Raw genomic sequence first — 57671 nt, forward strand, 5'->3', positions numbered from 1 at the left:
TGATCGCCGAACTGCTCGACGAGCGACATGAAATGCAGTGCGTCGAAATAAAAACGCAGCGCGTTTTCATCGACGGATTGCGGAGTTTCCGCAAGCTGATCGCCAATCGATGCGATCAGGTTTTGCAACGCCGACTGCAGTTTTGGCGGCACGTCGGGCAGCACCTCGTACGCGGCACGGCGCTCGCGGTTCAACGCATTCCATTCGCGATTCAGGCGATCGAACGGCTTTTTGAGCGCTGCGGGCGCGGCATGGCGCGCGCCGCGAAACGCATGCTGATCGAGCGTCGCGCTGTACATGCGGCGCGCGCGGTCGGGCAGATTGTGCGCTTCGTCGGCAAGCACCGCGACACGCCAGCCGTTTAGCTGCGTGAGCGCGTATAGCATGGCGCTGCTGTCGAAGTAGTAGTTGTAGTCGCCGATCACGACGTCGCACCAGCGCGCCATTTCCTGAGCGAGATAGTACGGACAGATGCCATGCGCCAGCGCCGTTTCGCGCACGGCTGCGCGGTCGAGCGTGCGCGCCTGCAACGCGGTGTCGCGCGCGGCAGGCAGACGGTCGTAGAAGCCGCGTGCGAGCGGACAGGAGTCGCCGTCGCAGGATTTGTCGGGATGCTCGCAGGCCTTGTCGCGCGCGACGAGTTCGAGCGTGCGCAACGGCAGCGCGGCTTCGCCGCGATGCAGGAATTCGATGGCTTCGAGTGCGAGCGCGCGGCCCGGCGTTTTTGCCGTGAGAAAGAACACGCGGTCGAGATGATCTGCACCGCACGCCTTCAGCAGCGGAAAGATCGTGCCGAGCGTCTTGCCGATGCCCGTCGGCGCCTGCGCCATCAGACAGTGCCCGTCGCGCGCCGCGCGGAACACGGCTACGGACAGTTCGCGCTGACCGCTGCGGAACTCGCCGTAGGGAAAACGCAACGCGTTCAACGCAGCGTTGCGCGCATCGCGATGCGCTGCTTCGCGCGCCGCCCACGCGACGAAGCGCTCGCACTGATCCTCGAAGAATGCGCGCAGCGACGCGGCCGTATGCTGTTCGGTCAGCACGGTTTCCTTCTGGCTGGCGATATCGAAATACACGAGCGCGACCGTCAATGCATCGAGCGCGCGCGCCTCGCACAGCAAATGCCCATACACCAGCGCCTGCGCCCAATGCACCGCCCGATGATTCGCGGGCATCCGTTCAAGATCGCCGCGATGCGTCTTGATCTCTTCGAGCCGGTTCAACGCCCGGTCGTAGCCGTCGGCGCGGCCGCGCACCGTGAGGCCGCCGTGCGTACCCGTCAGCGTGATCTCCGCTTCGTAGCCGGATGCGCGGCGCGCCGTCACGGCCTGATGTCCGGCGATGCCTTCGAGCGCCGACGGCGCGGGCGTGAAGCGCAGATCGAGATCGCCGCGCCGCGCGGTGAACTCGCAGAGCGTGCGCACGGCGACGACGTAGGTCATGCCGCCTCCGCGTCCGTTGTACCGGCGAGCGCATCGCTGGCGCTGCCGGTCCAGCGGATATCGAGCACGCGCACGGGCATGTCGTGCTGCACGCAGTACGCGAGCCAGCGTATCTGGTTGTCCTGCAGACGATCGCCCGGTCCTTTCACTTCGATCAGTTCATAGCGCCGCTCGCGCGGCCAGAAACGGATCAGATCGGGCAGGCCCGAACGGTTCGCGCGGATATCCAGCAACAGCCGGTCGAACCATAGCCTCAGATGGGCGGCGGGCAGGCAATCGAGCGCGAGCGTCAGCAGCTCGGGCGTGAGCATGCCCCAGAACACGAAGGGCGATTGCAAGCCGGCTTTGGTTTCGAAGTGACGCAGGATCGTCTCGCGATACGCGCCGCTGTCCAGTTGCGCGAAGCAGGCGTCGAATTGCGTGGCACGGTGCGCGCGGAAGTCGGGCGCGTGCAGATCGGCGGGGCCACGCTGGAACGGGTGAAAGAACGCGCCAGGCACCGCCTCGAAAACGGGCTCCCAGCACAGCAGACCGAACAGCGAATTGATCAGCGCGTTTTCGACGTAGTGCACGGGCGCGTCGGGCGTGGACAGATGATCGCGCACCGCGTATTCGACGGCGACGGGTTCCAGTGGACGCGGCATTTCGAGCATGCCGCGCTGCGCCGCGCGCACGTCCGCAGGTTTTGGCGCGGCGACGCCGAGCCGCCGTTGCAGGCGCGGCAGCATGCGCGCGACGCGCTGCTGCTCCTCTTCGCTCTCGGGAAGCGCGGCCGCTTGCAGCGCCAGCGCGAGCGCCGCTTCGTCGCGTCCGTCGCGCTCCAGCACGCGCATGCGCCTGTGCCGCGCGCCCGGCCAGGCGCAGCGCTCGTAGATGCGCAGCGCCGCCTCCCAGTCGCGCCGGCGTTCGGCCTGATAGCCGATCGCGTACAGCAGCTTCGCGCGGCGCAACGCGAGCCAGGGGTTGTGCTGTGTATCGATTGCATCGACGGCTTCGAGCAGCGGGTCGAACGCGGCGTCGCCCGTCAGTTCCAGTGCTTCGCGGCACGCCTGCAAGGCCAGATAACCGTCGACATCGCCGCGCTGCCGGAACGCCCGCGACGACGGCGCGAACGCCACGCGCTCGTACTGGTACACGCCGAGATCGGCGAGCACGAACTCGGACCAGTCCTGATGCAGATTGCCGAAGAACATCAGCCGGAAGCGCTCGCACAGCGGCGCGACGAGCACGCGCAGCGCGGCTTCGTCAGCGGCTGGGTCCCATTCGCGATAACGCCGCTGCAACGCGTGCGCGGGGTCCGCGACGCGCAGCGCTTCGAGCCACTCGGCCTTGCGCAGGCCCTTGAGCGCGGGCGAAGCAGCGAACATGCGTTGCAGTTCGGGGCGTGTCGCGCACGCGAACAGTTCGTCGAGCGACAGGCCCGCGTCCGCATCGACCCAGCCAAGCGCGGCGAGCGGCGCAGCCGCCTGCACGGGACAACCGATTTCCGCATACGCGAGCCGCCCCGTGCGAAACAGCGTGCCTTTGCGCATCAGCATGCGCACGAGTAGCGCGCGCGATGCTTTCGGCAGGCGCGCGTCGTCGCGCAGGAATGCGCCTAGAAAGGCGCGCTCGCTGTCGTCGAGCAGATCGTCGTAACGGCCGGCGATCCACGCGAGCGCGCGCTCGAAATTCGACAGGTAATAGAACGGATCGGGAGCGTCGGTCGGCACGGCTATCGGAGACGGAAGGCTGTATATTTATACAGCCATGATAGCAAAACCCGTGGCCCGCGAACCCGGAAACCGTGCATGCCGCTCATGCACCTCGCACTTCCGTCTCGGCATAGGTCACCTGCACGGCGGGCACGAACCACGCGAGGCATAGCCCGATCAACGCGGCGAGCGCGGCCACCGACAGGCCGATGTGAATCGACGCGATGAGCGCTTCGCGCGCCATGTGCATCATCGGATCGCCGGATTGCCCTGCCGCCACCAGATGCTCGATCAGCGCGGACTGCTCGTTGCGATCGACCAGCAGATCGGGACTCGCGAACGACTTGAGCCATTGCGTCGCCTGATACGAATCGAGCGAGCGGTTCACGCCCTGCGTGTACATATGCCCGAGCAGCGCGCCCGTGATCGCGGTGCCGAGCATGCCGCCAAAGATCCGCAGCGATTGCAGCAGCGCCGTCACCGCGCCGAGGTGATCGCGCGCGACGATCTGCTGCGAGCAGATCGTCAGGTTGGTCGCAACGAGGCCAAGCCCGAGTCCGCTCACGCCCATGCACGCCATCCACACGATATGCGGCTCGTGCCCCTTGAACGAAACGAGCGCGACGCAGCCGGCCACGAACAACGCGAAGCCGGCGTACATCAGCCCGTTCGCGCGCCGGATCCGCGTGACGATGCGGTTGTTCAGCACGCTGCCGACCGTCGTACCGAGCAGCAGCGGCGTGATCAGCATGCCGGAGTCGTGTGGCGACATCGCGTAGCCGCCCTGGAACAGCAGCGGTACGTAGAACACCATCGAAAACAGCGCAAAGCCGCCGAGCACCGACATCGCAAAGAGCGGCGCGAGCTTGCGGTCGAGCAGTACGTCGACGGGCACGACGGGATAGCCCATGCGCTTTTCCCAGAAGTACAGCGTCAGGCCGCACACGGTCGTGATGGCGAACAGCAGCCCCGTCGTGCCGCTGATGCCCTCGCGCGGCAGCAATTCGATCAGCAGTTGCAGGGCGCCGAACGTCACCGCGACGACGAATGCGCCGAGCCAGTCGAGCTGGATCGGCCCGCTCGCCTTCAGATGGCGCAGCCTGGGCAGAAACATCTGGACAAAGATCAGCGACACGACGCCGACGGGCACGTTGACGAAGAATACGAGCCGCCAGCTCTGCATTTGCGTGAGCATGCCGCCGAGCGTCGGCCCGACGATGTTCGCAATGCCGAACGACGACGTGACGAACACCAGCCAGCGCAGCCTGAGTTTGGGATCGGGGAACAGATCGGCGACGGTGGCGAACACGGTGCCGATCAGAATGCCGCCGCCGATGCCCTGCAGGCCGCGCGCGGCGACCAGCAACAGCATGCTGTTCGCGAGCCCGCACAGCACCGACGCCAGCGTGAACAGCAGGATCGCGGCGATCAGGAACGGCTTGCGGCCATACAGGTCGCCGAGCCGCCCGAAGATCGGAATGGTGATGACGGAGGCGAGCATGTACGAGGTCGCGACCCACGCGTAGAAGTCGAAACCCTTCAGATCGGCGACGATGCGCGGCAGCGCGGTGCCGACGATGGTCTGGTCGAGCGCCACCAGCATCGTGACGAAGGCGATGCCGAGCATCGCGAGCAGGGACTCGCGAAACGGCAGCAATTGCCGGCTGGGATCGTGAACGGAAATGGCGGATCTCATGGCGTGCTCCACCGTAAAGGCGTCGGCGTATGTGGCGGACAGGCTGCCGGGCCTTTGCACCGGCATGCGGCTCTATCGAGAGTGATACTCGCGTCTGAAAATAGCAAGGGCATTTCCCCGGCGGGCGCCTGTCTTGGTGCCTGGCTCCGGGCGACATTCGCCGCCGCCCGGCCGCCCGAATTCCTGCCTATACTTACCTGGCCGTTTCGGACAAAGGCAAGCGGCCAACCGCCGCGCGACAGGTGATTCTCTCATCCGTTTGCTAACACGAAGGAGACCTTTGGTGAACGACGCCGATCTGGTCGCCGCGGCCCACGCCGCCTTCAATCCCTACGTTCTCGAGCAGTTGAGCAGCCGCATCGGTTTGCCGCCCGACACGATCCGCCTGGTGGTGGAACGCGCGGCACCCGGCATCGTCCTGACGATGATGGCGAGAGCGGGCAGCGCGGAAAGCGCGCAACGCCTGTTCATCGTGCTCATGTCCACCGAGTCCAATCCGCGCATCGCGGCGCAACTCGCCGGCCTGACCGCGAGTTCGCACGGGCTGAAGGCCGTCGAGCGCTCCGGTCATGCGCTCGCGACGCGCATCGCCGACAGCCGCGAGATCGCCATGATCAGCGACCACATCGCCGCGCTGACGGCCGTGCCGCCGCAAGCCACGCATGCGTTGACGGACGTCGCATCGGCTGTGGTGTTCGGCGCGGCCAAGCACCACATGTTGCTCGAACAGGGCAGCGCGGGCGACCTGCCCGGACTGCTCGCGTATCAGTGGCCGATCGCTGCGCCGTGGCTCGCCGAAGGCTATGCGAAGGCACTCGGATTCGAGAATTCCGCTGCGTTCGCGGATAGCGTCCCGCAACGGCTCGTCGAACTGGCGGCCGTCATGCCGCGCGAAAGCGTCGCAGCCGGGAACGGAGCGCCGCCAACCGTGGATGCCGCGCGGTCCGGCGGCTATGCTGGCAGCGATCCCTACGGACTGGCGGGCGGCGCGCCTGGCGCTTCTGCCTATGGCGCTGCCTCCGCTTCTGCTTCCTCTGCCGCGCGAACGGCGCCTGGCGCGCCCGCGCAGTTGCTGACGACAGTCGAACCTTCCGCGCCCCGCCCGCGCCGCGCTCCCGTCTGGGCCTGGGGCATACTCGCCGTCATCGTGTTGCTGATCGGCATCATCGTGTACGGCTACCGGCAGCGAACGGGCGCGGACGAAGGGACTGCGCAGCTCGCCAGCAGCACGGCATCGGGCGCGTTGTCGACGGCCGTGCCCGTGTCCGGCGCATCCGCGCCGCCTGCGGCGCAGACGGCAGCGGATTCGGGCAGGTCGGGAACGGCGGCGGCGTCGGAGGCAGTGGCGTCGTCCGAAGCCGCGTCGGCGACAGGGGCCGCTGCCGCGGGAGGCGCTCCTGCCAGCAATGCGAACCCGGCCTCTGCGGCAAGCCAGTGAAGCTGGCATCGCGCCATTGCGGCGCCGGGCCGCGTCTCGCCGTGTCCGTACCCGGCGGGACGTCGCTTTCCCGCATGCGAACCCTTGCGCCTTTGTGACGATGCGTGCCATGGACCCGTCTACTGATCCCGCCGATCGCGAACCTTCCGCCGACACCGCGCACAGCGGACTACCCGCGAGGCATCCGATTGCCGCGTTCGGCGGCTGGCTGGCGCGCGTCGATCCCGGCACGCATCGACGCATCAAGGGCTTGCGCCTCGTGACGGCATATGGACTCGCCTCGGCGCTCGGCACATTGCAGGACGTCACGCATGGATTGCCACGCGGTACGTCGGTCGGTCTGCTCGCGGCCAACTTCGCGCTGTGGGCGAGCGTGTCCGAGGCGCGCACGACGCGGCCCGAATCGAGCCGCGATCTCGCGCTGCTCTGTGCGGCGGCCGCGCTCGGTGCGGCCATGTATGTATGCGTTGCACAGCCACTGCTCGTCTTCGGGCACGCTGGTCCGGAGCTCGTACTGGTGACAGGGGCGTTCCTCGTTGGCTATCTGAAGCGATTCGGCGTGACGGGCGGGGGACTTGGCTCGCAGATCTACATCGGGCAACTGCTCGCCTACGGCGCGAACCTCGCGCCCGCCGATCTGCCCGCCATTGCCATTGCGGGGTTGATCGCGATGCTGGCGTCGATCGTGCCCCGGCTGCTGAGCGGGCCCGCCGAACGGCCAGCCGTCGTCGCCGCGCTGTCGCCCGGACCCGAGCCCGTGCCGGGACGGCCTTCACCCGAATTCGTGATGGGACTGCAGGCCGCAAGCGGCGCGCTCGTGGTCGTCGCGTTGAACGCGTGGCTGAACCTCGCGGAATCGGTGTGGGCGATCACGGCGTGCACGTACGTGGTCGCCGGCTCCGCGACAGGCACCGTGCAGCGCGTGCGGCGGCGGATCATCGGCACGCTCGTTGGGGTGCCGCTCGGGCTCATCTGTTTGCCGATTGCGGAGCATGCGCCGCTGCTGATCTGGCTCGCCGCGGCGCTCGCGATGGTCGTTTATTCGATGGCGTTGCCCGAGCGGTATGACATTGCGTGCGGCGCGTTCGCGTTCACGCTGATCGTCACGCTGGCGGTGAATGGTATGCACTCGATTCCATTTCTCACGGCGCGGGCGTGGGAGACGTTGATTGGCGGGGCGCTGGGGTTGCTGGCGGCGACGGTTATTTTTCCGTTGAGGGTGAGGGAGAGGTGAGGCTGGCTCGAGGAGTCAGGAATAGTGTCGAGCCCGTTGCGGGCTGAAACTCATCGGCGGTGCGCAGCTGATGATTGAACTCATGCGCCGCGGGCGGGCGCGCATAGCGCTGCGCTTCCTTCAGGCGACCCGCCGCATCTTACTCATACAGCCATGTCGGTCCGCCCGGCTCCCGGCGCCGCGCCAGATTGCCGTGCGCGTCATACTCGTACGTCACCCCGAGATACTCGCCCATCACGTTATCGAGCCACTTCGGCAGCGATCGACGCCACGCCTCCACCTTCTCCCGATCCTGCACGCCGCGCGTGTCGTGGCGCGAGAATGGCTCACCGAACGTTTCGTGCCCATCCAGCAGTCCCCGACACTTCCAGCGCAACTGGAAGCGACCATTGCACCTGCGAAGCGCGCCGCCGCTTTATCCGTGGTGAAGCTCGCTGGGCGTTGGATCGAGAACGCCGGATTTGCAGCAGGACAGCGCGTCAAGATCGCTGTTGAACATGGGCGGCTCACCATCACCGTCGAACAGAAGAACAAAGGGCCGCGTCAGCGGCCCTTGACTTACTCAGTTAGAGAGTTATCAGGCTCCCGTATAAATCAAGCTGACGATTTTCGGCAACATAAACATAAACGTCACGACCAGTTACATAGCAGTCACCAAACTTCCGAACATCTTCAATTGACTTCGGATCTTCGACCTCTCCATACACACCGTCAACATCCAAGCACCATAAGTCATCGAATTTCACCAGATGCACCCCCGCGCAAATCGAGTTTGGCTGATTCCCTTTCCACTGGGCATTGAATTCCGCAACATCTTTCACAACGATCTTGACGGTATCCCATCTATCCCCCGGAACCGAATGATTTTTCGCATAAAAGATAGCTTGAGCCGCTGCAGGCTCTCCCATCGGATAGAAGAAACCAAACGACACAACAAGACCATCATCAAAGTTGTGATAGTCGTTTAGCAATTGTTTCAGTTCTTCTTCAGACATCTCCGCCCCTACTGTCCAATAGGTGTTGCTGGTTTCATGCCCGGAGGAATCGCCTTCCATTCAGCCGGAACATCCGATGGCGGAATATGAGGTGCGTTGGGACCATGCGCCGCAGCCACACTCGCCGCACTACCCGGGGGTTGAATTGGGTGTGCATGACCAGAGCATGCACATCCACCGTGATTCTTGAAATCGACTTGCCCGATTAGATCACCATTGCCATCGTAGACCGCATTCTGCACGGCAACCGTTCCCGTCGAATCGCTTTTCGTATAAATCGAATTCGGCGTCGCACCCGTAAGCGGTGGTCGTACAGTACCTGACGTTTGGCCACCACTACCCGCAGTCAATCCCAGGGGATCGACCCAGCCCGTGGGATTTTTGCAGTAGTTGTACTCATTCAACCCACCGGCCAAGCCAATGGGGTCTTTGCTAATGTAGCGCCCCGCGTGCGGATCGTAATACCTGTGCCGGTTATAGTGCAGCCCCAATTCCTCATCATGATACTGCCCCTGCGCCCGTATCAGACTCCCCGTTTCCGCCGCCCCATCCCCCAGCTTCGCGCCCCTGAGCGCACCCCACGCCCGGTACCGCCCCAGCCACACCACCTTACCCGACTCATCCACCAGTTCCTGTGGCGTGCCCAGATGATCGTTCTGGTAAAAGTACGTCGCGTGCCGCGTACGCGCCGGATACTCAACAAAGCGCCCGCGCGTGCCCGTCGCAAGATACGCCGCCTGCTCCAGCGTCTCATCCAGCCGCGCCAGCGGCACGAACGTCCCCGGCTCGTACAGATACACCGACGCCGCCCGCCACTGATATCGCCCCGCCTCCAGTGTATGATGCCGCTGCGCCACGGGTAACGCATACGCATCTTCGGGATTCTCACTGGGAGTTGATCATGGCTGTTGCCAATCTTTAAGCACGTGAGCCCGTCACTCAACGCATCGTGACGACATTGCAAAGCGCAACTGACCGCGATACACATCAACACGCGCCACTCATGCCGTGGATGCATTTTGTCAATCTGTATCTCGAACGCATGGGCTTTGTGCCTGGACAGCGCGTGAACATCACCGCTAACTTTCGCTTCGGCAACCTTATCATCTCGCCTGACCACGGCTAGAGGCAACAAGGGCCGCGTTAGCGGCCCTTTGCTGTTACCACACTCGCATACCAGGCGAGCAAAACCCAGACACAATATCCATCAGCTCTAGAATTCTATCGTCAGTGCTTTCGGCTACACCAGATCTCATTGTGCCCAGAAACTCATATACGGATTCAGAGCTAAAGCCTTTCTCCCGATACCTCATCAGAATGGCTCGCAGCAAATTGAAGTCGCAGTCTCCCTCCAATGCGCTACGCAGTTCGCTATCCAGCACGATATCTAACTCGACGTTCATTGTTTAACCCATTTTCCACGAGTCGAAGCAAGTGCCGCTTGGTAATCAGCCAAAGACATACTTGCACTTGGTTGGATCGTCCCGTGCTTAGCGCTATCCGGTACGTACTTGAGGGTCTTCGGAAGATTCCCTGTGTTCAACATACATGCACAATCCTTTCCCGTCCCCCCCAAACTCTCAGGATGCCTATGAAGAGGAAGGTTAGCCGTTGATTCTGGTGCGACCGAAATACCACCCGCATCTGGATGGACCATTCCATTTGAATCAACCGGAATATCTACGCCAGGACGTGCACCAAGTCCACGCGCCGTAGGTTCCGCGATCGGAAGATTATCGCCTCCCGTTTTCATCGCCCGATATACGTCCTCCCCCGTCAATCCGAGCGGATCAATCCAGCTGATCGGGTTTGGCGCATATTGATATGGGTTTATGCCACCAGCAATCCCAATCGGATCCTTACTAATGAACCTACCCGCATACGGATCATAGTACCTGTGCCGGTTATAGTGCAGCCCCAATTCCTCATCATGATACTGCCCCTGCGCCCGTATCAGATTCCCCGTTTCCGCCGCCCCATCCCCCAGCTTCGCGCCCCTGAGCGCACCCCACGCCCGGTACCGCCCCAGCCACACCACCTTACCCGACTCGTCCACCAGTTCCTGTGGCGTGCCCAGATGATCGTTCTGGTAAAAGTACGTCGCGTGCCGCGTACGCGCCGGATATTCAACAAAGCGCCCGTCCGTGCCCGTCGCAAGATACGCCGCCTGCTCCAGCGTCTCATCCAGCCGCGCCAGCGGCACGAACGTCCCCGGCTCGTACAGATACACCGACGACGCCCGCCACTGATTCCGCCCCGCCTCCAGCGTATGCTGCCGCTGCGCCACGGGTAACGCATACGCGTCATCGGGATTCTCACGCACCAGACGCACACCGCCATACGTACGCCGTCCCTCATCCCTGCGTCCCACCGGCGCCTCATGAAACCGCTCCTCGAGCCGCATCAGATCACCGTCCCACGTAAACACCGTTCGATCGACACCCCCGCCCGCGCGCTCCACTTCCTTGAGCGTGCGCCGACCGAACGCGTCATAGCACAGCCGCACGCTCACTTCGGGCTGCACCTTGCCCGTCACGAACCGTATCTCATCGGCCGTGCGCACCTGATGATCGACCTCATGCGCCGCGGGCGGGCGCGCATAGCGCCGCGCTTCCTTCAGGCGACCCGCCGCATCCCACCTGTACAGCCACGTGAGCCCCCCTGGCTCCCGGCGCCGCGCCAGATTGCCGTGCGCGTCATACTCGTACGTCACCCCGAGATACTCGCCCATCACGTTATCGAGCCACTTCGGCAGCGATCGACGCCACGCCTCCACCTTCTCCCGATCCTGCACGCCGCGCGCATCGTGGCGCGAAGCCCGTCTCCTCGACCAGACGTCCGAGCGCGTCGTAGCGAAGCCCATGGCATCTTCAGCGTGAGCGAAAGTACGCCGTGAACCTCCAAAGCAACATCATTCGGCTACAGTCGATCCATCCTTGCGCTCAATGAAGACCGATTCCGCCACCATCCTTACTTGAATCGTGGAGCATCAGCGCATTGTCGGGCGTCTCATGTACATGCAGCGCCTCGCGGCGCTTTACCCTCAGCCTGCGTTTGCGACGGCGTATTGCCTCCGTGTGTTGTGCGTCCATCACGCGCGCGCCTCATGCAGATAACCGTGTGCGACGGCACCATTACAGCCAGATAGACATGCGAAGGACCGCTCAATGCGGCCCTTCGTTGTTACCCGTCTATCTGCCAGGCTACTTCCCAATTGGACTCTGCAAAGAAACCCGCTACAGCCTCCCTTGTCTCGACCCAATTATCAAATCCAGTAGTCATGTCGGCGCGATCCGACGTCAGAATTAAAAACCCTCCTGTATTCTCAGCGTCATCCACTACCTTGACGTAAAAACCTGCGCTATCCCCAGCAATGATTCGCCCAACTGTTCCAAACAGAATTTGCTCCATAAATCACCTCATCCACAGAAGGGAATGTGATTATTCGCGATAGGCTTTGCAGCCCCTTGAACATAGGTCTCCAAATGCCCATGAGGAACATTTGGCGCGTGATTTCCTTGGATCGAATTATTGTCTATTCGAAATTGCCGAGTTCCGTCTGCGCTTCGATAAACGCCACTCCCCGACTTACCAATCTCGGTGTAGCCCGCGCCTAAAAATTCTGTTCCTGCATCAAGGAGCTGGTCCGAGTTCAATACATGCCGGCTAGTTATGTTTCCTTTGCCTTTGAGTGTCTCGTCTATAACCGAATGCACCGGGCATTTCTGCGTGTTGCACAAAGCGCAGGAGGCGCCACCAGCCGTTTTTTGCAACCCCAGCGGATCAACCCACTGCACCGGGTTCGGCGCGTACTGATAGAGATTGATCCCGCCTGACAGTCCAATCGGGTCCTTACTAATGAACCTACCCGCATGCTGATCGTAATACCGATGCCGGTTATAGTGCAGCCCCAATTCCTCATCATGATACTGCCCCTGCGCCCGTATCAGATTCCCCCTTTCCGCCGCCCCATCGCGGGCGATGAGTGCTACCAACACTCACCGCCCGCTGACCACCACCAACTGACAGCAGGAGTTGAATATGGCTGATGTCAATCTTAAAGCGTGAACCCATCACGAAACGTTTTGTGACGACATTGCAAGGCGCATCTGACCGCGATACACATCGGCATGCGCCACTCATGCCGTGGATGCATCTCGTCAATCTGTATCTCGGACGCTTGGGCTTTGTGCCCGGACAGCGCGTGAACATCACCGCTGACTACCGCTCTGGCAACCTCACCATCTCGCCCGATCACGACTAGATGCGACAAGGGCCGCGCTAGCGGCACCTTGGTCAAAGTACTCTCAGATCATATAGCATGCCGCGTCCGACGCCCGGGCTAACTTCTTCAATATATATTTGGGCAGTCAGATCGCTCCGGCCGCGATCAGTCCACAAATCAAAGTCAACACGCCATTTTTTAATGTCTCGCGTCTTGTCGATCGCCAGTTCATAAAATGCCTCCGGTGGAGGTTCGCATAAAACCTCACGTCCACGAAGGTATTTATGTAACGCAAGAGCATATTCTTCCCGCGTACTCGGCCCCAGCATCTTCATGTTTTCGAGCTTCTCAAACTCACCATGAACCAGCAGCAACACAATTTCCCGCACCGCGTCTTCAATCATTCGCCGATCCATCAAATCACCTGTTTCCTGGTACACGCAAAACCGTATGCGGACCAACACCAAGACCAGAGAAATAGTTGTCAGCACGCATAATGTGACAACGCGCTTCATCTTGCGACACGCCCCCTCTCCTTAACGCCCTGTAGCCTATACGACGCTCCGCAGCATATGTACCTCCTCCTGCCTGCCGCTGCACTTGCGTAGCGATGTAGTGCTCCGATCCAACGGATGTAGATGGCCCATTCAATTGAACGGCAGGTGCCTGAGAGCGCGAATAGTCAGTTACATCCCTGACAGCAGCATTTTGGATGACGTGGTGCGAGTCAGGATCAACTTCACTATAAGCGCCATAGCCGCGCCCCGACTCCTTGAGAATCTTTTCGCAATCACATGGGCACGGACGCCTGGCTAAACCGAGCGGATCAATCCACGAGATGGGATTTGGCGCGTACTGATACTCATTGACCCCACCCGCCAGCCCAATCGGATCCTTACTAATGAACCTACCCGCATACGGATCATAGTACCTGTGCCGGTTATAGTGCAGCCCCAATTCCTCATCATGATACTGCCCCTGCGCCCGTATCAGATTCCCCGTTTCCGCCGCCCCATCCCCCAGCTTCGCGCCCCTGAGCGCACCCCACGCCCGGTACCGCCCCAGCCACACCACCTTACCCGACTCATCCACCAGTTCCTGTGGCGTGCCCAGATGATCGTTCTGGTAAAAGTACGTCGCGTGCCGCGTACGCGCCGGATATTCAACAAAGCGCCCGTCCGTGCCCGTCGCAAGATACGCCGCCTGCTCCAGCGTCTCATCCAGCCGCGCCAGCGGCACGAACGTCCCCGGCTCGTACAGATACACCGACGACGCCCGCCACTGATTCCGCCCCGCCTCCAGCGTATGCTGCCGCTGCGCCACGGGTAACGCATACGCGTCATCGGGATTCTCACGCACCAGACGCACACCGCCATACGTACGCCGTCCCTCATCCCTGCGTCCCACCGGCGCCTCATGAAACCGCTCCTCGAGCAGCATCAGATCACCGTCCCACGTAAACACCGTTCGATCGACACCCCCGCCCGCGCGCTCCACTTCCTTGAGCGTGCGCCGACCGAAAGCGTCATAGCACAGCCGCACGCTCACTTCGGGCTGCACCTTGCCCGTCACGAACCGTATCTCATCGGCCGTGCGCACCTGATGATCGACCTCATGCGCCGCGGGCGGGCGCGCATAGCGCCGCGCTTCCTTCAGGCGACCCGCCGCATCCCACCTGTACAGCCACGTCAGCCCGCCCGGCTCCCGGCGCCGCGCCAGATTGCCGTGCGCGTCATACTCGTACGTCACCCCGAGATACTCGCCCATCACGTTATCGAGCCACTTCGGCAGCGATCGACGCCACGCCTCCACCTTCTCCCGATCCTGCACGCCGCGCGCATCGTGGCGCGAAAACGGCTTTTGCCCCGGATGCGCACGCATCCACTCCGCATCCTCGGCCGCTTCGCGCGCGTACCGTGCCGTGCGCTCGTGGTCCGTTTCCAGCCCCTCCGGATACGACGGGATCTTCGCCGGATCGACCGGGTTGCCGGCAGGATCGAACGCAAAGCGCTCCGTCAGTTCAGGCGTCACCGCCTTCAGCAACCGGCCCACCGGGTCATAGCCGTATTCCGACGCGCCGCGCGTGCGGTCGTCGATGCGTGCCAGTTGCCCCGCCGCGTCATAGCGCAGCCGACGCTCCGCAAGCCGCTCGTGCTGCACCGACCGATGCGCCGACATCACTGAGAAACGCGTCAGACGCCCCGCGGGATCGTATTCGCGCTGCTGGCTGAAGCCCGCATGCACACGACCCGTCTCGCGATGCAGCCGGTCACGCTCGAAGTCCAGCAGCGGCTGCCCGTCGAGCTGCACGCCATGCACATGTCCCGACCCATAGCGCAGCCAGTCGATCGTGCGGGTGTTGGGCAGTGTCGTGCGAATGCGGTTGCCCAGCGCGTCGTACTCGTGCCGCGAGACCGCCACGTACGATTCGCCGAGGGCCAGGCCGACGTGCTGTTCCTCGGCGATGAGATGGCCCGCGTCGTCGTAGTGCAGGCGTACGGTGCTGTCTTCCGTCTGCGCAGTGGTGAGCCGCCCGCGCAGGTCATGATAGAAGCGTTCGCTGACCGTGCCGTTCGGCCCGCGCATGTCACGGCGCGTCAACCTGCCCAGCGCATCGCGCGTGTAGGCCGTCCACGCGTCGCCCTGACGCGACTGCGCCAATCGACCCGCTGCGTCGTAACCGTACTGCGTGACGCTATCGTCGAAGCCCGTCTCCTCGACCAGACGTCCGAGCGCATCGTAGCGAAACCGCATCGTGCTGCCGTTCTCGTTGCGCAGTTGCGTCAAGCGCCATTGACGATCGTAGTTGTACGCCAGCGTGTGGCCGGCAGCGTCGGTACGCGAATACGGCTGATGGTTGCCGTTATAGGTATAGCGCGTGACCTGGCCCGCGCCGTCCGTATAGGTCGTGAGGTTGCCTTCGGCGTCGTAGGCCAGCTGCTCGCCGATGCCATCCGGACGCGTGACCTGCAGCAACTGGCCGCGCGCATCGTGACGATACGACGTCACCTGCCCAAGCGCGTCCGTACGCGCGAGCAGATGGCCGCGCGCGTCGTACTGGTAACGCGTTTCGTAACCCGAACAATCCCGCGCTGACACGAGACGCCCTGCGCTGTCATAGGCAAACTCGCGCGTACCGCCCTTCGGGTCCGTCAGCGCGATCAACCGCCCGCTATCGCTCCAGCGGTAGCCCGTCGCACCCGCGGCGTTCGTCACCGAGGCGGGACGGCCCAGCGCATCGTAAACGGTGCGCGTCACGTCGCCTGCCGCGTTCGTGACTTGCACGGGCAGACCTGCCGCGTCGTATTCCGTGCGCGTCGTGTTGCCAAGCGCGTCGGTGACGGCGGAGATACGGCCCGCTTCGTCATAGACAAACCGCTCGATCTGGCCCGCGCCGTTCTGCATCGCGATCAGTTGGCCGCGATCGTCCCAGGTGTAGGTATCGCGCGAACCGTCGGGCTGCTCGACCCGCACGATCTGGTTGTGATAGTCATAGCGATGAACCGTCGCGTGGCCATCGGCGTCGGTCACCTTCGTGTACCAGTGCTCGCGGTGGTACTCGAAGAACAGTTCTGCGTAGCGCTCGCCTGGATACCGGTCGTTGCAGCGCCATTCGTGAACGCACTTCGCATCGGCTGGCGCGGGCGATCCTGCGCGCCGGGCAGGCCAGTCCCATTCGAGACAGGTCGCGAAACCGTTGAAGTCGGTGTAGCGGGTGAGCAGATGCTGTTCGTACGCATAAGTCCGGCGGTGGCCGAGCACATCCGTGTGCCCGATCAGATCGCCTTCGCGACTGTACTCATAGCGCGCAAGTACATCGAGCGTACCGCCTGCGGCATCCAGACGCCGGATCGCTGTCACCCGCCCGCCGGTGTAATCGAGCGCGACAGCAAGGCCGTGCCCATCCGACAGGCCGGCCAGCTCGCCCGCAGTGTTATAGGCGAGCGTCACGCCCAGGCCGTCGCGTGCCGTGCGAGCCGTCAGAACATAGCGGCGCGCCGATGGTGTCGCACGGAGTTCGTAGTCTTCACGCGAGCCGTCCAGAAAGCGCAACTGCACGCGCCGCGTATCCGGACGGCTGACCGTCATCTGCTCGCGCGGCACGTCGAGCGCCTCGCCGATCTCAACGCGCGGCAATTCGACCGCTCGGCCATCGGCGTCGAAATAAGTCAGTCTCCCGTCCTGCTCGCTCAGCGACAGGTGATATGGGCTGCTCCAGCGCGCGCCCAGTGCGCTGCCGTCGTACGCGGCGAGGCTCGAACGATAAAGACGCGTCCACACAATGGGCACGACGCCATCGAGCGCGAAGTCGGTCTGCTCGAGGTTCTCGTCGCCCATCGCGTAGTTGATCGAGCCGCCGCCTTTCACGGGTGGGCAGCCGCAGCCGTTTCTGGCCGGCGTCTGGCTGGTCTGGGCGCCCTGCTGCGTGCGCTGCTCGTGGCTTCCGGGCTTCTGGTCGGGTTCCGTTCGCGCGCCCGTCGAGACCTGCGCTTCATGCGACGGCGCGGGCTGATGCGGCTCGTGGCTTGCGCCGCCGTTGCGCCCGGCGGGAGGGTGCGCGCCTTCACCATGCGGCAGCGACGGCTGCGGTTCGGACAGGTTGCGTCGGTGGCCAATGGCCTGAGCGATCTGCCACGCCATGTACGCCAGCGAGCCCGCCTCCGCTGCCGTGCCGATCGCCTGGCCGATCATCGCCGGCGCGTTGCGGTCGAATTCGGCAAGCCACGCGAGGATCTTCGACTTCAGGCCCGTGTGACCGAGCAACTGATCGAGCGCCACCAGCGCGATATGTTCCTGCGAAGGCACCCACGAGAAGAATCCATCGTTCTTCCCGATGCGCGCCATCTGATCCTCCACCGAGGTCGGGTCCTCGATGAACCGCGCGAAGCTGCGGCTGATGGTGCGCAGACCATTGATGATTTCATTCTTCCAGCTCTCCAGATGCTTATCGAGCGTCAACATGAAATCCTGGGCGTCGCCTCCCGCCGCCGCCCACAGCAGGTCCACCGCAACGCCCACCCCGCCCGATGCAAATGCCAGCAGCACATCCTTGACCACCGCGCGCGCCGGACGGCTCGCATTGCCCGCGCCGGGAATGACACCGATCGCGTCGATGGCGAGCACGCCCCAGTGCAGCACGTTCTCCGCGTATTTCTTGCCGCTTGCGGGATCGGGCTCATTCCTGAATAGCCGGTACAGGTCGGTGCCCACGTCCGCGAGCGACATCGCGTTGCCCACCAGCGGGACCATGTAGAGGCACTGGATAAAGATCTGCTGCGCATGGTCCTTCACCGATTCGACGGCGACCCGCTTGAGCTCGGGCTGTGCCGCGACCGCCGGGGCTGGCACCGGGCTTATCAGCAGGCGGCGCTGTACGGCGTTGTCATGAAGGACGGCGGGAACGGGAGCGGCCGGGCTAGCTGAGCCGGCTGAAACTTGCGATGCCATATTCAAGGTACGTTGTTATTCTTTATCGAATCACGCGCGATGTCGCCAAACGGCCTAGCGCACTGTTCTCGCGAGCGAAACCGGCGATTGACCATGGACCTCAGCCGGACCGGCCGACTGCATGGCCGACGGCTGGCCGACTGCATGGCCCACCTGAGCGGCAAGCGCGCCGGGCGTGGCCTGGCTCGCAGCAGCGCTGCCCCCCATCGCAGCTGTCGCAGCGGCGGACACAAGTGGGCCCGGGACATCGGCCAACACACCGGCTGAATGCATTGCCGCGCCCTCGACCTGCGCGAGTACGTCGGCGCCAGTGCCTCGACCAGCCTTGATCGCACCATCGATGCCGCCACCGGCTACCGTCCCGGCCAGCGCAGGCGCCGCAGAAAGGGCTTGAGCCGTCATGCTCGGCAGCGCACGCGTGTCCCCGCTGGTCATCGTCTGCGGACGACCATCGGGGTCTGCGAATCTGCGGCTTCGCGACTCGAACGAACCGTCCTCTTCGAAGTACTGCACGCGCCCCCCACCTCGCGGGACGTTGGCCACTGTCGCCTTGCCATCGGCATCGAGACGACCTGCCCGGGAGCTTCCATCCGGAAAGACAATCTTGTATTTGGCGTTCTTTACCGGCTCGCCATTCGGATACGTATGCCACAGCTGCAAGCCTGTGTCCTGCTGCGTCGGCAAGACAGGCAATGCCGCTTGCTGCGTGGCCGAGCCGCCGATGCGCAACGGCCCCTTCAAAGTGATCTCTCCCGCACTGCCAATCTCGACCTGTGAACCCTCGAGCCTGATATACGAACCACCGCACATCAACATCAGCGACTTGCTCGCGTTCAATGTGACGGTATCTTGCGTGCTGGATATGGAAACGCCTTTCAATGCCGTGAGTTCGAGCGCATCGGACTGCGCCTGCATCTCGAGCTTGCCTTTACCGGAATAAAGCTTCATTCCCTGCGCGTTGGCGTACAGCGAGACCGCATTGCCGGCCGCAACCGTGTAGTTACCGCCGACGGCTGTATCCGCATTTCCCCCCGCCGTCGCAAACAGATGGCCTCCCGCCGCGATCTGCATGTGTTCGCCGCTCGTGAACGCCATGCCGTGCGGCGCGGAAGCGAGAATGACGGCCTGCTGGAGGTGCCTGATCCGACGTTCGAGCAAGTCCTGCTGTTCCTCGCATGCGGCGACGACCGCCTTTGCCTGGGTCACTGCGTCGGAAAGGCTCCGCATCCGGGCCTGGGCCGTCGACAGTTGCTGCTGGGCCTGCTGCATGTCGAGCGCCTGTCCTTCTGCCTTGCTCTGCGCGTCTGCGCTGATAAAGATGCCTTTACCGGCGCGTAATACGCCCCAATCGTCCGTGCGCAATTCATAGCCGTCGCCGCGCTGTTGCCTGTTGCGATCGACGAGAAAACCCATGTTCAATTGCGTCTTGCCGTACTCGGTCGCTAGCTTGACGCCCTCCTGGCCTTGCCAGTCCTCCATGCGCAGCTTGTTGTTGCTTTGCGTGCGGATGACATTGCGAGAGAGCCATCTGTCGTCGCTCGTCACGTGGTCGGTCGACTGGCTGTTGTGCAGCGCGTGCGCGATATAGGGCCGGTCAGGATTGCCGTCATGAAAGGCAACCGCTACCTCGGTGCCGTCGATCAGCGGAAAGTGAAACCCCGTCTGCAGCGCCCCGGCGAAAGGCTTAGCAAGACGCAAAGGAACGCTCTCTCCGCCCGGACTCCAGGTCGAGAAATCCAGATCGAAACGGACAACGTAGTAACCTTGCTGGGTGAGGTACGCGTACTTGTACTGGCCCGGCGACGTCACGCGCGCGCTCAGCGTGCCGGTGATCTTCGGCCATCGGGCTTCGTCGCATTTCAACCGGAAACGCCGGTCGGCGGGAATCGCCTCATAGCTGTTCGTGTACGCCTCATCGCGCGAACCACGGTGCGAAACGGCGATAATGACCTGCCCGTTGGGCGCATCCGGCAAGACCTCGTCCGTGTGCAGCACGCGCGCCGGTCGCAATCCGACCACATTGCTCTCGCCTTCATAGACGACCTGCCACGCAACCTCGACCTCGTGGCGCAATTGCGCTTCCCACTGCGCTCCGTCACCGTCCTGATGATGCGTACCCCAGATGTATTGCGGGCCGTATGTCGTCTTGTCGTCACGCGACACGTTGGCTTCGGCCTTGAATCGCTCGAATGCCTGATCGGGATTGTAGTCAGCCACCGTGACCGATTGCGCGACCGTGCGAGCCGCCGTCCTGATCGAGAACAGCGCCTCGACGCCAGCCTCCAGCCCTGACGTCTCACGGTACGGCACGTGCAGCGCGGGCGTGTAGATATAGTGGTCGACGTCGTCGCAAAAATTCAGCACGTCGCCGTGCTCACCCTCGTCGATGTGGCAGAAGATGCCTTCCTTCTGCATCAGCATCTGGACGTACGAGAGGTCGTCTGTCTGGTAAGCAAAGCGGAACGCGTGCTGCGGATATTGCCGGCGCAGGGTGAAACTGAACTGGTGGCCCTTGAAGCCATGCTCGCGCAAGATCGATTCAATGATCTCCGGCGCATTTTGATGCTGGAAGATCCGGCTCGCACGGACCTGTTTGAGCTTTGCGAAATGCGCTTCGACGACCATCTCGTAGCTGCTGAAATCGTGCGTCGTCTTCAGTTTGGTGAAATGTGTGAGCCAGCCCGAAAAGGTCCGGCGATCCCCATCCACAGGAACGATCGAGAACACGGCATCCTTGCCGAGATAGTCGGCGCGCAGCAGGCCCTCTGGATGAGTCAACCTGATCGTGACGCGCCACGGTTCACCAAGCTTTTCCACGGCCTCGAACGATACGACCGACAGTTGCGATGCACTCGCCGTCCCGGGCACATCCAGAAAGTACGCCTGACGTCCGGTCTGCGACTTGCTGTTCAGCAGTTCGCCAACCGTGACACTGCCCGCCTCGATCATTTCACGTTTCATGACTTCGTTTTTTGCTACTACTGGTGTTGATGGCCCGCGAAAGGCGCCCTCCGCCTGACGAATGCTAAAGACGCCTTATCGGATAGACGCAAACGATCCGGCTGCAATCAACGCGCACCCGCAGGCACATCGGTGTCCATCGAGCGCAACTTTCCTGCCGTTGTCCAGCACCATGTCGGAACCTTCGATGATCTCGTTGATGCCGTGCATGGGACACGAAATCAGGTCGAACTGCCGTGCCACCTGACGTCCGAGCACGAGCATCGTGCTGGATCCGGTGATAACGAATCCGCCATGCGTGTTCGCGTCGCCGACGCACGCAATAGATGTCATCTCAACGCCCTCATAGCTTTGCCATGTCGATCCGCGCGCACAGGATCATTGTTTGTTCTTGTCCCCAAGGGTCTCCCCTCTCGCCCAGAACACTAACCTGGTAGATCTGATGAGAGTGTGGAATTATGTAAAAATTGATTAGGATGATTAATCTCTATCAAGATACGCCGACTTTGCACGCGTTCCGATCCAGCGCGGCGAAGCAAAAACTTTTCTATGCAGCGGAATAATTTCACGGCTGCTTCGTTGCTCGCCGAAATGTCGAAAATGGACCGCCAACGAAGGAATAAACCCCACCCTCACCCCGTTCAATGACCGTCACGACCTTTCGACAAAGCAAGGAGTGCGGTCATGAAGTCTCTCTTCGAGGTGTTCGGCATCGCAGCCTGTGGCGCGGCTTTAGCGACGCTCGTTTCATGCGGCGGCGGTTCCGGGTCGAACAACATGGGCACGCCTGCGCCGTCGTCGTTCACGGCGGCGGCTGTGGTTTCCGACGGCGCCGTGTCCGCGCCCCACACCGACCCGAATCTGAAGAACGCCTGGGGCGTTGCGTTCAATCCAAAAGGCTTCGTCTGGGTCGCCGACAACGGCACCAATCTCGCAACGCTCTACGACGGCAACGGCGTGCCGCAATCGCTCGTCGTCACGATACCGGCTGGCACCAACGGCAACGCAGCACCCACGGGCATCGTGTTCAACGGCACGCAGAACTTCACCGTCACCCAGAACGGCAAATCAGGCGTCGCGGCCTTCATCTTCGCTGGCGAAGGCGGCACGGTTGCGGCATGGGCGCCCGCTGTGGGGCCGACCAATGCCTTCACGATGTACGACGACGGCGCAGGCGGCGCCGTGTACAAAGGGCTCGCGCTCGCGGCAAACAACGGCAGCAACTTCCTCTATGCAACCGACTTTCATAACAACAAAATCGACGTGTTCGATTCGAACTTCGCGAAGGTGACGATGCCGGGCGGCTTCAAGGACAGCGCCATTCCCGCCGGTTTCGCGCCGTTCGGCATCCAGTTGATCGGCTCGAACCTGTTCGTCACCTACGCGATGCAGGACGCGGACAAGCATGACAACGTGTCGGGCGCGGGCCTCGGCATGGTCGACATATTCGACACGGCGGGCAATCTCAAGCAGCACTTTGCGACGGGCGCGCCGTTGAACGCGCCGTGGGGCATCGCGCAGGCGCCAGGCAACTTCGGCACGCTTAGCGGCGCGATTCTGATCGGAAATTTCGGCGACGGCACGATCAACGCGTTCGATGCGTCGAGCGGCAAGTCGATGGGGCCGTTGAAGTCGTCGAATGGCAGCGCGATCGTCGAGCCCGGCTTGTGGGGCATCGCATTCGGCAACAACCTGAGCAACCAGCCTTCGAATACGCTGTTCTTCGCAGCGGGGCCGAATGACGAAGCAAACGGCGTCTACGGAAGAATCGATCTGAATCCGGCTTCCAGTTCGGGCACGGGCAGCAGTTCCGGCTCCGGCACGGGATCGAGCTCGAGCGGCGGTGCGAGCGTCGGCATGTAGCGCGCTGCCCTTTCTTCACCCGCAAAATATAACGGCCGCTCATTCATCGAGCGGCCGTTACTTACCTCACGTAACGCGATCCAGTATCTCGCGCCCGGATCAGCGTGCGTCAAACCTGTCGGCGTAACTCCGCAGGCGGCACCTTCATCAGATGGCGATACTTCGCCACCGTACGTCGCGCGACAAGCACGCCCTGATCGGCGAGCATTTTCGCGAGCGCAACATCGGACAGTGGATCGCGCGTGTTTTCCGCAGCGATCATTTCCTTGAGCAGCGCACGCACGGCCGCTGCCGAACAGGTGCCGCCGCTTTCCGTACCTAGTTCGCGCGGGAAGAAATGCTTGAACTCGAAGATGCCGCGCGGCGTCGCCATGTACTTGTTGCCCGTCGCGCGCGAAATCGTCGATTCGTGCAGGCCGAGCTCCTCGGCCACGTCGCGCAATACAAGCGGCTTCAACGCGATCTCGCCGTACTGGAAGAATGGCTTCTGATGCGCGACGATGCACTCGGCGACCCGCTGAATCGTTTCGAAGCGCTGTTGAGCGTTGCGAATCAGCCAGCGCGCTTCCTGCAATTGCTGCGCGAGCGGCGAGCGGCTCGTGCCCGCCGACTGCGCGAACAGTTCCGCGTACATGCGGTGTATGCGCGCGCGCGGCAGCACGGCGGGATTGACGGTCACCACCCACTTGTTGCGCACGCTGCGCACGATCACATCCGGCACGATGTAATTGTCATCGGCGCGGCCATACGAATTACCCGGCTTCGGGTCCAGCTTGCGCACGAGTGCGCACGCCACGCGCAATTCCTCGGCATCGCAGCCGATCTGCTTCTGCAATTCGGCGTGCTCGCGCCGCGCAAGACGGTCGAGATGATGCTCGACTACCTGCTTCGCCACGTCGCGGCCCGGCGTATCGGCGGGTAGCGCATCGATCTGCAGCGCCAGACACTCCGACAAGGACCGCGCCGCGAGCCCCGGACGGTCCAGCGTCTGCACGAGCCTCAGCGCGACCAGCAACTCCTCCTCCGTCAACGCGGGTTCGATGTCGAACACGTCCGTGAGATCGGCGAGGTCCTGGCGCAGATAGCCGTCGTCGTCGAGTGCTTCGATGATGAGACGCGCCACTTCGCGGTCGCGGTCTTCGAGACGGTAGAGACGCAGCGCATCGTGCAGCTGCTCGTGCAGCGTCGGTTGCACGCGCGCCCATTCGGTCGGGTCGGCGGCATCGGAGTCGCCGTTGTAGCGCGACGCGCCGCGGCCGTAGGTGTCGCCCGAATAATCGCCGCCTGAATAGTCGCCGCCGTCATCCGACGACGATGATGCAACGCTTTCCGTGGCCGGCTCCGCCGACGCGCTTTCGAGCGCGCTGTCGCGCTCCGTGACAGGCAGCGCTTCGCCGTCGGCTCCGTTGCCATCGGCCGTCTTGCCTGCTGACAGGTCTTCCGAAACAGACGGGTCGTATTCGAGGAAAGGATTGGTGTCGAGCGCGTTGCGCAGTTCCTGCTGAAATTCCAGCGACGACAGTTGAAGCAGACGCACGGACTGCTGCAGGCGCGGCGTGAGCGCGAAAGTTTGCTTCGCGCGTAGTTCGATTGTAGGCGGCATACAGACTCTTCCTGTGATGGGTCCAAACAGCTTCGGCCTAACCTACGCAACTGTCGTACCAGTTCTCGCAACTGTCTGTTTTGATTCGCCTTTGTGCTGCTGAAGCGCACGCCGCGTGCCTGTTCTTCGCGCGCATTTTACAAACGCTCTGAAATTCGAACCGAATCATGCGGCATCGGTGCAGGCGGGCCGATCACGCAGCCCACGACGACATCGCTGGGCACGGCGCTTGCTGACCGTCGCTCAGGGACGCGCCACCGAGCAGGAGAGAAACGCGGCGCGTCCTGTGTCGGCGACGGACCAGACGGAACCGCGGCGGCAGTGTTCTTTGGTCGGGTCATCGGCGGCGACGAGCCGCGATCGATCGCACGGACAACAGGACCGCAACCCTGATCATCAACCGAGAAGGAGAAACCATGAAAACCATCCAGTTCCTCAAGGCCACAGGCAGCATCGCATGCGTTGCATTCGCACTGAACGCGACGGCGCAAACGACGGCCTCCGCGCCGCCCGCCACTTCCGAAAGCGTCGGCCAGCATATCGACGACGGCACGGTGACCACCAAGGTCAAGGCCGAGCTGCTCGGCGCGAAGAACGTGAAGTCCACGCACATTCACGTCAAGACCCGCAAGGGCATCGTCTGGCTGTCGGGCTCGGTGCCGTCGGCTGAGGACAAGAGCGCGGCGCAGGAAGTCGTGCAAAACGTATCCGGCGTGAAGGGTGTGAAGAACCATCTGAAGATCGCAGCCGATTAAGCGCTCGACGCTTGCGGGCGCTGAACGCGCTCGCGTTGAAGCGTTGATGTGCCAGAGGCCGCCCTTGATGGGGCGGCCTCTTTTTCTTTGCTGTTGTACTCAGGCTTTCATCGCCGCGTACTGATCGCGCATCGCGCGAATGCGGTCATGGTTTTGCAGCACACCGTGATATAACCGCTCGACGACGGCGCGCACGTCTGCCGGCAGATCTTTTTCGAGCGCGTCGTGAAAGCGCTTTTTGGCAGCGTCCTCGCCCTTTTCGCAATCGGCGAGAATTGCGTGATCCGCGCGACTGCCCATGGCCGATTTCACATCGAGCCACCCGCGATGCAATGCCCCCGCAACGCTGCCGCCGCCCTCCGGTTTGCCGCCCAGCCTCAACACGAGATCCTGCAGTTCGCGCGCACCCTGCGTGCACCGGTCCGCGCTCTCGAGCAGCGCGTCCTTGACGCTCGCGTGAGTCGCGTCCTCAGCGGCTTTCATGAAGCCGCGCTCGCCGTCCTTCGACGTCTCGATCAGATCATTCAGCACGGCAATGACATTCGTCGCCATACGTTGCTCCTTTCCGTTATGCGTGAGTGCCTGCTATTACGCACTCGTCATGCCCAGCCTCCAGACATGCATGTCGTCTTTGCCATTGTGGCGAGTAATTGCTTCCAGCCCGAATGCCGCCACTACGTGCTTGCGACCGCAAACGCAGCCCCGCGCACGCACGGCAAAAAGGGCACGGATATTGCTCGACCATCCTGCCGGACCCGCACGCACCGCGCAAAGCTCTGAGAAAGCGCAGTTGACATCGCAGTTGGCATCGCAGTTGACACACAGCGCGGGCCAGTCATCGACAAGAGAGAACTTCACCATGAAGATCAGGAGCACGGAATGCCTGCTGTTCGTGGCTATTGCCACGGCGGCCACCGTTGCGCAGATACGCGCACATACGCTGTCGGCCAGCCAGGCCGACGTACCGGCGCAGACAGCGCCACACACCGCCCACATGCAGGCTTGCGACCCATCGCGCAGCGGGACGCTGCGGGCAGCGTGCGAAACGCGCAGCGAGCGTCGTTCCATCGATAGCAATGATCGCCGGGCCCACGGCGTCGATACGCCGAACACAGCGCCAGGCACCGGCAAGCTCTGGGTTTGATGAGGGTCAGGCGGGTGGCGGCCGCATGTGTCGCGGCAGCCGCCTTTTTTGCGCATCCGCTTATGTCTTCAGCCGGCGGTCCGACTCCATCCCTTCGACGCGGAACAGGCCGCTGTGCAGAATGACGCTATCGCCGCCATTCTGATCGAGGGCTTCCGCGCACACGGAACGGATACGCGCGCGGCCGCGCTCGTACGCGCCGATCAGCGCATCTTCGAGCGGCGAGTCCGCGCCGAAATGATCTTCGAGCGCCTCCGCCGAAATCGCGCAGGCGACCGGCTCGCCATCGACGCATGCGTTGAAGCGCACGGTCAGGCTCGACCCATCGAACACGGGGGCATCATCGGGGAATGTGATGTGCATGAGAGAGTCCTCGTACGCCGCACGCGGCATGAACACCTTGACGATCCCGTTCATGACGAAGCCTTGCGCGCATTGGCGAGTTGCTGTGCCATCGCGAGATGGTGACGAATGGTCGGGAGCGCGCGGGTCGCCGCTCCCTTCAGTTGCGGGTCCGCGCCGCTTTCGCTTTCCTTCTGGAACAGTTCGACCGCTTTCTGATGGCCGCCCACGGCGACCTCGTCGATATAAGCCTTGTCGAAACCTTCGCCCTTCAGCCCTTGCAGCTTGCCGACCAGCGCGGAATCCGCGCCGGGCGATGCGCTCAACCCCTTCTGCGTCGCGATCACATCGAGGCTGCGAGCAAGCTTCGTGTGATCCGCGATCATTTGCTGCGCGAACTTCTTCACCTGCGGATTGGACGAATTCGTCAGCGCGAGCTTGCTCGCCGCGATCTCCGTCGCCCCCGCCTGCGACGCGTCCTGAACAAACTGCGTGTCGCCCGGCGAAAGCTTCGTGTCGGCACTGGCAGGCCAGCCTGTTGCAACGCCGAGCGCTAGCACGGCGGGCACGGCGAGGGCTCGAACGAATGAGCTGAATGGGCGAATCATCATGCGTCTCTCCGATTGATACCAGCGCGCCCCGTGCAACTCAGGCCGCTCTCTTCTTCAACAGTTGCGCGATCAGCGTTTTATTGAACGCGGGAAGATCGTCGGGCTTGCGGCTCGTGATGAAGTTGCCGTCCTCGACCACTTCCTTGTCGACCCATGTGCCGCCCGCGTTGCGGATATCGTCCTGAAGGCTCGGCCAGCTCGTCACCGTGCGGCCCTTGATCAGCCCCGCCGACACAGGCAGCCACGTGCCATGGCAGATCACGGCGATCGGCTTCCTTGCCTGGTCGGCCGCCTTGACGAATGCCTGTGCCTGCGGCAACAGACGGATCGCATCGCCATTGACGACGCCGCCCGGCAGAACGACTGCGTCGTAATCGTTCGGCGCGGCCTTGTCGAACGTCGTATCGACGTCGACGCTGTCGGCTTTGTCCACATGCCTGAAGCCCTGGATCTTCCCCGCCGTGGCAGAAATTACGTGCACGGTCGCGCCCGCTTCCGTGAGCGCGCGACGCGGTTCGATCAGCTCGGCCTGTTCGAATCCGTCCAGGGCCAATACCGCAACCTTGCATCCCGCTAGCGTGCTAGCCATGTGTACGTCCTCCTTTCGTAGTCTGTGTATGAGCAAATCCACGCTCGTACATATAGGGCGAGCAAGTTCGATGCCCAACGCTCGCCACGCTCTTCGGCGACCAGGACGACGGTTCAGGCATTGCTATTGCACGGAGCTAGCGCGTGAATGCATGTCCGTCACCGAAGACCGGAAACCCGCGAAATGAAAACGATGACACGCAACGCGATCGATGCGATCGCCAAAGGACTTTCCACCCCGATGCCCGCGGGACTGCGGCACGCGGACGACACGCGCCCCGGCTACACGCGCAAAAAGCTCAGAAACGCGTTCGTCTATTTCGATCTGGACGGCAAACGCATCGACGACGAATCGCAGATTGCGCGTATCAATGCGCTCGCGATACCGCCCGCCTATACCGATGTCTGGATCTGCCCCGACCCGCGCGGCCACATCCAGGCAACGGGCCGCGATGCGCGGGGCCGCAAGCAGTACCGCTATCACCCGCAATGGCGCGAAACGCGCGACGCCGACAAGTTCGGCCGCATGGCCGCGTTCGGGCACGCGCTGCCGAAGATCCGCGCGCGAGTCGCACGCGATCTCGCGCGTGACGGCATGCCGCGCGAGAAGGTGATCGCGGCCGTCGTGCATCTGCTCGATACGACGCTGATCCGGATCGGGAGCGTCGAATATGCACGCGACAACCAGTCCTATGGGCTCACCACGCTGCGCAAGAAGCACGTCAAGATTCGCGCGGGCGAAGTGCGCTTCCGTTTTGCGGGAAAAAGCGGCATCGAGCACGACGTGAGCGTCGACGATGCGCGTGTCAAGCGCATCGTGCGAAAGTGCGCGGAGTTGCCGGGCCACGACCTCTTCCAGTACATCGACGACGACGGCGCCCGCCATACGATCGGCTCGGCCGACATCAATGCGTATCTGCGCGATATCAGCAGCGCGGACTTTTCGGCGAAAGACTATCGCACGTGGGCAGGCAGCGTGTATGCGATGGCGGCGCTGCGCCAGCTGGTGTGCGAAAGCGCCGCCGACACGCGCCGTCACGTCGTCGCGACCGTGAAAGAAGTGGCCACGCTATTGCGCAACACACCTGCTGTCTGCAAACGCTGCTATATCCACCCGGAGGTGATCGCGGCCTTTGAAGCAGGCGAATTGCAGAGCCTGCTGCCACAGCGCACAAAGCGTCACATGAAGGTCGACGAAGCGGCATTCGCCGCATTGCTCGCCCAGCTCGAAAAGCGCGCGCGGCTGGCACGCCGCAGCGCGCGCAAGGGCGGCAAGACGTCTGCGTCAGTGGATGTGGAAAGCGCGCGACTCGCAACGCTGCTCACCAGGTCGAGCGCACTGCGCAAGCGGGCAAACGCACGCAGGCGCGCCGACCCTACCGCCTGATCCCCGGGTTGCCTTGCCGCATTACTCCTCGTACGCCGCCATGACCAGCCACATGTCGCGTTCGGCGCTGTGGATCTGCGCGGCGAGCGCATAGCTATCGCCGGGTCCACACGTATTCGCGAGCGTACGCTGCGCGACCTCCGCATCTTCGAATACGCAATCGCCACCCAGTGGCCGCACTTCGCGCTTGCCCTCGAACATATGCCGGCTCATCCGGTACACGAGCGGCTGCTGCTTCCACTCATGGAAGCAATCCTTAACGTGCTGAAAATCGCCGCCGCAGACGTTGCTCTGATAGTGAATCCTCGATCGCATCGCATTACCTCCACATGCGGCGTCGTGTGTGTTGCGTCGGCCGATCGCCGTGCCGCGCAACATTGGATCGCCGGTCGAGCGGAACGCGGTTGCGTGCTCCGTCCGCGCTGCGGATCGCCACGTGCCGCCGTTGTGCCGCGTGCTTCAAGTCCTCAATGAAGCAGCACAGCGTCGAATCCATCCCTCGACGCGCGGTTGCACGGCCATCTTGCCCGCGCCGCGCGTCGCGAGCGCCGTGTTAGTGGCTTGCGCCCGACGCCGCCGCGGCGCCGCTCGCGCCCATGGCGCTATCCGTTGCGGCCGGCGCGCTGGCGCCCGCGGCCGTGTCGGTGGTGCTGTTGTCCGCCTTCTTGCAGCCCGCGCCGAGTGATATCGACACGACGGCAAGCACGAGCAACAGATGCTTCAAAGCTGCCTTCGTCATGGTTTCTCCTGTCTGCGTTGCAGTTCCGGCGCCGACTTCGCGCCGGACATGTCGGTGAGATTACTGCCCCTTCGTATCGCTGCTCGCGTCGGCGCCCGGCATATTGGTAGTATCCGTGGCGGGCTTCGTGTGCGAGGTCGACTTCTTGTGGTGCATCTTCGACGACGCATGCGTGCCCGACGCCGCCATCCCGGCGCCCGTCTGATCCGACGAACTCATTCCGGCGCCGTTGCCGCCGCCGCCCGCCGCACCGCCGCCATTGCCCGTGCCGCCGCCCTGTGCAAAAGCGCTTCCCGACAATGCGAGCAATGCCGCCACGATCCATGTCGTTCTGGTCTTCATCTGGTACCCCTTTGAGTGGAAATGAAAGCGGCCGACGACCGCGAAAATCCTGTAACTGTCACCATCCGGTCGAGCAAGCGGTGTGCCCTGCGAAGCGCGCGCGCCGCCATCCGGCGGCCTGAAAACGCCACTTCGCAGCGGCCTTTCATGCACGGCCGGATATCGCGGCGACGCACGCATGGACTCGCTGCGTCTGATAATTACAAAGAGGACGTAAATCTTTCGTGCGTTAAATGGCGCAATATGGTGGTTGCGTTGCATGCCATTCAGCCCAAGGAGAACACTTCATGCGTATTTCGACATCTTTTCTGTTCGACCTCGACGGCACGCTCGTCGACAGCGTGTATCAGCATGTGCTCGCATGGAAGGAAGCGCTCGACGAAGAAGGCATCGAGTTGTCCGTGTGGCGCATTCATCGCAAGATCGGCATGAGCGGCGGGCTCTTTACGAATCAACTGTTGCGCGAGACGGGCGGCGACATGAGCACGGAGCGTGTCGAGAGCTTGCGGCGCGCGCATGCTCGCGCTTACAGACAACTGCATGCACAAGTGCGTCCGCTGCCCGGCGCGCAGGCGCTGCTGGCCGCGCTGACGGAAAGCGGTACGCCGTGGGCGATCGCGACCAGCGGCCGCATGGAAACGGCGGCCGTCAATCTCGAAGCGCTCGGCGTCGATCCGTCGAAGACGGTCGTCATCACGCGCGACGACGTCAAATACGCGAAGCCCGATCCCGACCTGTTCGTCGCCGCGGCGCAGCGGTTGAAGGTGCAGATCGAGCACGCCGTCGTGGTCGGCGACAGCATCTGGGACATGCTGGCCGCCCGACGCTGCCGCGCGCTGGGCGTGGGCCTGCTGTCGGGCGGCTACGGCCAGGAAGAACTTGAACGTGCGGGCGCGCTGCGCGTCTACGAAGACCCCGCCGATCTGCTCGAACATCTCGACGAGATCGCCGCGCGTCCCTGAATACGTCCCTGAGTCCTCAAGGCCGTTCGCATTCGTCCGACACTGCAAGGCGTGCCGCGTGGCACGCCACGTGCACCGCTTCTGTCATGAACATCCTCATGGACAGGAGCGCCAACATGACCCGCGACCCGACTTCCCCCGACAACTCGACGGCCCGCCCGGACAACCACGCGCCGCGCGGCGAACCGGAACCGCCCGACACGTCGAAAGATCTGCCCGACTTGCCCGATCCCGTCGAAGTAGGCGAAGACGGTTGAGCGGAATAGCGGTTGCTCGATAGCGGCTGTATGCATGCTTCACACGGACCAACACAGGGAGAACCATCATGGCATTGCAGAACCAGACACGAGGTGGCGCGGATATCGTCGGCACGAGTCGCGGCAGAAGCCGCGGGCCGGGCCCCGAAGTGATGGCCGCCGATACGCTGGACGGCGACAAGGTATTGAGCGCCGACGGCGACGACATCGGCAAGATCAAGGACATCATGCTCGACGTCCGCTCGGGGCGCATCGCCTACGCGGTGTTGTCGAGCGGCGGGTTTCTCGGCATCGGCGACAAGCTGCTTGCGATCCCATGGAGCGCGCTCACGCTCGACGTGGACCGCGAGTGCTTCCTGCTCGACATGCCGACGGAAAGCGTGAAGAACGCGCCAGGCTTCGACAAGGATCATTGGCCGTCGATGGCCGATTCCACATGGGCCACCTCGATCCATCAATACTACGGACGCGAACCCTATTGGGGCAGAGGCGGCGGCAGAGACGATGAGTTCGGCGTCGGCGACGTCGCGCCCGGCTCGTCGGATGCGCCCGAAGCGGGCGGCGTGAAGCTATAGAGCCCGCCAGCCTGCGTCGACACGATCGAACGCAGCGCCGTCCGCTCGCTACGCGATGCCAGCCTAGCGGGCGGATTCCATTTATAGGGAACATCATGGCTACCACCAGCAAACGCAGCGGGACATCCCGCGCGAAGAAAGCGACCGTGGCGCACGCGTCGACGCGCGCCCGCGGCGGCCGTCCGCCGCGCCAGCGTCACTCTCAGGCGAAGGCTGCGCACCGCGCGCGAACGGCGGCATCGGGCCGCTCGGGGAAGAACTCGAAGTACTGGTCGCACCACGTGATGGAAACCAGCGACGCGATGGACATCGAAAAGGACATCTTCAAAACCGGGACTGCCGATGAAATCGCGCAATCGCTGAAACGCTCCTCGACGCATAGCAAAAGGCGCAAAGGCACGCCGTATCAGTCGGCGATGTCGATGCTGAACTTCTATATCAACCGCGCAGGCCGCAACCTGCCCAAATCGCGCAAGAGCACGCTGGAGCAGGCCAAACGCAAGCTGCGCGAAGCGTTCGGCCGCGCGCCATGAATGCGTCGCGCGCCATCCGCTGATGCACGACGAGACTGTGTGGTGGTATCTGATCGTCGGCGGCGTGCTGATCTTCATGGGCGTCGCCGCCACGACGTTCAAGCGCCTGCCGCTGTCGGCGGCGATGCTCTACCTCGTCATCGGCTACGCGCTCGGGCCGTCCGGGCTCGGCCTGCTGCAACTCGATCTCGCCCGCGACGCGCACATACTGCGCCCCATCACGGAAGTCGCCCTGCTCGTATCGCTGTTCGCGATCGGACTGCGTCTGCGACTGCCGCTCCTTGCGCCCATGTGGACCTTGCCGCTGCGGCTCGGCTTCGTCGCGATGGTGTTGACGATACCGCTGCTCACGCTGGTCGGCGTACTGCTGCTCGATCTCGCCTGGGGTCCGTCGTTACTGCTCGCGGCCATGCTTGCACCGACCGACCCCGTGCTCGCGCATGACGTCGGCGTCCAGGATTCCGACGATCTGGACTTGCTGCGCTTTTCGCTATCGGGCGAAGGCGGACTCAACGACGGCATCGCGTTGCCGTTCGTGCTACTGGGGCTCGCCCTATGCGCATCCGGCCCGGCGCGCGGCGACGACGTGAGCGGCTGGCGCATCGCATTCGAAGCAATCGCGGGGATTCCGGGCGGCCTCGTGACGGGCGGATTACTCGGCTGGGTAACCACCCGGTCGGTCGCATGGTTACGCACGCGGCACGCACAGGCACTCGGCCTCGAAGGCTTCTTTGCGCTTGGGCTGATCGGACTCGCTTACGGCGCCGCCCTGCTCGTGCATTGCAATGGTTTCGTTGCCGTCTTTGCCGCGGGCGTTGCGATGCGCAGCGTCGAGCATCGCGCGAGCGGCGGCCGGTCGGCGCGCGAAGCGATCGGCACGGTCGATTCGGAAGATGTGGGCGCGACGGCTTCCGATCCGCAAAAGGCCCATGCCTTCATGGCCGAATCGGTGCTCGGTTTCACCATTGAACTGGAACGCATTGCCGAAGTCGCGGTGATGATGATCGTCGGCAATGTGCTCGCGACTTCTGGCGCATCGCTCTTCACGTGGCACAGCGTGGTGCTGATCGTGGCGCTCTTTATCGTGGTGCGGCCCATCGCCGTCGAAGCGTCTTTGCTCGGGTCGAGTGCCGCGCATGCGCAGCGCCGCTTGATGAGCTGGTTCGGCATACGCGGCATCGGGTCTTTCTACTATCTCGCGCTCGCCCTGGAGTCGATGCAGCAACGTCACATGCAAGACCTCCTGCCCCTCGTGCCGTTGACACTCGCCGTCATCACTTCTTCCGTCATCGTGCATGGCATAAGCGCAACGCCACTGATGAACTGGTATCACCGTATCCGAAAACCGGATCGCTAATTCCACTCAAAATAGCTTTAAGCGTTTTATTCGCCTTAGCATAAACCCCTATGCTTCACGAATACAAAAGCGCGTCACTTTTTGAACACGCGCCGTATCCGCAACAGCGGGCGCTTTCAAGCAAGAACGAGGCTAGGCGGACACCTGAATGTTGTCTATGATAGCCGCTGACGCAATTGATCAGAACAAGACGTCACAACATCAATCTGCCCGTTCAGATTAGCAGAACAGCTCTCTGTCAATGACGTTAAGCGAATCGCATCATTATTTGAGAAAAATCATTTTCGCATTCGCGCGAGTGTGCCAGGCGATCCGAACCGTCCGCCTGCAGCGAATTCGCATGCCAGGTCTGCTTGTCATTGCATTGGCATTGTCCGTTCATTCCGCCTTTGCCGACGACACTACCCCGTCTGTCACGCAACCGTCATTTGCACTCTATTACGGCAAGTCACCGCCCGTCGAAATGCTTTCTGCATTCGACGCAGCCGTCATCGAACCCGAAAGCGGCTTCGATCCGCTTGCGCATCGCTTGCCGCATACCACGTGGTTCGCTTATGCGAGCGTCGGCGAAGTGCTGCCCTCGCGCAGCTATTACGCCGATCTGCCGAAGAACTGGCTGGCGGGAAGCAATGAAGCGTGGGCATCTCGCGTGATCGATCAAAGCCAGCCCGAATGGCCCGCGTTCTTTGTCGATCATGTCATCAAACCGCTTTGGGACAAAGGCTATCGCGGCTTCTTTCTCGACACGATGGATTCGTGGCAACTCGTCGCGAAGACCGACGAAGCACGCGCACGGCAGACGCAAGGGCTGGCCAACGTGATCCGCGCGATCAAGGCGCGCTATCCCGCTGCAAAACTGATCTTCAATCGCGGCTTCGAGATTCTCCCGCAGGTGCACGACCTCGTGTATGCGGTTGCGTTCGAGTCGCTGTATCGCGGCTGGGATCAGGCGCAGCAGCGCTATACGGCAGTCTCCGAAGCGGACCGCGCATGGCTGCTCGGACAGGCGCGGACAATACGCGAGCAATATCACCTTCCCGTCATCTCGATCGACTACTGCGCGCCCGCCGATCGCGCCTGCCAGCAGGACACCGTCGCGAAGATCAGGGCGCAAGGCATCGTGCCATACGTAACAGACGGCGCGCTGGCGACGATGGGCGTCGGCGCGGTCGAACCCGTCAAGCGTCGCATTCTGGTGATCCAGGACCCGCCGCTGCACACGGACCTGAACGTGTCGCCCGGCGTGCGCTTTCTGGCCACGCCGCTCAACTATCTGGGCTACCGGATCGACTATCGCGATGCGCGCGACCCCATGCCCGAAGGCGATCTGCGCGACCGCTATGCGGGCATCGTGCTGTGGCTCGAAAACCCGGTGCCGAACAGCAAGGCGTATCGCGACTGGCTCATGGCGCAGATCGACGCGAAGATTCCCGTTGCCGTATTCACGACTTTCGGCACGCAGATGGACGCCGATCTCGCGAACAAACTCGATCTCGAAACGGTGGCAGGCGCGCCGTCCAACGGCAAGCTCGACGTCGAATCCTACGATCCGAAGCTGATGGGCTTCGAAATGAAGCCGCATCCGCTTGCCCGGGATTTCACGCCCGTCCGTGTCGGACCGCATAGCCGTTCGCTGCTGCGGCTGCGCTCGGGCGGCTTCGTGATCGACGGCGCAGGCATCACGCCTTGGGGCGGCTATGCGATGCGCCCCTTCGGCGTGTACCAGCTGGATGCCGTCAATCAGGCGCGCTGGGTCGCGCAACCTGTCGAATTTCTGCGCACTGCCTTGCGCCTGAACAACGACATGCCTGTGCCGGACACGACGACGGAAAACGGGCGGCGCCTGCTGATGTCGCATATCGACGGCGACGGGTTCGCCTCGCGCGCGGAGTACACCACCTCCACGCCGGCCAACACCGACGTCACACCGCAATACTCGGGCGACATGCTGTATGCGCTGTTGCGCGATTCCGGCATGCCCACCACCGTCTCGCTGATCGAAGGCGAAGTGAGCGACGAAGGCCCGTTCAAAAGCTTCGCGCCGCACCTGCGCACGATCGGCAGACGGATCTTCGAATTACCGAATGTCGAAGTCGCGACGCATACCTATACGCACCCGCTTCGATGGATGCGCGTCACCGGGCTCGGTGTCGCCGACTCCGGCGATACGCCGGCCGAAGGCGGCAGCCAGACGAACAGCAGCGGCCTGTCCATCGACATTCCCGGCTACCGGTTCAATATCGACCGCGAGATCAAAGGGTCGATCGACTATATCGACCGACATGTCGCGCCCGCGTCGAAGCCCGTGCGCATGGTCCTGTGGAGCGGCGATTGCCAGGTGCCCTCGCCCGTTCTCAAGGCGGCGTACGAAGCGGGCGTGCTGAACCTGAACGGCGGCGATACGCTGATCACGAAGAGCTTTCCGAGCTGGGCCGCGATTGCGCCGCTTGGCGTAATGAAGAACGGCTACTACCAGATCTTCGCGCCCAATCAGAACGAAGAGCCGTACACGGACCTCTGGCATGGGCCGTTCTATGGCTTTTCTCGCGTGCTCGAAACGTTCGCGATGACGGACAAGCCACTTCGCTTCAAGCCAATGGACATCTACTACCACATGTTCACGGGCACGAAGTACGCGTCGATGAAAGCGCTGAAGCAGGTCTTCGATACCGTGCTCAGGCAACCCGTCACCCCCGTCTTCACCTCTGAATACGCGCGCAAGGTGCTCGACTGGCTCGACACCAGCATCTATCAGGAGCCGGGCAGCAACGTCTGGGTCGTGCGCAACGAGGCGAATCTGCGCACCGTGCGGCTTCCCGCCGGCAAGGTGCCCGACATGTCGAATGCAACAGGTGTCGCAGGCTATCTGCCGGGACCGGGCGGCACCTATGTGCACCTGACGGGCGACGGCATTGCACGTTTCGCCGTGATCGACCAGTCCGCAGCGCGCCCTGTGCCCTATCTCGCCGAAGCCAACGGCATGCTCGACCACTTCGTGAGCACGCGCAACGGCTTTTCGTTCGATCTGCGCTCGCACGTCGCGCCGATGTTCCGCGTCGCCAACGCGGGCGCATGCCGCGTGACGAAGCGCGCCGTGACCGGTTCCACCAACGACTATCGCCAATTGCATGTCGACGTCGCCTGCGACACCTGAGCGGCAGCGGCTCTTTTCGCCCGCTGTGATCCTCGTGCTCGGCCTGCTGGTCGGCGTGATGCTCGCGCTCGCCTTTCCGCGCGAGAGGATCGAATCGCGGCTGCTCGAAGGCGCGAATGTCGACAGTCTCACGATCGCCTATCTGGAAGCATGGCTGCGCGTCGATCCGAACAACGCGGAAGTGCTCTCCGAACTCACGCGTGAATATCTGAAGGGGCAGCGTATCTCGGATGCGACGCGCATCCTCGACCGTCTGTCGCATTCCAACGACCCGAACGCGCGGCAAAGCGCGCTGGCCATTCGCTTGTCGCTCGCGCAGCAGCGGCTGTATTCGTTGAAACCGAATGACCCGGCGCGGTCCCCGCGCCTTGCCGAACTCGATGCACTGCTGCGCGAAGCACTCGACTACAGGTGGGACAACGAGCAATTGAAGATGCTTGCGCAGCAGGCGCGCGGGCTGAACGACAACGCGCTCGCCGCACGCTACTACACGCTGCTCGCGCAGTCCGATCGGGAGCACGCGAGCAGGTGGCTGGCCGAGCTCGCGCAAACACAGTTGGGTAACCGGCAGCATCGCGCAGCCGCCGAGGCGTGGTTCGCGGTACAAGCGCAGGCCACCACGCGCGATGAGAAGCGCGCCGCGTTCATCGCCGGTTTGCGCGCGCTGCAATCGGGCAACGACATGCCCGCGACGATGCAGGCGGCCGACCAGCACATCGGCGATCTCGCCGACGATCCTGAAACGCTGCGCTTTCTCGCCAATCTCGCACTGGCTGCGGGGCGTCCCGATCTCGCGTCGAAGTACGTGAAGCGATTGATGAAGATGTCCGCGCTGGATCATGAGCCGGCGCGTTCGCGGCGGGTGTCGTTCGTGCCCAGGCGCGCGACGGACCCGGGCACGGTCGAGCATCGCACGGCGCGCGGCGTATGGCTGCGCGCGGCGTGGTATCGTCCGCACGCGTCGCGCGGCGCAGCGCTGCGCCATGCGCTCAAGGACGCGTCCGGCACGCAAACCACCGCCCGCGTGGTACGCATTGCCACGACAGCGCCCGCGAGCGACGCCACCGCGGCCGACTATGAACTCGCGTATCGCGTGTTCCTCGCGAACGGTGATGTCGCGAACGCGCAGCGCATCGCGCAAACGGCCGTCGACCGCGATCCGCAGTCGATTCCATGGCGCGAGCGTCTCGCGCAGGTGGCCGAGTGGAACCGGCGTCAGGACGTTGCGCTCGCCAACTACCTCGCGATCGCGAAGATGCGCGGCACCGAAGACGACTGGAAAAAGATCGCGCGTCTCGCGCCCGGGCTCAACGACAACGCCGCCATGCTCGCCGTCACGCTGCATCAGGCTGGCCAGCAACCGGAAAATCTGAAGCTGCTCGATGCCGTCGTCTTCTCGTACGAACGCATCGCCGATCCCGATGCCGCGTTGAGCTTTCTACGCACGCGCTTCAATGGCCCGTTGCGCCGCCAGGCAATGGAACGCTACGCGCAAGTCGCCGAACGCAAGGGCGACGACGATCTTGCGCTACGCATGTGGCGCGATCTCGAACGCGAATATGGGCCAAACGCAGCCTACGGATTGAAGATCGGCACGATGCTCTATACGCGCACGCAGTTCGACGCCGCGCTCGCCGCGATGAATGAAGCGAAGCGCGGTGCGTCTGCATCGAATGACGAATTCTGGCGCTTTTACGCACTGCTCGCCGACTCCAATCAAAACACGCGCGATGCGCGGCTCGGTTATCGCCAGTTGATAGCGGGCGGCAAGGCTGGCCCGCAAGACTACGAGACGATGACGAACTTCTTCAACACGTCGCCGCTCGACGCCGGCCGTCTCGCGGAATATGCGTATCGTCATGGCGGCCCGCCGCGCATGCTGTCGGAAGCGTTGTATGGCTATCAGCGCGCGCATGCGTGGGGCCGCATCGGTCTCCTGCTCGCCTCCCTCACGCCCGCGCAACTCGATGCGGCCGGGCAGTCGGCCACGTTCCTGCTCGCACGCGCCGAATACGAACGGCAAACAGGCGCCAACGATGCCGCGCTGCGCGACATCGAACGCGCCGCCGCGCTCGATCCGAACAACCCGGAAGCGCGCGCGGCCCACATCTGGGTGCTGAACGAGCGCGGCACGGATGCCGTCCTGCTCGCGGCACTGCGGCGTTACGCAGGCGACGCGGAGAACGATCCACAGCTATGGCCCGCGTACGGCGCAGCCTGGTTGCGGCTCGGCGATGGGCGCAAGGCGCTGCATTATCTGCACAAGCCGGCCGCGCAAGCACGGCACAGCGCATTGTGGCGTCTCACGTTCGCGGACGCACTGGAACTGAACGGCCGCGTCGATGAAGCGTGGCGCGTGCGCAAGCAGGTCTGGCTGGAACTGGCGCGCCGCCGGCGCGATCCGTCGCAAGACGCGCCGTTGCCCGACGCCGGGCAGGACGATCTGCGCGGCCGCTATGTCGCGCTCACGCAGCTGTATGCGAACGGCGACCGCTCGCGCGCGGTGTTGATCGACCTGCTGCGCGCCGATCGCAACGGCGCGGGCGACGCTCAGGCGGCTGCGTCCGAGCTTGGCGACATCGGCCAGCTGCCGCCCGCGAAGCAGGACGAGATCCGCAAGCGCCAGCGCCTCTATTCGGCCATCGCGCGCGAGGCGGCCATTTCCTGGGCGCAGAACGAAGAGGCGTCCGACATGGAGCGCGCCTGGCTGGAACAGCAATACATCGACCACAGCCAGCGTCCCATCTACGCCGAAGCGCAACTCGCGATCAACGACGGCGACGTCAACGAACTGTCGCGCCTGCTCGACACGCTGCCCGATCTGATTCCGCGGCAGAACCGCGTCGATGCGCAGGCGCTCACGGGGCGCACGTCCGCCGCGCAAACCAGCGCGGTCGACTCGCTCACGCGCGAGCCCAACGACGAAGTGATGCAGGCGATGGCACGCGAGCAACTGCTCAGCAATGCGCAGGCGCTGGCGGGCGCATTCCGTTACGTCGATCAGGGGTCGCTGCGCTTCACCGAGGAATCGGCGACGGGCAGCGTGCGCCTCACGCCTTCGCAGAACCTGCAGTTTCGCTATCAGCAGCGCGACCAGACAGTGGACGGCTCGCAACTCGCCTACGCGCCGAAACACGACAGGCTCGCCGAGGCGATCTATCGCCACAAGGGTCAATATGACGAAGAGCACGTCACGCTGGGCCGCCGCAATGCGCTCGAAGACTTCACGACGGCGCGCGTCGAAGGCACGTACAACGTCACGCAGCGCCTCACGCTGACCTATGCGCTCGGCTACAACCAGGCCGCGACGGAATCGACGCAACTGACCGTGGGCGGCACCAAGGACCTCGCGACGCTCGGCTTCATCTACCGGCTCGATCCGCACTGGTTCGGCGGCGCACGCTACGAGTACACGCGCTTTCACGGCCAGGACCGCTCGTACCTCGGCAACGGCAGCCTCGTCGAAGCGAACCTCGGCTACAAGATCAAGGCGGATTATCCCGACTACACGATCCGCGCCGTCTTCGCACACGGCCAGTACAACGCGACGGGCGCACCGGGCGACGCGCTGCGCGTGCTGCTGCCGCAGAACACGCCGTTCACGGCCGCCGCCTTCATGCCGCAGACCTTCACGCAAGGCGGCCTGCTGTTTTCGTTCGGCGACGATCTGCCCGAGCAGTATTCGAAGGGATGGCGGCCGATGTTCGCGGGCGGCCCGATCCGCGACTCGCGCGCGGGCTGGTCGGGCCAGGCGGAACTCGGCATGGCGGGCAGCGTGGTCGGCAACGATCAGATGCTGCTGTACGGCGCCTATCAGGGTGTCTCGTCGAATCATTCGACTTCCGTGAAGGAAGTCGGCGTGCGCTATCGGTATCTGTATTGAAGAGCCTTTGAGGAGAATGACATGGACCACAGCAAGAACCTTCGCGCGCGCGCGCCGGCGTTGTTTGCATCGGCGTTGGCGTTGATCGCGCTCACGCTCGCGGGCTGCGCCGTCGTCGATCGCAGCGCGCCGCCCGCCATTGCGAAGACCGACAGTCTCGCGATTCTGCCTGTCGCGAACAACACCGAGACGCCGCAGGCGGGGCAGCGTGCGGCGTCGATTGCACAGAGCCTGCTCGCGTCGTACGGCTATACGAATCTGTCGCGCTACCCGGCGAGCGCCGACGACGAAACGCTGTTCGATGCCGCGAAACCGGACGCGCAGCAGAACGCGCTGAACTGGGCGCGCCAGCAGAATGCGCGCTATGCGCTGACGGGTGCCGTCAACGAATGGCGCTATAAGGTCGGCGTGGACGGCGAGCCGGCCGTGGGCCTCACTTTCGAGGTGATCGACGTGCAGACGGGCAAGGTCGTGTGGACGGGCACGGGCAGCCGCACCGGCTGGAGCCGCGATGCCGTGTCGGGCGTCGCGCAGAAGCTGGAGCGCGATCTGCTGTCGCCGCTCGCGCGGTGAGGCATGCCCTGCTCCGCACGACTATCATCGAAGCTGGCTTCGATTAAAGGCGAACGCCATGAACACGCAGGCTAACGAACACGCGGCGCCGCGCGGGCGACACCGGCGACGCCAGGCGCAAAGCGTCGGCGCGGGCTCCTGGTGGGCCCGCGTGATCGCGCCGCCGCGCGGCTCCGCGCGTCGCCGCACGGTCGCCGCGCTCGAAACGATTGTCGCGACGTTGATCGCGATTGCCATCTGCTGGGCCTTCGACCACGCCGATCCGCTGTTGGTCCAGAGCGGCTTTGGCTGGATCTGGATCGTGCCGCTCGTCATCGCGCTGCGCTATGGGTCGATTGCGGGCGTGTTTTCCGGGCTGATCCTGCTGGCCTCGTGGTATGTGCTGTACCCTGAACACGGCGGCGCGTCCGCGCCCGTTTCGCTCGCCCATGCGTTGATGGCTGCGCCGCACATGCGGCTCTTTCCCGTGAGCTTCTTTCTCGGCGGTTTTGTCATCACGATGCTGTGCGGGCAATTCGGCGACATCTGGATCACGCGCTTGCGGCAAGGCCGCATCGCCAACGACTATCTCGCCGAACGCCTGTCCATTCTGACGCGCAACCAGTTCATGTTGCGCATCTCGCATGAACGGCTCGAACAGGATCTGCTCGGACGTCCCGCCACGCTGCGCGATTCGCTCGCGCGGCTGCGTACCGTGATCCTCAATCAGGAACCCACTGAGGCGCAGCAAGGCGTCGTCGATCTGCGCGGCGCGCAACCGTTTCTCGAAGCGGCTGCGCAAGCGTGCCAGATCGAAAGCGCGAGCGTGCATGCATGGCGCGGCGGCAAGCCTGCGGCTGCCGCTGGCGCGTCGATCGGCGCGCCAGCGGCGTTCGATCCCGACGATCCCCTCGTGCGCGAAGCGCTCGAAACCCGCACGCTGGTGCATGTCGAATCGAAAGCGAACCAGGACCTGTCGCTTAGCCGCTATGTCGCCGTCGTGCCGCTGATCGATGCGCAGAAGAACCCTGTCGGCGTGCTCGCCGTCGAGCGCATGCCGTTTCTCGCCCTCACGCGCGACAACCTGCAGTTCCTGCTGGTGCTCTGCAACTTCTATGCGGACGGCGTGCAGCACGCCGTGATCACACGCGAGACGCTGGCGGCCTTCCCCACTTGCCCGCACACCTTCGCCCTCGACTATGCGCGGCTCGTGCATCTGAAACACGATACGCAGGTGCAATCGTCGATCGTCGCGCTCGTGTTTCATAACGATGAACGCAGCACGACGCTGTACGAACACGTGCTGCGCACGCGCCGCGCGCTCGATGTGCAGTGGCCGTTGCGCGACGAACAGCATCGCGTGGTGCTCACGCTGATGCCGCTGTCGGGCGACAGCGCCGTCGACGGCTATCTGCTGCGGATCGAGGAGAATCTGCGCGCGCAATACGGCGTCGACTTCGAAGCGGCGCGCGTCGCCGTGCATTCGATGGCCGTGTCCGCCGACCAACCCATCGCCGCGTTGCGGCGCCTGCTGGAGCGCTGCGATGTCCGCTTCTGACGGCGTCACGACCGGCCGAAGCCCTCGTGCGGGCGCGCGCATCACCTTCGTTGGCGTGCTGCTCGTCGCGCTCGGGTTGGCGTTGCAGTTCGCCGTCTTTATGATCGCGACACGCGGCATGCCCGACACATCCGCTGAATGGCTCGGCGGTCTGGTCGACACCGACGCCGCGACGCTGCGCGCCGCCGCGCATCTGAACACGCAGACGATGCTGCTGTGCCTGCTCGTTCAGGCCTGCGCCGCGCTCGCAACGTCGCTCGGTCTCGCGGAAATGATGCCCGCGCGCTACCGGCTGCCGCGCGTGGGCCTGCTCGCGTCGCTGTGGTTTATGAACTTCGCGGTGCCCGTCGGCGGGATACTCTGCTCGATCGGCGCGCTCGCGATTGCCGCCGCGTTGCCGCGGCCACGCGCGCAGTTGCCCGTCGTGCCCGTCGAGGAACCCGAGTTCGCCGCGAATCTGATCGGCACGGTGTCGTATGGACGCGGCGCGCGTCTGAAGGCGGAATTGCAGAACGCGGACGCGGGCACGTCGTTCCGCATGACCGCCTTGCTCGCGATGCAGACGATGCCCGCGCGCACCGTCTCGCCGCTGCTGCAAGGCATGCTCGCCGATCCGCTCGACGATATCCGCCTGCTCGCGTACGGCATTCTCGACAACCGCGAGAAAACGCTCACGCAGCAAATACTGGTCGAACGTCCGAAGCTCGATGTGAAGCTGCATCCCGAACTGAGCGATGCGGAGCGGGCGCACGCGAACAGGACGCTCGCGCAACTCTATAGCGAGCTGATCTACGAAAACCTCGTGACGGGCGACGTGTACCGCAATGCCGCCGATCAGGCCGACGGCTTCGCGGCTGCCGCGCTCGAACACGATCCGAACGACGCGGCGCTGTGGCGTCTGCGCGGCCGTCTTGCCATCGCGCGGCGCGATCTCGACGGCGCGGACACGATGCTGCAACGGGCGATCGATTGCGGCTTTCCGCGCGAGCGCATGTTGCCCTGGCTTGCCGAAACGGCATACCTGCGCCGCGATTTCTCGCGCGTGCGCAAGCTGCTCGCCGAAATCGACAACCGCGCCGCGACGCCGACGCTGGCCGCCGTTCTCGATTTCTGGAAGCCGCGCGGCCCGGGCGCCGCGTAACCTCGCTCTATCTGAGGCAGCCCTCATGTTCTCACCCCCAACGTCGTCACTGCCGCATGCGGATTCCGCCGATATCGCCCTGCTGCTCGAAGGCACGTTTCCGTATGTCAGCGGCGGCGTGTCGAGCTGGGTCAACCAGATCATCCGCGCGTTTCCCGAGTATTCGTTCGCGCTGTGCTTTCTCGGCAGCCGTCCGCAGGACTATCCGAAGATGCAGTACGCGCTGCCCGACAACGTCGTGCATCTGGAGAACCACTATCTGTACGATTTCGCGCCGCCGCCGCTGGTGCACAAACAGCGCGGCGACGCGTCCGCGTTCATGCGCTCCGCGCATCTGCACGACGCCTTGCGCAACCCGGCGATGCGCCACGCGGCGGGCCGCATGCTCAAGGACATGCTGAACGACTTGCGCCCCGGCGGCGCATTGGGCGAAGACGCGTTCCTTTATTCGAAGGAAGCCTGGCAGTATCTGACCGACCAGTACCGGCAGTTCTGCACGGACCCGTCGTTCGTCGATTACTTCTGGACCGTGCGCATCATGCACAAGCCGCTGTGGCAGCTCGCGAAGATCGCCGAGGGCCTGCCGCGCGTGAAGATGTTCCATACGGTATCGACGGGTTATGCGGGCTTTCTCGGCGCGCTCGCGCGCTATCGGCATGCACGGCCCTTGCTCGTGTCGGAGCACGGCATCTATACGAAGGAACGCAAGATCGATCTGTTCCAGAGCGAATGGATACGCGACAACCGCAGCATCTTCGAGCGCGACGTGTCGCAGATCGGTTATTTCCGCGACCTGTGGGTGCGCTTCTTCGAAACGCTCGGGCACGTGTGCTACGACGCCGCCGAAGACATCATCGCGCTCTACGAAGGCAACCGCCAGCGCCAGATCCTGGACGGCGCGCCCGAAGCGAAAACCGCCAACATTCCCAACGGCGTGAATCTGCCGAAGCTCGCGCCACTGCGCGCGCAGCGCGCGCCCGGCGTGCCGAAGACCCTGTGCCTGATCGGCCGCGTCGTGCCCATCAAGGACATCAAGACCTTCATCCGCGCGATGCTAACCGTGGTGCGCCGCATGCCCGATGCCGAAGCGTGGATTGCCGGACCTGAAAACGAGGACCCGTCGTATGCGGCGGAATGCCATGCTTTGGTGGAAAGTCTGGGCCTGAACGACAAGGTGAAATTCCTCGGCTTCCAGAAGATCGACGAATTGCTGCCGAAATGCGGCGTGCTGGTGCTCAGTTCGATTTCGGAGGCGCTGCCACTCGTCGTGCTGGAAGGCTTCGCGGCGGGCGTGCCGTCCGTCACGACGGATGTCGGCTCGTGCCGCCAGCTGATCTACGGGCTGGAGGGCGACGACGCGGCGCTCGGCGCGGCGGGCCGCGTCGTGCAGATTGCCGATCCCCGCGCGCTTGCCGAAGCCGCGCTCGATCTGCTCGACGGGGACAACTGGCATGCCGCGCAACAAGCGGGCATTGCGCGCGTCGAGCGCTATTACACGCAGGATCAGATGGTCGGCTCGTATCGCGATCTGTATGCGCGGCTCACCGCGCAGGCGGATCTTGCCGATCCACCCGCATCGGAAGCCGGTCTTCTGATGCAGATGCCTCACTGAACGGGAACACGCGACCATGGCAGGCATTGGTTTCGAACTGCGCAAGATGCTCCGGCGCGATACGCTGCTGGGGCTGATGCAGGCTTACACGTACGCTGGCCTGATCGGCGCGGGGCCGTGGGTGCTGTCGATCGTCGGCATTCTGCTGATCGGCGTACTCAGCATTCCGTTCGTGTTGCCCACGGGATTGATCACGCAGTTCCAGGTGTCGGTCACGTATCTGATTTCGCTGTCGCTCGTGTTGACGGGGCCGTTGCAGCTTGCGTACACGCGCTTCACGTCCGACCGCCTGTTCGAGAAGCGGCGCGATCTCGTGCTGCCGAATTTTCATGCGGTGATGTTCATCGTCACGGCCGCTTCCACATTGCTGGGCGGGCTCGCCGTCGTCTTTCTCTTTCCGCAGCAGACCGCTGCGTATCGCCTGCTGATGCTCGCGGGCTTCGTCGTGATGGGCAACATCTGGATCGCGACGATCTTTCTGTCGGGCATGAAGCAGTACATGTCGATCATCGTCGTGTTCTTCATTGGCTACGCGGTGACGACGGGGGCGGCGCTCGCGCTGAACCGTTTCGGCCTGACGGGCTTGCTGTCGGGATTCGTCATCGGACAGACCGTGCTGCTGGCGGGCCTGCTCGCGCTAATCTATCGCGACTATCGCAGCGATCATTTCATCTCGTTCGAAATGTTCCGCAGGCAGTACCGTTACCCGGCGCTGATGCTGACGGGCTTTCTGTACAACCTCGGCATCTGGGCCGACAAGTTCATGTTCTGGTATTCGCCCGGCACGGGGCAACCGGTGATCGGTCCGCTGCGCGCGTCGATCATTTATGACATCCCCGTGTTTCTCGCCTATCTCGCGATCATTCCGGGCATGGCCGTGTTTCTGATGCGTATTGAGACGGACTTCGTCGAATACTACGACGCGTTCTACGATGCGGTGCGCGAAGGCGCGTCGTTGCAGCACATCGAGCGCATGCGCAATGCGATGGTCGAAGCGTTGCGCAACGGCATCTGGGAGATCATGAAAGTGCAGGCGATCGCCGCGATGATGCTGTTCGCGGCGGGCACGATCCTGCTGCAATGGCTGCAGATATCGACGCTGTATCTGCCGCTACTGTATATCGACGTGATCGCGGCCAGCATGCAGGTCGTGTTCATGGGCACGATCAATGTGTTCTTCTATCTCGACAAGCGCAAGATCGTGCTGTCGCTGGTGGGCACGTTCGTCGTGTCGAACGTGGTGTTCACGGCAATCACGCTGTCGTTGAACCCCGCTTATTACGGCTATGGCTTTGCGGGTTCGCTGCTGCTCGTCGTGCTCGCGAGTCTTTATCTGCTCGATCGCAAGCTCGACTCGCTGGAGTACGAGACTTTCATGCTGCAATGAAAGCGCGGCGTGAACTGGCACGCCGCGCGGTTCATCGTTCGTTCACACGACGTTCCCAAAGCGTGCTTCAGCGATCTGCTGACGACGCGGATCGCCCTGCCGCTCCAGCATCCAGCCCGGATACTCGGACGGCAGACGGCTCACCTCGTCGAGCTTCCTGAGTTCTTCCACGCTCAACTCAACCTTCGTCGCGGCGATGTTGTCGTCGAGTTGTTCGACCCGCTTCGCGCCGACGATCACGCTCATCACCGCGCGTTGATGCAGCAGCCACGCCAGCGCAACTTGCGCAACCGAGACACCTTTCGCGTCGGCGATCGCGCGCATTGCGTCGACGCAATCGAACGCACGCTCGCGATTCACGGGCGGAAAGTCGAATGTCGTGCGGCGGCTGCCTGCTTCGCCTTGCTGATCGCGTTTGTATTTGCCGCTCAGCAAACCGCCCGCCAGCGGACTCCATACCATCAGGCCGAGGCCTTCGCTTTGCAGCATCGGCACCAGTTCGCGTTCGAGATCGCGGCCCGCGATCGTGTAATAAGCCTGCAGCGTGTCGAAGCGCGCGAGGCCCAGGCGCTCGGAAATACCTAGCGCCTTCGCGATCTGCCACGCGGCCCAGTTCGATACGCCGATATAGCGCACGTGGCCGTGCTGCACGAGCGTGTCGAGCGCGCGCAGTGTTTCCTCGATCGGCGTGGCGGGATCGAAGCCGTGGATCTGATACAGATCGACATGATCGAGTTGCATGCGCTGCAGGCTCGCCTTGATGCCGTCCATGATGTGATAGCGCGATGCGCCGCGCGCGTTCGCGGAGTCGCCCGTCTGGCCGAATACTTTGGTCGCGACGACCACGCTGTCGCGCGGCACTTTCAGATTCTTCAGCGCCTGCCCGGTGATCTGCTCGGAGACGCCGGACGAGTAGACGTCGGCCGTGTCGATGAAATTGATGCCCGCATCGATCGCGCGACCGATCAGACGTTCGGCGTCGCTCTGCTGCAAATCGCCGATGTGTTGCCAGATGCCGCCCGTGCCGCCGAAGGTCATCGTGCCGAGGCACAGTTCCGACACGAAAACGCCAGTGCGGCCAAGCTGGTTGTATCGCATGGTTTGAGACTCCAGATGGGTGATGATGCGGTAGTGGGTCGATCAGGATACTCAATGCGTGGCGATGCTGCTGGTGGGTTGACATCGCTTTCGAGGCCGTCTGGCGCGAGGCGGCATGGATGGCCGGAACGCTTTTCGAGGAGGCTTTCATCGCGGTTTCATTCAGCACACGGGCGCATTTCTTCGGGCATGCGGGCCTCTGGCGGATGTAGCATCGGCGCCCTGCTCTACAGGCCGGCGGAATTGCCGCGCATCGGCTTATGCGGTCGCGGCGCTGCCGGTGTGTGTTAGAAGTTACCGACCGGTAGTTGCATTATCGGCACGTCTGCGTTCGCCTCGGCGCGCGCCTGCGAAACCTGCGAGGCTGGACGGGTCTAACCGTTTTTACAGGCCCGGTGTGCCGCGCACTGGATATGCGGCGCCCCGCCCCCATCTTCCACGTCATGACTTCCGCCTCTTCCGCCGCCATCAGGCCGGCCGACCCGCTGGCCGATTTCCATCCGGCCGTGGCAGGCTGGTTCCAGAAGGCCTTTGCCGCTCCCACGGACGCCCAGGTCGCTGCATGGCCGTTGATCCGCAATGGCCGGCACACGCTCGTCGCCGCGCCGACCGGTTCGGGCAAGACGCTGACCGCGTTTCTCGCCGCGCTCGACGAACTCGTGCGCGATGGTCTGGCGCACGGCGGCGTATTGCCGGACGAAACGCTGGTGGTCTACGTATCGCCGCTCAAGGCGCTGTCGAACGATATTCGCGTCAATCTGCAAGTGCCGCTCGAAGGCATTGCGAACGAACTGACCGAACGCGGCTTGCCCGTGCCCGAGATCCGCACTGCCGTCCGCACGGGCGACACGACGCAGCAAGAACGCGCCGCGTTGAAAAAGCGCGCGCCGCATATTCTCGTCACGACGCCCGAATCGCTGTATGTGCTGCTCGGCTCGGCCTCGGGCCGCAAGATGCTCGCGACGGTGCGCACGGTGATCGTCGATGAAATCCACGCGATGGCAGGCGGCAAGCGCGGCAGCCATCTCGCGCTGTCGCTGGAGCGGCTCGATGCGCTGTGCGGCCGGCGCCTGCCGCGCATCGGCCTGTCGGCGACGCAGAAGCCGATCGAAGCCGTCGCACGTTTTCTGGTCGGCGGCGCGAGTGTGGACAGCGACGAACCCGCCGACTGCGCAGTCGTCGATGTCGGCCATGTGCGCGAGCGCGATCTCGCGCTGGAGATTCCACCCGTGCCGCTCGAAGCGGTGATGTCGAACGAAGCGTGGGAGCTCGTCTACAACCGCCTCGCCGAACTGGTTGCGCTACACCGCACCACACTCGTGTTCGTCAACACGCGGCGCATGGCCGAGCGCGTCGCACGGCATCTGACCGAGCGTCTCGGCAAGGACGCCGTCGCCGCGCATCACGGCAGCCTCGCGAAGGAACATCGCCTGGACGCAGAGCAGCGTTTGAAGCGCGGCGAGTTGCGCGTGCTGATCGCAACGGCTTCGCTGGAACTGGGCATCGATATCGGCGACGTCGATCTGGTCTGCCAGATGGGCTCGCCGCGTGCGATCGCACCGTTTCTGCAACGCGTCGGGCGTTCGGGCCACCATGTGGGCGGCATGCCGAAGGGCCGGCTGTTCCCCGCTTCGCGCGACGATCTGATCGAATGCGCGGCGCTGCTCGATTGCGTGCGGCGGGGCGAACTCGATCTGCTGCACATTCCGCGCGCGCCGCTCGACGTGCTCGCGCAACAGATCGTCGCCGAGGTCTGCAACGCCGAATGGAGCGAGGACGCGCTGTTCGAACGCTTCCGTCACGCCGCGCCCTATGCCGCGCTCGAACGCGAGCAATACGACGCCGTGTTGCGCATGCTCGCCGAAGGCTACACCAGCCGTCACGGTCCGCGTGCGGCGTACGTGCATCGCGATGCCGTCAACGGCACTTTGCGCGGGCGGCGCGGCGCGCAGCTCTACGCGGTCACGTCGGGCGGCACCATTCCGGAGAATGCCGATTACACGGTGGTGCTCGAACCGCAAGGGCTCAACATCGGCACGGTCAACGAAGACTTCGCCGTCGAAAGCCTTGCAGGCGACGTGTTCCAGCTCGGCAATGCGTCGTACCGGATCATGCGCGTCGAAAGCGGCCGCGTGCGCGTCGAGGATGCGCAAGGCCAGCCGCCGAACATTCCGTTCTGGCTCGGCGAAGCGCCGGGACGCAGCGATGAATTGTCGGCGGGCGTCGCGCGGCTGCGCTCGGAGATCGAGCGGCGGCTTGCCGTCGCGAAGACCACGTCATCCGTTGCCTCGGATACCGATGCATTTTCCGGGTCGCACGACGGCATCGCGACGGTCGCCGAGCAAACGGCCACGGTTGCGCTCGATCTCGAACCCGCGATAACGTGGCTCATCGAGCAGACTCATCTGCCTGAAGCGGCGGCACGCCAGATCGTCGAATATCTGGCGCGCGCGCGCCAGGCACTCGGCGCTCTGCCGACACAAGACACGCTCGTGATGGAGCGCTTTTTCGATGAATCGGGCGGCACGCAGCTCGTGATTCACACGCCGTTCGGCAGCCGCGTCAACCGCGCGTGGGGCCTCGCGTTGCGCAAGCGCTTTTGCCGCACGTTCAATTTCGAATTGCAGGCGGCCGCGACGGAAGATGCGATCGTGCTGTCGCTGACGGGCGCGCACAGCTTCGCGCTCGACGAAGTGTGGCGCTATCTGCGCTCGACGACGGCCGAACACGTGCTGGTCCAGGCGCTGCTGGACGCGCCGCTGTTCGGCGTGCGTTGGCGCTGGAACGCGACGACGGCGCTCGCCTTGCCCCGCTACACGGGCGGCCGCAAGACACCGCCGCCGTTGCAGCGCATGCGCAGCGACGATCTGCTGGCGACCGTGTTTCCCGATCAGGCTGCGTGCCTCGAGAACATTGCCGGCGAGCGCGAGTTGCCGAGTCATCCGCTCGTCGACCAGACGCTCGACGACTGCTTGCACGAAGCGATGGACACGGATGGGTGGCTCGCGTTGCTGCGCCGGATCGAAGGCGGGCAGATCGCGCTCGTGAGCCGTGATTTACCCGCGCCGTCGCCGCTCGCCGCGGAAATCCTCACGGCCAAGCCATACGCGTTTCTCGACGATGCACCGATCGAGGAACGCCGCACGCAGGCCGTGCTGAATCGCCGCTACACGAGCGGCCCCGAATCCGCCGACGATCTCGGCGCGCTCGATGCCGACGCGATTGCGAGTGTCGGTGAAGAAGCATGGCCGCAAGTGCGCAACACCGACGAGATGCACGAAGCGCTGATGGGCCTTGCATGCATCACGGAAGCCGAGGCGCAGCGCAACGAAAACTGGCCAGCCTGGCTCGCCGAACTCGCTAAGACAGGTCACGCCGCGCGCATGCAGATCGCGCAGCACGACGCGCTATGGCTGCCCGCCGAGCGGCTGACATGTCTGCGAGCGATCTATCCGCAAGCTGAAGTCGAACCCGCGCTGCGTGCGCCTAAGGGTTTCGACGAAGCGTGGACAGAAGACGACGCGCTCGTCGACGTGGTGCGCGCGCGGCTAACGGGATTCGGGCCGCTGCCGCTTGCGTCGATTGCACGCGCGCTTGCGCTGCCCGCTTCGACTGCCGCGCAGGCGCTCACGCGTCTCGAAGCCGAAGGATATGTGATGCGCGGACGCTTCACGCCGGGCGCCACGGATGAAGAATGGTGCGAGCGGCATCTGCTTGCGCGCATTCATCGCTATACGGTGCGGCGCTTGCGGCGCGAGATCGAGCCTGTCGAGCGGCACGACTTCATGCGCTTCCTGTTCGCATGGCAGCGTCTCACGCCCGATACGCGCGGCGAAGGGCGCGACGCGCTCGCCGCCGTGCTCGATCAGCTCGAAGGTTTTCAGGCGGCCGCGAGCGCATGGGAAGAGGACATCTTGCCCGCGCGGCTGAAGGACTATTCGATCACATCGCTCGACGAGCTGTGCCGTTCCGGCAAGATTGTCTGGACGCGGCTCACGGATCGCGCGCGCGGCGCGAGCGGCCCGGTGCGCAGCACGCCCATCGTGCTGTTGCCGCGCCGCGCGCTGCCCGTGTGGACTGCGCTGCTCGATACGTCGAAACAGCCGGAGCTGTCGCCGAAAGCGCAGCTGGTGTTCGATACGCTGACGCAGCATGGCGCGATGTTTTTCGACGAGCTATCGGGCGATGTTCGTTTGCTGCGCGTCGAGCTGGAGAACGCGCTCGGCGAGCTGGTGGCGGCGGGTCTCGTCAATTCGGACAGTTTCGCGGGTTTGCGTGCGTTGTTGAAACCCGTCGCGAAGCGCAACGCGTCGTACTATCCGAGTCGCCGTCCGCGCGGCGCGGGCGCGTTGATCGGCGGCATGGACGATGCGGGACGGTGGGCGCTATTGCGGCGGCCCGTTGCCGCTGTGCCGGATGAGGCCACTGCGGCGCCTCCTTCCAGACGTGCGGCGACGTTTGCACCGGAAGTGATCGAGCATGTCGCGATGGCCCTGTTGCGGCGCTATGGCGTCGTGTTCTGGCGGCTGCTGGAACGCGAAGCTGAATGGCTGCCGCCGTGGCGCGATCTGCTGCGTGTTTATCAGCGGCTCGAAGCGCGTGGGCAGGTGCGCGGCGGACGCTTCGTCAACGGTCTGGCGGGCGAGCAGTTCGCGCTGCCGGAAGCGATTCCGCTGTTGCGTGAGGTGCGTCGTCATGCGAACGACGGTGCTTTTGTTTGTGTTGCGGGGGGCGATCCGCTGAATCTGGTCGGGACGTTGCTGCCCGGTAGTAAGGTGCCCGCTGTGGCGGGGAATCGCATGCTGTATCGGGATGGGGTTCCCGTCGCGTCACTCGTTGCTGGGGAGTTTGTTTTGCCCGATGATGCGGATGGCGAAATGAAGCAGGTGATGAGGATGCGGCTCGCGAGGCGGTACTGAATTGGTTTGGTTTGGTTTGGTTTTGGTTTGTACTTTCGCTGGCATCCGCGAATCGTTAGCTCGCTTCAGGCGTCGCCCCTGTGCGGGGCGGCACCTACTTTTCTTTGCCGCCGCAAAGAAAAGTAGGCAAAAGAAAGCGGCTCACACCGCCAGCTCTTGACGTTTGTCCACGGGCCCCCAGCGTCCCCACGCTTCACGCACCAGCATATCTATTTGCGTCCGTTGCCAACGCGCTGAATGAGCGCCTCACCCGCTTCACGCACCTGCGTTTCAGCACGCCATGCCAGGCAGTCCATCGCCGCCCAGGTGGCAAACTGTGTGTCGGCCCTCGGTGCTCCACACGCTTCACTCCAGACCGATTGCGCATGCATCTCACCCTGTAAGAGCGCCAGGCTATACGACGCGACAACCTACACACAGTTTGCCACCTGGGCGGCACATACCATTCGCTGCCGCTGGCTCATGTACGGGTGCCTGAAGCGGGTGAGGCACCTGTTCGAAGCGTTGGCAACGGGCATCAATAAGCACGTTGCCGTTTGAAGCATGGGGACGTTGGGGGCCCGTGGGTAAACGTCAAGAATTGGCGGTGTGAGCCGCTTTCTTTTGCCTACTTTTCTTTGCGGCGGCAAAGAAAAGTAGGTGCCGCCCCGCACAGGGGCGACGCCTGAAGCACGCTAACGTAACGCGGATGCCAGCGCAGAGTCAAATCGCGGATGCCAGCGAAAAAAGGCCAAAACACCAAACAGCGACGACGCATGAAGCAAGACACCAAACCGCAACGCATGAACCACAAAGGCAAATCCCGAACACCAAAAGCATCGAAAATCCGCACGCACGTGCACAAATCCCCGTGAACGTTTGCGGAACCAATCCCTGAAAAGCATCATTTTTTTCTATGCTTTCTGGTTAAAGAAAGCTGATTCAAAGGTCGTTAATCAATTCGGTGCCGGACGTCTGGCCGCTTCGTTACAATGAAGCAAGTCAGTCATCGATAAGACTCTTCGCCGCCGCGTGCTGTACTCGTATTCGGAGCTCGACTGGAGGCAAATTTTTTGCCCGGGGACCCTTCATGAACGACGATCAACACGATCAGGTGCTTTTCGCCCGATTCGGAACGAGCAGCCCCTGCTGGCGCCTGTCGAGCGACAGCAATGCGCTCGAACTGACGCCCGAAACGGATGACGACAAGGCCACGGTCGCCATTGCCCTGTCCGGTGCGCAGGCCGCGCAGATCCGCAGGCTCACGGGCGTCACCGCGCATCTGACCATGGACGTGCGCCTGTCCGGCGAAGCACTGCGTCTGCATCTCGTCGGCAAGAAACTCAACAGCAGCACCTGGGCAGGCACGGCTTCGGCGTACGAAGACACCGAGTCCGTCGCGCGCGATCTGGTGCATGGGCTGTCGTTCGCCGAGCAGGTCGTGTCGGAAGTCAATTCCGTCGTCGTGATCGTCGACAAGAACGGCCGTATCCAGCGCTTCAACCGGCTCGCCGAAGAACTCACGGGCATGAAGGAAGAAGACGTGGTCGGGCGCAGCGTCTGGGCGCTGTTCATGTCGTCCGAAGCGGGCGCGGCGTCGAGCCAGAACATCTCGGGCTTCTTCAATCAAGGCGTCGCGTATGAAGTCGAGCGGCGCGTGCGCACCGTGCACGGCGAGCGGCTTTTCCTCTTTCGCAACAAGTTCGTGATGAGCGGCAGCGGCGTCGACGAACAGTTTCTGATCTGCTCGGGCACCGACATTACAGAGGAACGCCGGGCCCAGGAACGCCTGTCGGAACTGGCGAACACCGATTCACTGACAGGCCTGCCCAATCGCAACGCGATTCACGACAAGACGCGCGCGGCCATCGCCAGCGCGGCGGCGGGCGAAGCCGTCGGCATCCTGTTTCTCGATCTCGACAACTTCAAGAAGGTCAACGACCACTACGGCCATGTGTTCGGCGACCGGCTGATCCAGGATGTGTCGTCGGCCGTGCGCGAGTGCCTCGCCGACGACGACACGCTCGCGCGCCTGGGCGGCGACGAGTTCATCGTGTTGTCGCCCGTCGCGTCCGTCGCGTCGATGGAAGCGATGGCGCAGCGCATTCTGGAGCGGCTGCGCGTACCGTTCAGCCTCGGGCTCGTCGAGGTCTACACGGGCTGCTCGATCGGCATCGCGATGTTCCCGGAGCATGGCGACAGCCTCGAAGCGCTGATCCGCGCAGCCGACACCGCCATGTACGTCGCCAAGGACGACGGCAAGCGCACCTATCGCGTGTTCTCGCCGGAGATGAACCGCAAGGTCGCCGAGTACATGTGGCTCGATACGAACCTGCGGCGCGGCCTCGAAGAAGGCCAGTTGACGCTGCACTATCAGCCCAAGCTGTCGCTGGCCACGGGCACCGTGTACGGCGTCGAGGCACTGGTGCGCTGGAATTCACCGGAGCGCGGGCAGATCATGCCCGCCGCGTTCATTCGCTACGCCGAAGAGTCAGGGCTGATCGGACCGCTTGGCCGCTGGGTCATGGAGACGGCGGCCGAACAGGCTGCCCAATGGAAATCGCGCGGGCTGTCGCTGCGTGTGGCGATCAACGTGTCGGCGCGGCAACTGGTGGATACGGCCGTCGTGTCGCACTTCACCGAGGCCTTGCAACGCGCGAAGCTCGATCCTTGCCTGCTCGATATCGAACTGACGGAAAGCTGCCTGATCGAAGACGAAGCAGCCGCGATCGATCTCATCACGCAATTCCGCAATCTCGGCGCGCAGGTCCATCTGGACGATTTCGGCACAGGTTATTCGTCGCTGTCGCAGCTCGGGCGCATTCCGCTCGACGTGATCAAGCTGGACCGCAGCTTCGTGAGTTCGATCAACGCGGACAGGAAATCTCAGGCGCTGGTGCGTTCGATGGTAGCCGTCGCGCAGGCGCTGCAATTGAAGGTAGTGGCGGAAGGAATCGAGACGGAATCGGAAGAACTGTTCATGAAAGGACTGGGCGTCGAATACGTGCAGGGCTTTCTCTACGGTAAGCCGATGCCCGCAGCCGATTTCGAGCGCTGGCTGCATGACAGGCAGAAGATCCGCTTGATCGCCTGAACCCCCGAAAAGTTCGCTGGATCATCGGGATCTCCCGCCTGGCCGTCGATACGGCTGATTACTGCGTATTGCATGCTGCCTGATGCCTTTGCTACGTTGATGGTTGCGTCAATACCTGACGGGTGCAGACGGAGCGCGTGAACCTTGAGCGCGGGGGCGTTCTGCCAATCAGACTACTGTCCTTCCTGCTTACGCAACGTTCATCGCAGCCGGGCGCAGATTGCCCGCACGGCGGTTTTGCAGCATCACGAGCCGCTCCATGAAGGCGAGATCCTTCTCCTCGATCGTGAACGCGGACTGCACCCAGTCTTCCGTAATTTCCATCAGTTCGGCACGCGACAGCTGCAACACGCGCTGACGCGCCCGCACCATCGCGCGGATGCCGTTGAGCTTGGGGCGCAACGTGTCGATGAAGGTGCGCGTGGCGATATACGCCTCGCCCGGCTCGAACAGCTGGTCGACGAGGCCGCGGCTCTCGTGCCACTCCGCCGTGTGCGACTCGCCGCCGCCGATCAGTTCTTCCGCGAGGCGCATGCCCGCCTTGCGTGCAACGAGCGAATAGCCGCCCATGCCCGGAAACAGGTTGAAGGCGATCTCCGGGAAGCCCATCCGCGCGTCGTTCTGCGCGAGTACGAAATGATGAGCGAGCGCCGCTTCAAAGCCGCCGCCGAGTGCGCTGCCCTCGACCATCGCAATCGAAATCGCGCCGGTATCGAAGCCGCGCGCCGCCGCATGCACGCAATCGACACAGGCGCGCGCATACGCCATCAACTCCTGGCGTCGGCCTGCGCGGATTGCGTCGGCAAAAAAGCTGAGATCGCCGCCGACGTTGAACATGGTCGGAATCACGGAGCCTGTCACCCAAAAATCGATGCGCACATTGGAATCGCGCGCGGCCCGCGCGAGTTCGAGAATGTCGTGCACCAGTTCGAGGTTGAAGCATGGACGCGGTTGCGCGCGCAACATCATCCACATGACGTTGCGCTCTTCTTCGTAATACGCGGAGATTTGCGACAGCTTGCCAGCTTCGAGGAACGGACGGCAGGCGTGATGGTTTTGCAGATTCATTTTGACTGGTCCTTTTGAAGTTAAAAACCCGGGTG

43 protein-coding genes and 2 pseudogenes (1 of these 45 cut by a window edge) are annotated in these 57671 nt (G+C 63.4%); 22 read left to right on the forward strand and 23 right to left on the reverse strand.

Annotated elements, in window-relative coordinates; translation table 11 throughout:
- From C2L66_RS23160 to C2L66_RS23170, 3 genes are all read right to left on the reverse strand, one after another.
- Positions 1-1442, reverse strand: partial view of an ATP-dependent DNA helicase gene (locus C2L66_RS23160; RefSeq protein ID WP_060606477.1) — the 5' portion only. 826 nt of this gene lie to the left of the window's left edge; the window shows 1442 of its 2268 coding nt (coding positions 1-1442); it begins with the start codon at positions 1440-1442; its stop codon lies off the left edge, out of view.
- The gene (locus tag C2L66_RS23165) at positions 1439-3154 is read right to left on the reverse strand and encodes a VRR-NUC domain-containing protein (RefSeq protein WP_060606475.1); all 1716 of its coding nucleotides are present in this window, start codon (positions 3152-3154) and stop codon (positions 1439-1441) included. Before C2L66_RS23165 ends, C2L66_RS23160 begins: the two co-directional genes overlap by 4 nt.
- An 85-nt stretch (positions 3155-3239) precedes the next feature.
- Positions 3240-4832, reverse strand: coding sequence for an MFS transporter (locus tag C2L66_RS23170; protein ID WP_060607301.1), 1593 nt, complete (start codon positions 4830-4832; stop codon positions 3240-3242).
- 283 nt (positions 4833-5115) lie between these two features.
- Between C2L66_RS23170 and C2L66_RS23175 the strand changes: the two genes are divergently transcribed.
- Complete coding sequence (locus C2L66_RS23175; RefSeq protein ID WP_148654629.1) at positions 5116-6270, forward strand: hypothetical protein; 1155 nt, start codon at positions 5116-5118, stop codon at positions 6268-6270.
- A 109-nt stretch (positions 6271-6379) separates the two neighbouring features.
- Positions 6380-7504, forward strand: coding sequence for an FUSC family protein (locus C2L66_RS23180; protein ID WP_060606471.1), 1125 nt, complete (start codon positions 6380-6382; stop codon positions 7502-7504).
- A gap of 139 nt (positions 7505-7643) precedes the next feature.
- Here the strand turns inward: C2L66_RS23180 and C2L66_RS41720 are convergent, their stop codons facing one another.
- Complete coding sequence (locus C2L66_RS41720) at positions 7644-7880, reverse strand: hypothetical protein (RefSeq protein ID WP_054934952.1); 237 nt, start codon at positions 7878-7880, stop codon at positions 7644-7646.
- A 48-nt stretch (positions 7881-7928) separates the two neighbouring features.
- Here C2L66_RS41720 and C2L66_RS42165 point away from each other — a divergent pair.
- Positions 7929-8012, forward strand: a pseudogene (locus tag C2L66_RS42165) (SymE family type I addiction module toxin); the annotation flags it as partial.
- A 58-nt stretch (positions 8013-8070) separates the two neighbouring features.
- On the opposite strand, the gene C2L66_RS41730 reads toward C2L66_RS42165, so the two are convergent.
- From C2L66_RS41730 to C2L66_RS42385, 5 genes and pseudogenes are all read right to left on the reverse strand, one after another.
- Positions 8071-8499, reverse strand: a complete 429-nt coding sequence (locus C2L66_RS41730) for a hypothetical protein (protein ID WP_225031931.1) — start codon at positions 8497-8499, stop codon at positions 8071-8073.
- An 8-nt stretch (positions 8500-8507) separates the two neighbouring features.
- The gene (locus tag C2L66_RS42290) at positions 8508-9299 is read right to left on the reverse strand and encodes an RHS repeat-associated core domain-containing protein (protein WP_269465718.1); all 792 of its coding nucleotides are present in this window, start codon (positions 9297-9299) and stop codon (positions 8508-8510) included.
- A 599-nt stretch (positions 9300-9898) separates the two neighbouring features.
- On the reverse strand, positions 9899-11362 hold the full coding sequence (locus C2L66_RS42295) for an RHS repeat-associated core domain-containing protein (protein ID WP_060606467.1): 1464 nt from the start codon (positions 11360-11362) through the stop codon (positions 9899-9901).
- A gap of 320 nt (positions 11363-11682) precedes the next feature.
- A complete protein-coding gene (locus tag C2L66_RS23205; protein WP_054934956.1) occupies positions 11683-11910 on the reverse strand; it encodes a hypothetical protein in 228 nt (75 codons plus the stop codon).
- Between the two features lie 352 nt (positions 11911-12262).
- Positions 12263-12452 (reverse strand): annotated as a pseudogene (locus C2L66_RS42385) (RHS repeat-associated core domain-containing protein); the annotation flags it as partial.
- Positions 12453-12586: 134 nt separating this feature from the next.
- Here C2L66_RS42385 and C2L66_RS40765 point away from each other — a divergent pair.
- Positions 12587-12763, forward strand: a complete 177-nt coding sequence (locus C2L66_RS40765; protein WP_148654627.1) for a type I toxin-antitoxin system SymE family toxin — start codon at positions 12587-12589, stop codon at positions 12761-12763.
- 32 nt (positions 12764-12795) lie between these two features.
- On the opposite strand, the gene C2L66_RS23215 is transcribed toward C2L66_RS40765, so the two are convergent.
- The 4 genes from C2L66_RS23215 to C2L66_RS23230 all read right to left on the reverse strand — a co-directional run bounded on the left by C2L66_RS23215 (position 12796) and on the right by C2L66_RS23230 (position 21466).
- A complete protein-coding gene (locus C2L66_RS23215; protein WP_060606464.1) occupies positions 12796-13128 on the reverse strand; it encodes a DUF7668 domain-containing protein in 333 nt (110 codons plus the stop codon).
- A 16-nt stretch (positions 13129-13144) separates the two neighbouring features.
- Positions 13145-18073 carry an RHS repeat-associated core domain-containing protein gene (locus C2L66_RS23220; RefSeq protein WP_158512183.1) on the reverse strand — a complete coding sequence of 1643 codons (4929 nt, stop codon included), beginning with the start codon at positions 18071-18073 and terminating at the stop codon, positions 13145-13147.
- 153 nt (positions 18074-18226) lie between these two features.
- Positions 18227-21133, reverse strand: coding sequence for a type VI secretion system Vgr family protein (locus tag C2L66_RS23225; RefSeq protein ID WP_063803379.1), 2907 nt, complete (start codon positions 21131-21133; stop codon positions 18227-18229).
- Between the two features lie 75 nt (positions 21134-21208).
- A complete protein-coding gene (locus tag C2L66_RS23230; protein ID WP_054934960.1) occupies positions 21209-21466 on the reverse strand; it encodes a PAAR domain-containing protein in 258 nt (85 codons plus the stop codon).
- 351 nt (positions 21467-21817) lie between these two features.
- Here C2L66_RS23230 and C2L66_RS23235 point away from each other — a divergent pair, with 351 nt between their 5' ends.
- Positions 21818-22996 (forward strand): TIGR03118 family protein, encoded by a 1179-nt coding sequence (locus tag C2L66_RS23235; protein WP_054934961.1) that lies wholly within the window; start codon positions 21818-21820, stop codon positions 22994-22996.
- Between the two features lie 109 nt (positions 22997-23105).
- On the opposite strand, the gene C2L66_RS23240 is transcribed toward C2L66_RS23235, so the two are convergent.
- Positions 23106-24599: an RNA polymerase factor sigma-54 gene (locus C2L66_RS23240; RefSeq protein WP_060606458.1), complete on the reverse strand. Its 1494-nt coding sequence runs from the start codon at positions 24597-24599 to the stop codon at positions 23106-23108.
- Positions 24600-25015: 416 nt separating this feature from the next.
- Here C2L66_RS23240 and C2L66_RS23245 point away from each other — a divergent pair, with 416 nt between their 5' ends.
- Entirely contained in the window at positions 25016-25354 is a 339-nt protein-coding gene (locus C2L66_RS23245; RefSeq protein ID WP_060606455.1) for a BON domain-containing protein, read from the forward strand.
- Between the two features lie 99 nt (positions 25355-25453).
- Here the strand turns inward: C2L66_RS23245 and C2L66_RS23250 are convergent, their stop codons facing one another.
- Positions 25454-25906 carry a PA2169 family four-helix-bundle protein gene (locus C2L66_RS23250; protein ID WP_054934963.1) on the reverse strand — a complete coding sequence of 151 codons (453 nt, stop codon included), beginning with the start codon at positions 25904-25906 and terminating at the stop codon, positions 25454-25456.
- A gap of 181 nt (positions 25907-26087) precedes the next feature.
- Between C2L66_RS23250 and C2L66_RS23260 the strand changes: the two genes are divergently transcribed.
- Positions 26088-26498, forward strand: a complete 411-nt coding sequence (locus tag C2L66_RS23260; protein ID WP_231950027.1) for a hypothetical protein — start codon at positions 26088-26090, stop codon at positions 26496-26498.
- Between the two features lie 60 nt (positions 26499-26558).
- On the opposite strand, the gene C2L66_RS23265 is transcribed toward C2L66_RS23260, so the two are convergent.
- The 3 genes from C2L66_RS23265 to C2L66_RS23275 are packed head-to-tail and all read right to left on the reverse strand — an operon-like array spanning position 26559 to position 28040.
- Positions 26559-26915 carry a DUF1488 family protein gene (locus C2L66_RS23265; RefSeq protein WP_082670448.1) on the reverse strand — a complete coding sequence of 119 codons (357 nt, stop codon included), beginning with the start codon at positions 26913-26915 and terminating at the stop codon, positions 26559-26561.
- Complete coding sequence (locus tag C2L66_RS23270) at positions 26912-27451, reverse strand: DUF4142 domain-containing protein (protein ID WP_054934965.1); 540 nt, start codon at positions 27449-27451, stop codon at positions 26912-26914. Before C2L66_RS23270 ends, C2L66_RS23265 begins: the two co-directional genes overlap by 4 nt.
- 37 nt (positions 27452-27488) lie before the next feature.
- On the reverse strand, positions 27489-28040 hold the full coding sequence (locus tag C2L66_RS23275) for a type 1 glutamine amidotransferase domain-containing protein (RefSeq protein ID WP_060606452.1): 552 nt from the start codon (positions 28038-28040) through the stop codon (positions 27489-27491).
- 183 nt (positions 28041-28223) lie between these two features.
- Between C2L66_RS23275 and C2L66_RS23280 the strand changes: the two genes are divergently transcribed.
- Positions 28224-29426 carry a DNA topoisomerase IB gene (locus C2L66_RS23280; protein ID WP_060606450.1) on the forward strand — a complete coding sequence of 401 codons (1203 nt, stop codon included), beginning with the start codon at positions 28224-28226 and terminating at the stop codon, positions 29424-29426.
- A 21-nt stretch (positions 29427-29447) separates the two neighbouring features.
- Here C2L66_RS23280 and C2L66_RS23285 read toward each other — a convergent pair whose 3' ends face one another.
- The 3 genes from C2L66_RS23285 to C2L66_RS23295 form a co-directional block, all read right to left on the reverse strand.
- Positions 29448-29741, reverse strand: coding sequence for a hypothetical protein (locus C2L66_RS23285; RefSeq protein WP_060607286.1), 294 nt, complete (start codon positions 29739-29741; stop codon positions 29448-29450).
- Between the two features lie 238 nt (positions 29742-29979).
- Entirely contained in the window at positions 29980-30165 is a 186-nt protein-coding gene (locus C2L66_RS23290; RefSeq protein WP_054934969.1) for a hypothetical protein, read from the reverse strand.
- A 60-nt stretch (positions 30166-30225) separates the two neighbouring features.
- Positions 30226-30507: a hypothetical protein gene (locus C2L66_RS23295; RefSeq protein WP_054934970.1), complete on the reverse strand. Its 282-nt coding sequence runs from the start codon at positions 30505-30507 to the stop codon at positions 30226-30228.
- 287 nt (positions 30508-30794) lie between these two features.
- Here C2L66_RS23295 and C2L66_RS23300 point away from each other — a divergent pair, with 287 nt between their 5' ends.
- The 12 genes from C2L66_RS23300 to pelG all read left to right on the forward strand — a co-directional run bounded on the left by C2L66_RS23300 (position 30795) and on the right by pelG (position 47478).
- The gene (locus C2L66_RS23300) at positions 30795-31469 is read left to right on the forward strand and encodes an HAD family hydrolase (protein WP_060606448.1); all 675 of its coding nucleotides are present in this window, start codon (positions 30795-30797) and stop codon (positions 31467-31469) included.
- A 116-nt stretch (positions 31470-31585) separates the two neighbouring features.
- Entirely contained in the window at positions 31586-31726 is a 141-nt protein-coding gene (locus C2L66_RS41300) for a hypothetical protein (protein WP_167352367.1), read from the forward strand.
- Between the two features lie 68 nt (positions 31727-31794).
- A complete protein-coding gene (locus tag C2L66_RS23305) occupies positions 31795-32301 on the forward strand; it encodes a PRC-barrel domain-containing protein (RefSeq protein WP_060606446.1) in 507 nt (168 codons plus the stop codon).
- A gap of 95 nt (positions 32302-32396) precedes the next feature.
- Entirely contained in the window at positions 32397-32834 is a 438-nt protein-coding gene (locus C2L66_RS23310) for a DUF3175 domain-containing protein (RefSeq protein ID WP_054934973.1), read from the forward strand.
- Positions 32835-32856: 22 nt separating this feature from the next.
- Positions 32857-34191, forward strand: a complete 1335-nt coding sequence (locus C2L66_RS23315) for a cation:proton antiporter (protein ID WP_054934974.1) — start codon at positions 32857-32859, stop codon at positions 34189-34191.
- A 241-nt stretch (positions 34192-34432) separates the two neighbouring features.
- Positions 34433-37345: a bifunctional glycoside hydrolase 114/ polysaccharide deacetylase family protein gene (locus C2L66_RS23320; protein ID WP_060606443.1), complete on the forward strand. Its 2913-nt coding sequence runs from the start codon at positions 34433-34435 to the stop codon at positions 37343-37345.
- Positions 37320-41228 (forward strand): tetratricopeptide repeat protein, encoded by a 3909-nt coding sequence (locus C2L66_RS23325; RefSeq protein ID WP_060606440.1) that lies wholly within the window; start codon positions 37320-37322, stop codon positions 41226-41228. The genes C2L66_RS23320 and C2L66_RS23325 overlap by 26 nt, the downstream gene beginning before the upstream one ends.
- A gap of 21 nt (positions 41229-41249) precedes the next feature.
- Positions 41250-41801: a penicillin-binding protein activator LpoB gene (locus C2L66_RS23330; RefSeq protein ID WP_054934977.1), complete on the forward strand. Its 552-nt coding sequence runs from the start codon at positions 41250-41252 to the stop codon at positions 41799-41801.
- Positions 41802-41859: 58 nt separating this feature from the next.
- Positions 41860-43338 (forward strand): PelD GGDEF domain-containing protein, encoded by a 1479-nt coding sequence (locus C2L66_RS23335; protein WP_060606437.1) that lies wholly within the window; start codon positions 41860-41862, stop codon positions 43336-43338.
- Positions 43325-44479: a tetratricopeptide repeat protein gene (locus C2L66_RS23340; RefSeq protein ID WP_060606433.1), complete on the forward strand. Its 1155-nt coding sequence runs from the start codon at positions 43325-43327 to the stop codon at positions 44477-44479. Before C2L66_RS23335 ends, C2L66_RS23340 begins: the two co-directional genes overlap by 14 nt.
- 25 nt (positions 44480-44504) lie before the next feature.
- Positions 44505-46091, forward strand: coding sequence for a GT4 family glycosyltransferase PelF (pelF, locus tag C2L66_RS23345; protein ID WP_060606430.1), 1587 nt, complete (start codon positions 44505-44507; stop codon positions 46089-46091).
- A 16-nt stretch (positions 46092-46107) separates the two neighbouring features.
- On the forward strand, positions 46108-47478 hold the full coding sequence (pelG, locus tag C2L66_RS23350) for an exopolysaccharide Pel transporter PelG (RefSeq protein WP_060606427.1): 1371 nt from the start codon (positions 46108-46110) through the stop codon (positions 47476-47478).
- Between the two features lie 42 nt (positions 47479-47520).
- On the opposite strand, the gene C2L66_RS23355 is transcribed toward pelG, so the two are convergent.
- Entirely contained in the window at positions 47521-48576 is a 1056-nt protein-coding gene (locus C2L66_RS23355) for an aldo/keto reductase (RefSeq protein WP_060606424.1), read from the reverse strand.
- A gap of 443 nt (positions 48577-49019) precedes the next feature.
- Here C2L66_RS23355 and C2L66_RS23360 point away from each other — a divergent pair, with 443 nt between their 5' ends.
- Both C2L66_RS23360 and pdeR read left to right on the forward strand, forming a co-directional pair.
- Positions 49020-53495, forward strand: coding sequence for a DEAD/DEAH box helicase (locus tag C2L66_RS23360; RefSeq protein ID WP_233444964.1), 4476 nt, complete (start codon positions 49020-49022; stop codon positions 53493-53495).
- A 1069-nt stretch (positions 53496-54564) separates the two neighbouring features.
- Positions 54565-56568: a cyclic di-GMP phosphodiesterase gene (gene pdeR, locus C2L66_RS23365; RefSeq protein WP_060606419.1), complete on the forward strand. Its 2004-nt coding sequence runs from the start codon at positions 54565-54567 to the stop codon at positions 56566-56568.
- A gap of 189 nt (positions 56569-56757) precedes the next feature.
- On the opposite strand, the gene C2L66_RS23370 is transcribed toward pdeR, so the two are convergent.
- The gene (locus tag C2L66_RS23370; RefSeq protein WP_054934984.1) at positions 56758-57636 is read right to left on the reverse strand and encodes a crotonase/enoyl-CoA hydratase family protein; all 879 of its coding nucleotides are present in this window, start codon (positions 57634-57636) and stop codon (positions 56758-56760) included.
- Positions 57637-57671 lie beyond the last annotated feature (35 nt).

Source organism: Paraburkholderia caribensis (genome assembly GCF_002902945.1).
Taxonomy (GTDB): domain Bacteria; phylum Pseudomonadota; class Gammaproteobacteria; order Burkholderiales; family Burkholderiaceae; genus Paraburkholderia; species Paraburkholderia caribensis.

Excerpts from the sequence above, each read along its gene's own strand:
- C2L66_RS23170 (WP_060607301.1), bottom strand. The coding sequence starts at position 4,832 with ATGAGATCCGCCATTTCCGTTCACGATCCCAGCCGGCAATTGCTGCCG.
- C2L66_RS23235 (WP_054934961.1), top strand. The coding sequence starts at position 21,818 with ATGAAGTCTCTCTTCGAGGTGTTCGGCATCGCAGCCTGTGGCGCGGCT.
- C2L66_RS23295 (WP_054934970.1), bottom strand. The coding sequence starts at position 30,507 with ATGAAGACCAGAACGACATGGATCGTGGCGGCATTGCTCGCATTGTCG.
- C2L66_RS23275 (WP_060606452.1), bottom strand. The coding sequence starts at position 28,040 with ATGGCTAGCACGCTAGCGGGATGCAAGGTTGCGGTATTGGCCCTGGAC.
- C2L66_RS23370 (WP_054934984.1), bottom strand. The coding sequence starts at position 57,636 with ATGAATCTGCAAAACCATCACGCCTGCCGTCCGTTCCTCGAAGCTGGC.
- C2L66_RS23245 (WP_060606455.1), top strand. The coding sequence starts at position 25,016 with ATGAAAACCATCCAGTTCCTCAAGGCCACAGGCAGCATCGCATGCGTT.
- C2L66_RS23230 (WP_054934960.1), bottom strand. The coding sequence starts at position 21,466 with ATGACATCTATTGCGTGCGTCGGCGACGCGAACACGCATGGCGGATTC.
- pdeR (WP_060606419.1), top strand. The coding sequence starts at position 54,565 with ATGAACGACGATCAACACGATCAGGTGCTTTTCGCCCGATTCGGAACG.
- pelG (WP_060606427.1), top strand. The coding sequence starts at position 46,108 with ATGGCAGGCATTGGTTTCGAACTGCGCAAGATGCTCCGGCGCGATACG.
- C2L66_RS23315 (WP_054934974.1), top strand. The coding sequence starts at position 32,857 with ATGCACGACGAGACTGTGTGGTGGTATCTGATCGTCGGCGGCGTGCTG.
- C2L66_RS23340 (WP_060606433.1), top strand. The coding sequence starts at position 43,325 with ATGTCCGCTTCTGACGGCGTCACGACCGGCCGAAGCCCTCGTGCGGGC.
- C2L66_RS23360 (WP_233444964.1), top strand. The coding sequence starts at position 49,020 with ATGACTTCCGCCTCTTCCGCCGCCATCAGGCCGGCCGACCCGCTGGCC.
- C2L66_RS23270 (WP_054934965.1), bottom strand. The coding sequence starts at position 27,451 with ATGATGATTCGCCCATTCAGCTCATTCGTTCGAGCCCTCGCCGTGCCC.
- C2L66_RS41730 (WP_225031931.1), bottom strand. The coding sequence starts at position 8,499 with ATGTCTGAAGAAGAACTGAAACAATTGCTAAACGACTATCACAACTTT.
- C2L66_RS23205 (WP_054934956.1), bottom strand. The coding sequence starts at position 11,910 with ATGGAGCAAATTCTGTTTGGAACAGTTGGGCGAATCATTGCTGGGGAT.
- C2L66_RS23285 (WP_060607286.1), bottom strand. The coding sequence starts at position 29,741 with ATGCGATCGAGGATTCACTATCAGAGCAACGTCTGCGGCGGCGATTTT.
- C2L66_RS23280 (WP_060606450.1), top strand. The coding sequence starts at position 28,224 with ATGAAAACGATGACACGCAACGCGATCGATGCGATCGCCAAAGGACTT.
- C2L66_RS23355 (WP_060606424.1), bottom strand. The coding sequence starts at position 48,576 with ATGCGATACAACCAGCTTGGCCGCACTGGCGTTTTCGTGTCGGAACTG.
- C2L66_RS42295 (WP_060606467.1), bottom strand. The coding sequence starts at position 11,362 with ATGGGCTTCGCTACGACGCGCTCGGACGTCTGGTCGAGGAGACGGGCT.
- C2L66_RS23335 (WP_060606437.1), top strand. The coding sequence starts at position 41,860 with ATGAACACGCAGGCTAACGAACACGCGGCGCCGCGCGGGCGACACCGG.
- C2L66_RS23300 (WP_060606448.1), top strand. The coding sequence starts at position 30,795 with ATGCGTATTTCGACATCTTTTCTGTTCGACCTCGACGGCACGCTCGTC.
- C2L66_RS23225 (WP_063803379.1), bottom strand. The coding sequence starts at position 21,133 with ATGAAACGTGAAATGATCGAGGCGGGCAGTGTCACGGTTGGCGAACTG.
- C2L66_RS41300 (WP_167352367.1), top strand. The coding sequence starts at position 31,586 with ATGACCCGCGACCCGACTTCCCCCGACAACTCGACGGCCCGCCCGGAC.
- C2L66_RS23325 (WP_060606440.1), top strand. The coding sequence starts at position 37,320 with ATGTCGACGTCGCCTGCGACACCTGAGCGGCAGCGGCTCTTTTCGCCC.
- C2L66_RS23240 (WP_060606458.1), bottom strand. The coding sequence starts at position 24,599 with ATGCCGCCTACAATCGAACTACGCGCGAAGCAAACTTTCGCGCTCACG.
- C2L66_RS23320 (WP_060606443.1), top strand. The coding sequence starts at position 34,433 with ATGACGTTAAGCGAATCGCATCATTATTTGAGAAAAATCATTTTCGCA.
- C2L66_RS23330 (WP_054934977.1), top strand. The coding sequence starts at position 41,250 with ATGGACCACAGCAAGAACCTTCGCGCGCGCGCGCCGGCGTTGTTTGCA.
- C2L66_RS23305 (WP_060606446.1), top strand. The coding sequence starts at position 31,795 with ATGGCATTGCAGAACCAGACACGAGGTGGCGCGGATATCGTCGGCACG.
- C2L66_RS23215 (WP_060606464.1), bottom strand. The coding sequence starts at position 13,128 with ATGATTGAAGACGCGGTGCGGGAAATTGTGTTGCTGCTGGTTCATGGT.
- C2L66_RS23310 (WP_054934973.1), top strand. The coding sequence starts at position 32,397 with ATGGCTACCACCAGCAAACGCAGCGGGACATCCCGCGCGAAGAAAGCG.
- C2L66_RS23250 (WP_054934963.1), bottom strand. The coding sequence starts at position 25,906 with ATGGCGACGAATGTCATTGCCGTGCTGAATGATCTGATCGAGACGTCG.
- C2L66_RS23265 (WP_082670448.1), bottom strand. The coding sequence starts at position 26,915 with ATGAACGGGATCGTCAAGGTGTTCATGCCGCGTGCGGCGTACGAGGAC.
- C2L66_RS23180 (WP_060606471.1), top strand. The coding sequence starts at position 6,380 with ATGGACCCGTCTACTGATCCCGCCGATCGCGAACCTTCCGCCGACACC.
- C2L66_RS23290 (WP_054934969.1), bottom strand. The coding sequence starts at position 30,165 with ATGACGAAGGCAGCTTTGAAGCATCTGTTGCTCGTGCTTGCCGTCGTG.
- pelF (WP_060606430.1), top strand. The coding sequence starts at position 44,505 with ATGTTCTCACCCCCAACGTCGTCACTGCCGCATGCGGATTCCGCCGAT.